The organism is Streptomyces sp. NPDC017202 (assembly GCF_044331705.1).
GTDB lineage: Bacteria > Actinomycetota > Actinomycetes > Streptomycetales > Streptomycetaceae > Streptomyces.
The window spans coordinates 57,672-110,466 of the sequence record NZ_JBIRNP010000024.1; the positions used below are offsets into that span (position 1 = coordinate 57,672).

Sequence of the window (52,795 nt, forward strand, 5' to 3'; positions counted from 1 at the left end):
GACGAGGTTCTGCACCCGGCACTGGTCGCCCGGCCGGGGCGCCTCGGTGGCCAGGATGTCGAGCACCTCGAAGTCACTCGCCCCGAGGCCGTGCGGGTGCAGTACGCGGTCGATCTCGCACGTCGTGCGCGCGTGCACCGACAGAATGTCCCGCCACCGGTCCTCGAGGTCCGTTGCGGCCGTCTTCGCTGCCATACCTGCACGGTAACACCGGGAACCCAGTTTGTTTACTGTGCAACTAGTGCGGGTGCAAGGGAATCACGGACCGCACGGGAGGCGGGGCGAGGGCTCAGGAGGCCGCCGGGTCCTGGGTCAGCCCGACGAGGTTCCCGTCGGCGTCCTTCACGAAGGCGATCAGCTTGCCGCCGCCGACGTCCTGCACGTCCTGGAGCACCTCCGCCCCCGCCTCCACCAGCGCCGCCAGCCGCGCCCGGATGTCGGCCACGTGCCAGTACGGCACGGGGCCGGTCATGCCCCTGGCGTGGCCGTTGGGGTCGAGCCCGACGTCCTGCCCCGCCGACCTGAAACCGACGTAGTAGCTCTCGTCGGCGTAGGGCTCGACCTCGAGCAGTGCCCGGAACAGGGCCTTCGCCCGTGCGAGGTCCTTGACGGGGTAGATGACGGTCTGCAGGCCGGTCTTCATCGCACACGCTCCTCGCCGGGGTGGGGGGCCGACGGACGCCGTCGGTGGTCCCACGCTAGGCGAGGGCCGCACCGGGCGCTTCCTCAGCCCCGTCCGCACCTCACGTCGACTCGCGGGTGACCAGTTCCGTCGGAAGGATGACCGCGGCCGGGTCCTCGCCGCCGATCTGCGCGAGGAGGACGCGGACCATCTCGCTGCTGATCCGGTCCCAGGGCTGGCGGATCGTGGTGAGCGCGGGGGTGGAGGAGGTGGCCGCGGGGGAGTCGTCGAAGCCGCCGACCGCGACGTCCTCCGGCACCCGGCGGCCCGCCCGCCGCAGCGCGGCCAGCACACCCTGCGCCATCAGGTCGGACGCGACGAACACCGCGTCCAGGTCGGGGGCCTGCGCCAGCAGCCGCTCGGCGCCCGCCTCGCCGCTGGCCCGGCTGTAGTCCCCGGACACGACCAGCCGTTCGTCGATCCCGATGCCCGCCTCGGCGAGCACCTCCTTGTAACCGGCGAGCCGCTCCACACCACCGGGGGTGTCCAGCGGGCCCGTGACCACACCGATCCGGCGCCGGCCGCGGTCGAGCAGGTGGCGCACCATGTCCCGGGCGCCGTCGCGGTCGTCGGCGGCCACGTAGCTGACCTTCGACCCGATCCCGATCGGCTTGCCGCAGGCGACGAGCGGCACGCCCGCCTCGCGCAGTTCGGTGGCGATCGGGTCCCCGGAGTGGCTGGACACCAGCAGCACCCCGTCGACGTGCCCGGCGGTGATGTACCGGGTGATGCGCCGCCGCTCGTCGTCGGTCCCGGCCAGCATCAGCAGCAGGGGGACGTCGTGCGCGGCCAGTGCCTGGGTGCACCCCCGCAGCAGCACGTTGAAGTTGGGGTCCTCGAAGAACCGCTCCTGAGGCTCCGTCAGCAGGAAGCCGACGGAGTCGGAGCGGCCCGTGATCAGGGAGCGGGCGTGCCGGTTCACGACGTAACCCGTCCTGCGGATGGCGGCGTCGACCGCCTGCTGGGCGGCCGGACTGACGTAGTGGCCGCCGTTGAGCACGCGCGAGACGGTCCCTCGTGAGACCCCCGCCTCGCGCGCCACGTCGTGGATGGTCGGCGGCCTGCGCCTGCCCCCGGTGTTGCTCATGGTCATGACTTTACGGCCCCGGACAGCAGGTCCAGACTCCAGAACCGCTGAACGACCAGGAACAGCGCCACCAGCGGGAGCACCGCGAGGAACGCGCCGGTGATCACCAGGGTGTACAGGGCCGGGCTGTTGGCGCCCTGTTCCAGCAGCGTGAACAGGCCGAGCGTGATCGGGAACTTCTCGTCGTCGCTGAGCATGATGTACGGCAGCAGGAAGTTGTTCCACACGGCGACGAACTGGAAGAGGAACACCGTCACCATGCCGGGGATCATCATCGGCAGCGCGATCCGGGTGAAGATCCGCCACTCGCTCGCCCCGTCCATCCGGCCGGCCTCCACCACGTCGGCCGGCACGGCCGCGGCCGCGTAGATGCGCGAGAGGTAGACGCCGTAGGGGGAGAGGACCTGCGGCAGCAGCACGGACCAGTAGGAGTCCGTGAGGTCGGCCTGGGCCATCAGCAGGTACTGCGGCACGGCCAGGATGATCGGCGGCATCAGCACGCCCGCCAGCAGGACGTTGAACATCGTCTCGCGGCCGCGGAAGCGGTACGTCGCCAGCGCGTAGCCGCTGAACGCGGACACGCACGTCGACAGCAGGGCGCCGAGACCGGCGTAGAGGGCGGAGTTGCCCATCCACTTCCAGTAGACGCCGTCGCGGTAGGCGTTCAGGTCCGCGATGTTGTCGGTGAAGCCGCTGCCCGGCAGGAACGTGAAGGTGGAGAAGAGTTCGCTGCCCGACTTGGTGGACGCGATCACCACCCACGCGACCGGCAGCAGGCAGTACAGCGCGCCGAGCAGCAGCGTGATCGTGGGAACCAGGGCGACACGGCGGCGCAGCGGCGGCCGGCCGCGGTCGGCGCCCGTGCTGCCGGCCGCCGACGGGGCCTTGTGGACGGCGAGAGAACTCACTGGGCTGCCCCCTGCTTGTTGCGACGGTTCGCGGCCCGCAGGAAGCCGAAGGACAGCAGCAGCGTGGCGACGGCGATGATCACGGCCTGGGCGGCCGCCGCGTAGATGTCACCGGTGCCGAACGCGTCCCGGTACACCTTCATCAGCGGACTCCACGTCGTGGAAACGGAGTTGGTGAGCGGTTTGAGGGTCGTCGGCTCGTTGAACACCTGGAGTGTCGCGATGATCGAGAAGAAGAAGGTCAGCACCAGCGAGGGCGCCACCATCGGGATCTTGATCCTGAGCGCGATCTGCAGCGGGGTGGCGCCGTCCAGCTTGGCCGCCTCGTACACCTCGGCCGGGATGGCCTGGAGCGAGGTGTAGATGACGATCATGTTGAAGCCGGTGCCGCCCCACACCGCGATGTTCGACAGGGCGAGATACAGCGGACCGCCGTCCAGCAGGTCCGGCTGCGGCAGGCCGAGCCGCTCCAGCACGAAGTAGAACGGGCTGACGTCCGGCAGGTACAGGAAGCCCCACAGCAGCGCCGCCACGACGCCGGGGATGGCGTACGGCAGGAAGATCGCGAGGCGGGTGAACGGGGCCAGCCGCACCTTGTCGGAGTCCAGCATCAGCGCGAAGACCAGGGCGAGACCCAGCATCACCGGGACGACGATGCAGCCGTAGCCGAGGACGCGCAGGGCGCCGTCCAGCAGCTCGCTGTCGGTGAAGGCGTCGGTGTAGTTCTCCAGGCCGGCCCAGACCTCCTTGCGGGCGCCGGAGCCCAGGCCGAGGCCGGACACCTTCACCTTGTGGAAGCTGAGCCAGACCGCGTACCCGATGGGCAGCGCGAAGAACAGGGCGAAGAGGAGCGTGGCGGGGAGGAGGAAGGCGTACGGAGCCCCCTTGACCCCGTACGGCTTCCGGCGTGCGCTGGTCACTCGGAGACCTCGAAGCCCTGCTTCTTCATGTCGGCGACGGTGTCCGCCTGCATCGTGTCCAGGGCGGCGGAGAAGTCCGACTTGTTCTTCGCGGCGGCGCCGAAGGCGTCCTTGAAGGTCGTGTAGGCGACGTTCACGTTCGGGCCCCAGGCCGAGGGTGCCGTGGTCTTCGCGATCTTCGAGGCGGTGGTGTAGAAGTCCGCCTGGTTCGAGAAGTACTCCGGCGGGTTGATGAAGGCGCCGCTGAGCTGGGCGGAGGTGGAGGCCGGGTAGATGCCGCTCTCCTTGGCCAGCGCGTTGAGCGCGTCACCGTCGGTGTTCAGCCAGGCGGCGAACTTCGCGGCGGCCTCCTTGTTCTCGGAGTCCGTCGTGACGGCGGTGGACGAACCGCCCCAGCTGCCGGTGACGTCGTCGGTCTGCGACCACTGGGGGAGCGGGGCCATGGCCCACTTGCCCTTGGTGTCCGGGGCGGCGGTGGTCAGGGTGCCCGGCGCCCACACGGCGCTGACCCAGGCGATCTGCTTGCCGGTGTTGAGCGCCTTGTTCCAGGCCGGGGTGTACATCGGCTGGTTGTCGACGGCGCCCTCCTTGACGAGGCCGCCCCAGAAGTCGGCGACCTTCTTGGTGGCCGCGTCGTTGATGCCGACCTTCCACTTGTCGCCGGCGGTGGTCCACCACTTGGCGCCGGCCTGCTGGGCGAGGCCCGCGAAGAGTCCGGAGTCGTTGGCCGAGAAGGTGGTCAGGTCCGTGTCGGGGGCCTTCTTCTTCAGCGCGCGGGCGGTCTCGGCGAACTGCTCCCAGGTGGTGGGGACGGTCAGGCCGTACTTCTCGAACAGGTCCTCGCGGTAGTAGAACATCATCGGGCCGATGTCCTGCGGCACCGCGTAGACCGCGTCCGTGCCCAGCGTCGTCTGCTGCCAGACGCCGTCGGCGAACTTGCTCTTCGCGTCGCCGACGTTCTTCGCTATGTCCGCCAGCGCGTCATTGCTGACCAGCGTCGGCAGCGCCTGGTACTCGGCCTGGACCAGGTCGGGGGCCTTGCCCGCCTTGTGCGCGGTGAGGATCTTGGTGACCAGCGTGTCGCCGGAGGCCTGCTTCTTCACCGTGACGGTGATCTGCTCCTTCTTGCCCGGCCCCTTGTTCCACAGGTCCACGACCTTGTCCATGCCGGGCGTCCACGTCCAGTACGTGAGCGAGACCGGCCCCGACCGGGCCTCGTCGTCGGACGAACCGCAGGCGGTGAGTGCGGTGGCGCCGAGCGCGACGGCGACGGCGGACGCTGCGACCTTGAAGAGCCGCCGGCGCTGGGTGTTGGGCATGGGTTTCTCCCCTGACCGGGGTTCCCGCCTGCTGCGGGAACCTGCCATGCGTCACATGAACCGGTGTCCTCGCCCGTCGCGAGGCCCCGCCATGCTTCTGTGAGCGTTCACAGTAGAGAAACATCCCGGACACTTGTCAATGGTTGTTGCTGTGCGGTTATGTTGGGCTCACGCCATCAAAAACGTGTGTGCACGTTCCCAAATGATCGATCAATCGGGAGAAATCCATGCCGGAGACCACCCCCAAGGGCCTCGCCGGGCTCGCCTTCGGTGGGGACTACAACCCCGAGCAGTGGCCGGAAAGCGTCTGGCAGGAGGACGTCCGGCTCATGCGCGAGGCCGGCGTCACCATGGTGAGCGTCGGGATCTTCTCCTGGGCACTCCTGGAACCCGCGCCAGGGGAGTACGACTTCGGCTGGCTCGACCGGATCATCGGCCTGCTGCACGAGAACGGCATCCGCGTCGACCTGGGCACCCCCACCGTGGCCCCGCCCGTCTGGTTCTACCGCGCGCACCCCGAGGCCCTGCCCGTCACCGCCGACGGCGTCCGTTACGAGTTCGGCTCGCGCGGGGCGATCTGCCACAGCAACGCCGACTACCGCGCGGCCGCGGCGAACATCGCCACCCGGCTCGCCGAGCGCTACGGCGACCACCCGGCGCTCGCGATGTGGCACGTCCACAACGAGTACGGCGTCCCCGTCTCGGCCTGCTACTGCGAGTCCTGCGCCGCCCACTTCCGCCGCTGGCTGGAGACGACGTACGGCACCGTCGACGCGGTCAACGAGGCCTGGGGCACCGCCTTCTGGGGCCAGCGCTATGCGGCCTTCGGCGACATCAACCCGCCGCGCACCACCCCGACCGTCGGCAACCCCGGCCAGGCGCTCGACTACCGGCGCTTCGCCGACGCCACCCTGCGCGAGAACTTCCGTATGGAGCGCGACATCCTGCACCGCCTCGCGCCCGGCGTCCCCGTCACGACCAACTTCATGACCGCGCTCAGCCAGTGCGACTCGATCGACTACTGGGCCTGGGGCCGTGAGGTCGACATCGTCACCAACGACCACTACCTGATCACCGACGGCCGCCGCACCCACGTCAACCTGGCGATGGCCGCCGACCTCACCCGCTCCGTCGCCGGCGGCGCCCCCTGGATCCTCCTGGAGCACTCCACCTCGGGCGTCAACTGGCAGCCCCGCAACCCGGCCAAGGCCCCCGGCCAGATGGCCCGCAACTCCCTCGGCCACGTGGCCCGCGGCTCCGAGGGCGCCATGTTCTTCCAGTGGCGGCAGTCCCGGCGCGGCGCCGAGAAGTTCCACTCCTCGATGGTCCCGCACGGCGGCACCGACACCCGCGTGTGGCGCGAGGTCGTCGAACTCGGCGCCGCTCTCGACTCCCTGAACCCGGTCCGGGGCACCCGCACCGAGGCCGACGTCGCCGTCCTGTGGGACTGGCACTCCTGGTGGGCGCAGAACCTCGACTGGCGTCCCAGCGAGGACCACGACGCGCGCGAGCGCGCCGACGCCTTCTACGAAGCCCTCTACGACCGCCACCTCACCGTCGACTTCGCCCACCCCGAGGCCGACCTCTCGCGATACCCGCTGGTCGTGGTGCCCGCCCTGTACCTGATGACGGAAGCGGCCGGGAACAACCTCCGGGAGTACGTCGAAGGCGGCGGCACGCTCGTCGTGTCGTACTTCTCCGGCATCGTCGACCAGCACGACGCCGTGCACGAGGGCCCCTACCCGGGCGCGCTGCGCGACGTCCTCGGCCTCACCGTCGAGGAGTTCTCCCCCCTGCTCCAGGGCGAGCGCGTCCGGATCACCGGTCCGGACGGGGCGGAGCTGAGCGCCGACGTGTGGACCGAGTTCGTCGAACCGCGCGGCGCCGAGACCGTCTGGACCTACGCCGACGGCCTCACCGCCGGCCGCCCGGCCGTCACCCGGCACCGCCTCGGCGAGGGCACCGCCTGGTACGTCTCCACCCGGCTCGGCGCCGAGGGCCTGGACGCCCTGCTGGGCCGGGCCGCCGAGGACGCCCGCGTCGCCCCGCGCACCGGCCTGCCCCGTGACGTCGAGGTCGTGCGCCGCTCCGGCGAGAGGGGCAGCTACCTCTTCGCGATCAACCACACCGCCACCGACGCCAAGGTGCCGCTGGAGGCGTCCGGCACCGAGCTGCTCACGGGCGAACGCGCCGCCGGCCGCCTCGCGGTACCGGCGGGAGCCGTACGGGTCGTACGACTCGACGGCTGAGCCGACTCCCCCTCCGCCCGTGGAGCCGCGAGCCGCGGGCGGAGGGGGTCCCTCATCCCGAGGGAGACCCATCCCCATCACGTCGAAGGGACGACGGACGAAGATGTTCCATCCCAGACGCACGCTCAGAGCCCTGCTGCTCCCGCTCACCGCGGGGCTCGCCCTCACCGCCCTGCCGGCGCAGACCGCGCAGGCGGCCGCCACCCTCACCAACGCCGGCTTCGAGGCCGACGGCGCCGGGGCGGCCGTCCCCGGCGGCTGGTCCGAGTACGGCGACACCGGCGCCTCGTTCACCGAGTCCGGCGGGCACGGCGGCGGTTACCGCCTCAGTCACTGGGCTTCCACCGCCTACAAGGTGGAGACGTACCAGTACCTGTCGGGGCTGACCAACGGCGCCTACAAGCTCACCGCCTGGGTGCGCTCCGGCGGCGGCCAGAAGTCGGCCTACATAGCCCTGAAGAACTGCGGCGGCGCCGAGCAGCGCACCGACCTGCCGGTCTCGGCGAGCGGGTGGATCCATATCGTCGTCCCGGTCAAGGTGACGAACAACCAGTGCACGATCAGCGTCAACAGTGACGCGAACGCCGGCAACTGGATCAATGTCGACGACCTGGCCCTCACGTCCGGCACCACCGGACTGGCGATCAAGGGGGCCGACATATCGTCCCTCGCCAAGAGCGAGGCCAAGGGCGGTGTGTACAGGACCGCTTCGGGCACGACCGCCGACCCGGTCGCCGTCCTGAAGAACGCCGGCATGAACTACGCGCGCCTGAAGGTGTGGGTGAACCCCGCCGACGGCTACAACGACAAGGCGCGCGTGCTCGCCACGGCCAAGCGGGTCAAGGCGGCCGGCCAGAAGCTCCTGGTCGACTTCCACTACTCCGACATATGGGCCGACCCGGGAGCCCAGACCAAGCCCGGTGCCTGGGCGGGGCATTCGTACAGCCGGCTCAGGACGGACGTGTACCAGCACACGTACGACGTGCTCAACGCGCTCAAGGCCCAGGGCACCACCGCCGACATGGTCCAGGTGGGCAACGAGATCAACGGCGGCATGCTGTGGAGCGAGGGCTCCACCGACAACTGGGGCCAGCTCGCCGGACTGCTCAACTCGGGCTACGACGCCGTCAAGGCGGTCAACTCGTCCACCCCGGTCGCCCTGCACCTCGCCAAGGGCGGCGATCTGGCCGGCACCCGCTGGTGGTTCGACAGCGCGGTCTCCCACGGCGTGAAGTTCGACGCCATCGGCCTGTCCTACTACGGCTACTGGCACGGCACCCTGGCCGACTTCCAGACCACGCTGGACGACGCGGCCGCCCGCTACGGCAAGCCGGTCTTCGTCGCCGAGACGGCCTACCCGTTCCGCCTCGACAGCGACGACGCGCACGAGAACATCATCGACCTGCCGGGCGAACTGGTCTCCGGCTACCCGGCGACCGCGGCCGGACAGCTGGCCTGGATGAACTCCGTGGCCGACATCGTGGAGGCCGTCCCGAACGGCCGCGGGCTCGGCGTCTTCTACTGGGAGGCGACCTGGACCGCCGTCGACGGCAACGGCTGGGACCCGGCCGACGCCGCTTCCGGCAACGGCTGGGAGAACCAGGCCCTGTTCGGCTACGACGACCGGGCGCTGTCCTCGATGGCGTGGTTCGGCCACCGCTGACCCGCGATCACCCGACCTCGTGACGGCGGGGCCCGGCCGCGACCCCGCGGCCGGGCCCCGCGCGTTCCCGCCCCTCGCCCGGCTCCCCCGCCCGGCCGGGATGTTCCGTCCCGGCCCGCGGCCACGAGCGCGAGCCACGGCGCCCCCGGCGCCGCACCTGCCACCGGCGCGACGAGACGCGCATCGCCGAGGTCGCCCGCATGTTCGACAAGTTCGACAAGGGTGGGTGGCCCGCGGAGGCCCCCTCGGACGCCGGCCGGAGGCCGCCGGCGCCGAACGATTCGGCGTTACCCTGTTGACCAGCCGTGATCACCCCGCGCGCCGGGGCGACCGGGGATCGAGGCAGGAGACGTACGACATGACGGCCCCGGAGACCGAGAGCCTGCGCGGCAGCGCCCCGCGCCGGTCCGCCGCGGCGGGGCGGCTGCCGGCGGTCGCCGTGGTCGCGGCCGGCGGCGGGCTGGGCGCCACCGCCCGCTACGCGGCCTCGCTGTGGTGGCCCTCGGCGCCCGGCGGGTTCCCCTGGACGACCTTCTGGGTCAATGCCGTCGGCTGCGCCGTGATCGGCGTGTTCCTGGTGCTGATCACCGAGGCGCTGACCGTGCACCGGCTCGTGCGCCCCTTCTTCGGCACCGGCGTGCTCGGCGGTTTCACCACCTTCTCCACCTACGCCGTCGACCTCCAGCGCCTGTTCGACACGGGGCACCCCCGTACGGCGCTGGCCTACCTGGCGGCGACCCCCCTCGCGGCGCTCACGGCGGTGTGGCTCGCGGCCACCGCGACGCGCCGCGTCCTGATCCGGAGGCAGCGATGACGAGGCTCACCGGCAGTGCCCTGCGCGTGACCGTCTTCGTCGGCGAGAACGACACCTGGCACCACAAGCCCCTCTACACCGAGATCGTGCACCGGGCCCATGCGGCGGGCCTGGCGGGTGCCAGCGTCTTCCGCGGCATCGAGGGCTTCGGCGCCTCCTCGCTGATCCACACCTCGCGCCTGCTCTCCCTCAGCGAGGACCTCCCGGTCGCCGTCGTCGTCGTCGACACGGAGGAACGCGTGCGGGCCTTCCTGCCGCAGCTCGACGAACTGGTCACCGAGGGGCTCGTCATCCTCGACCCGTGCGAGGTCATCAGGTACGTCGGCCGCGGCCCGAACCGGGGCGAACCGGACGGCGAAGGTAAGAGGTCGTCGTGAACTGGTTGCTGGTCGTCGCCGGAGGCATGGCCGGCGCGTCCCTGCGGTACCTGACCGACCGCGCGGTGCAGGCCCGGCACGACTCGGTGTTCCCCTGGGGCACCTTCGTCGTCAACGTCGTCGGCTGCGCCGTCCTCGGCCTGGTGACCGGTGCCGGCGTCGCCGGGGTGGCCGACCCCCACCTGCGGCTTCTCCTGGGCACCGGCTTCTGCGGGGCCCTGACCACCTACTCCACCTTCTCCTACGAGACGCTGCGGCTGACCGAGACCGGCGCCGCACTGCACGCCGCCGCGAACGTCGTCGCCAGTGTGGCGGCGGGCGTCGGGGCCGCCTTCGCGGGGGTGTGGATCGCACAGACGGTGTGGTCATGACCGGGAAACACACCCACGGCTGGTAGGACTGTGCACCGCACCGTCGACCCACCCGCAGAACTGGATCCCATGAGCGCCATCTCCGTCGGTCAGGCCGTCGTCCTCGGAGCCGTCGAGGGAGTGACCGAGTTCCTCCCCGTCTCCTCCACCGGACATCTGAAGATCACCGAGGGCCTGATGGGCATCCCGGTCGACGACGACGCGGTCGTCGGGTTCTCCGCCGTCATCCAGGTCGGCGCGATCGCCGCGGTCCTGGTGTACTTCCGCAAGGACATCGCGCGGATCGTCTCCGCCTGGTTCCGCGGTCTCGCCGACAAGGGCGAACGGCACCACCACGACTACAAGTTCGCCTGGTGGGTGATCTGGGCGACGATCCCGATCGTCGTCGTCGGCCTGGCCGCGAAACCGCTCATCGAGGGACCTCTGGCCTCGCTCTGGGTGGTCGCGGGTTCGCTCGTCGCCGGCAGCGGCGTGATGTGGGTGGCCGACCGGACGGGCCGGCACAAGCGGGGCGAGGACGACATCTCGTTCAAGGACGCCCTGCTGGTCGGCAGCTCCCAGATCCTGGCACTGCTCTTCCCCGGCTTCTCCCGTTCCGGCGCCACCATGTCGACCGCGCTGATGCTCGACCTGGACCGGGTCGCCGCCACCCGGCTGTCGTTCTTCCTCGGCATCCCGGCCCTCACCGGCGCCGGCCTGTACGAGCTGAAGGACGCCCTGGGTACCGGGGCGGGGGCGGCGCCGCTGGCCGTCGGCACGGCCGTGTCCTTCGTGGTCGCCTACGCCTCCATCGCCTGGCTGCTGAGGTTCGTCGCCAAGCACTCCTTCAACGCGTTCGTGATCTACCGGATCGTCGTGGGCGTGCTGCTGTTCGCCCTGCTGGCCACGGGAGTCCTCGACAGCTGACCCGCGGCCGGGGCGGCCGGCGCGGGCCCGGGATGCCCGGCCACGGGCCCGGGCCGGCCGCCGGGCCCGAGGTGCCGGTCCCGACCCCGGCCCCGGTCCCGACCCCGACCCCGGCCCCGGCCCCGGCCCCGGCCCCGACCCCGGCCCCGGCCCCGAGCGGAGGCGGGAAACCCGCTTTCACGTCGACCGCCCACTGAATTCTTCCTTTCACCGGCCTTGACAGCGGCCTCCGGCCACGCGGAGTATCACTCCCGTGAACCTGTCAGACAGCCAGACAGGTGGTCCGGCACCCCGTCGCGTCAGTGCGATGGAAGCGGTGCTCGCCCACCTCCGCGGCGCCATCGAGCACGGCCACTACGCCATCGGGGACAAGCTCCCCTCCGAGGCGGAACTGTGCCGCACCCTCGAGGTCTCCCGGCCCGTCCTGCGGGAGGCCCTGCGCGCCCTGCAGACCATGGGCCTGACGGTCTCCCGGACCGGCAAGGGCACCTTCGTCGTCGCCAACACCGTCGAGGACCCCACCTTCGGCGACTACGCGGCCAGCGACCTGCTCGAGGTGCGCCGCCACATCGAGATCCCGGTCGCCGGGTACGCGGCCGTCCGCCGCACCCCGGAGAACCTGGACCACCTGGCCCACCTCCTGGACCGGATGGAACGGGAGACCGACACCACCGCCTGGGTCGCGATGGACACCCTCTTCCACCTTGCCGTCGCCGAGGCCGCCCAGAACCCGGTCTTCCGCCGGGTCATCGAGGAGATCCGCGACGCGCTGGCGCGCCAGTCGGCCTTCCTCAACGAGCTGGGCGGGCGCCGCGAGCAGTCCAACCGCGAACACCGGGCCATCGTCGAGGCGCTGATCGACGGTTCCGAGTCCGACGCGCTCGAGGCCATGAGCCACCACCTCGACCGCGTCGAGACGACCCTCACCGACATCGTGCGCCCCCCGCGCACCGACTCCCCCCTGGAAGGCGGACCCGAGCGTTGAGCGAACAGCACCTCGAGGACGCGACACGCCCCGCACCCCGTCACGTCGACGCCGGAGACGCGGGCTACAGCAAGTCCCTCAAACACCGGCACGTCAACATGATCGCCATCGGCGGCGCCATCGGCACCGGCCTCTTCCTCGGCGCCGGCGGCCGCCTCGCCGACGCCGGCCCCTCCCTCTTCATCGCCTACGCGGTCTGCGGCGTCTTCGCCTTCCTCGTGGTGCGCGCCCTCGGCGAACTCGTCCTGTACCGCCCCTCCTCCGGCGCCTTCGTGTCGTACGCCCGCGAGTTCATGGGGGAGAAGGGCGCCTACACCGCGGGCTGGATGTACTTCCTGAACTGGGCCACCACCGGCATCGCCGACATCACCGCGGTGGCCACCTACACCCACTACTGGGGCATGTTCTCCGACATACCCCAGTGGGTGATCGCGCTGGTCGCCCTGGCCGTGGTCCTCACGGTGAACCTGATCTCGGTGAAGATCTTCGGCGAACTGGAGTTCTGGTTCGCGATCGTCAAGGTCGGCGCGCTCGTGGTCTTCATGTGCATCGGCATCTTCCTGCTGGTCACCCGGCACCAGGTCGACGGCACCACCCCCGGCCCGTCCCTGATCACCGACAACGGCGGCGTCTTCCCCAACGGCCTGCTGCCCATGCTGCTGATCGTCCAGGGCGTCGTCTTCGCCTACGCCTCCGTCGAACTGGTCGGCGTCGCCGCCGGCGAGACCGAGAACCCCGAGCAGATCATGCCGAAGGCGATCAACTCGATCATGTGGCGCGTGGGCCTGTTCTACGTCGGCTCGGTCCTCCTGCTGTCGATGCTGCTGCCCTGGAACAAGTACACCTCCGGCGAGAGCCCCTTCGTCACGGTGCTGTCCAACATCGGCGTCCCGGCCGCGGGCGGCGTGATGAACCTCGTCGTGCTCACGGCGGCGATGTCCTCCCTCAACTCGGGCCTGTACTCCACCGGCCGCATCCTGCGCTCCATGGCCGTGAGCGGCTCCGCACCGCGCTTCACCGGGAAGATGAGCCGCACCCAGGTCCCCTACGGCGGCATCCTGCTCACCAGCGGCGTCTGCGTCCTCGGCGTCGGCCTCAACTTCGTGGTCCCCGCCGACGCGTTCGAGATCGTCCTGAACTTCGCGGCGCTCGGCATCCTCGCCACCTGGGGCATGATCATGATCTGCCACCTGCTGTTCTGGCAGAGGACCCAGAACGGCCACCTGACCCGCCCCGGCTACCGGCTGCCGGGCTCCCCCTGGACCGAACTCGTGACGCTGGCCTTCCTCGCCTCCGTCCTGGTCCTCATGTACGCCGACGGCGGCGCCGGACGCACCACCGTGCTGTGCCTGCCGCTGATCGCCGCCGCGCTCGTCGCCGGCTGGTACGCCACCCGCGTCCGCCGCGCGCGCACCTCCTCCGGGGCCGACGCGTGAACCCGCCGTCGGCCCCCGACCACCCACCAGTGACCAGGCAGTGATGTACACCAGCCCTCTCGCCGACGCGCCCGTCATCCGCGAACCCCTCCACGCCCCCGTCGCCCACCTCGTCCGCGGCGAGGTGACCGAGGGCGTCCACTACGGCTCCGTCGTCGTCCTCGGCACGGACGGCGAGGTCGCCTTCCAGCTCGGCGACGTCGAGGTCGCCTTCTACCCGCGCTCCGCGCTCAAGCCCGTCCAGGCCGTCGCCATGGTGCGCGCCGGGCTCCCGCTCGACGGCGAACTGCTCTCGCTCGCCGCCGCCAGCCACTCCGGCGAGGAACGTCACCTCGCCGGCACCCGGCGCATCCTCGAACTGGCCGGCGTCACCGAGGACGACCTGCGCAACGTCACGGACCTGCCGTACGACCCGGCCGTCCGCGACACCTGGACACGGCAGGGCCGCCCGCCCTCGCGCCTCGCCCAGAACTGCTCCGGCAAGCACGCGGCCATGCTGTACACCTGCAAGCTCAACGGCTGGTCCCTCGACGGCTACCTCGACCCCGGGCACCCGCTCCAGCAGGCGATCGCCGAGATCGTCGAGGACCTCACCGGTCAGCGGATCGCCCGGGTGACCGTCGACGGCTGCGGCGCGCCGCTCTTCTCCGTCTCCCTGAGCGGTCTGGCGCGTGCCCTCGCCCGCGTCGCCACCGCCGTGCCCGGCACGCCCGAGGCGCGGGTGGCGGACGCGATGCGCGCGCACCCCGAGATGGCTTCCGGTTCCGGCCGGGACGTCGCCGCCCTGATGCGGGCCGTTCCCGGTCTGCTCGCCAAGGACGGCTTCGAGGGCGTCGAGGTCGCCGCGCTCCCCGACGGCCGGGCCGTCGCCGTGAAGATCTCCGACGGCGCGAACCGGGCCCGCGTCCCGGTCACCGCGGCCGCCCTCGCGCGGGCGGGCGTCGACCCCGTGCTGCTCACGCCCTTCGCCGGCGAGCCGCTCCTCGGCGGCGGCCGGCCCGTCGGCGGCGTCCGCACGGTTCGCGCCTTCGACCCGGTCACTCCGCCGGTCCGCGCGTGACCCCCGGCGGTGCGTGAACCGCCGGCCCGGCCGGGGGAGGGGCCGGCGGCGGCCCGGCCGGGAAAGTCCGCGCCGACGGCCGCCCCTCGTCCCGTCCCCGGCGGCCCCGCACCGTCGTGCCCTCCCGAAGACCGCCGCCTCCGGGGCCCGAGGTCACGGTCCCCGGTCACCCCCTCCCCCCTCCCCCTCCCTCCCTCCCTCCCGCTCCAGAAAGAGGCCGCACCCGCATGACCGTCGTCGTCAGCCGCCGCGAACACGATCTGCTCGGAGACCGGGACGTCCCCGCCGACGCGTACTGGGGCATCCACACCCTGCGCGCCACCGAGAACTTCCCGATCACCGGCACCACGATCTCCGCCTACCCGCACCTGATCGACGCCCTCGCCGCCGTCAAGGAGGCCGCCGCCCTCGCCAACGAGGAACTGGGGCTGCTGGCCCCAAAGAAGGCCGCCGCGATCGTCGCCGCCTGCCGCGAGATCCGCGCCGGGAAGCTGCACGACCAGTTCGTGGTGGACGTCGTCCAGGGCGGCGCGGGCACCTCGACCAACATGAACGCCAACGAGGTCGTCGCCAACCGGGCCCTGGAACTGCTGGGCCACGCGAAGGGCGAGTACCGGCACCTGCACCCCAACGAGGACGTCAACCTCGGGCAGTCGACCAACGACGTCTACCCGACCGCCGTCAAGGTCGCGACCGTCTTCGCGGTGCGCGGGCTGCTCAAGGCCATGGCCGTCCTCCAGGACGCCTTCGCCCGCAAGGCCGTCGAGTTCCGCGACGTCCTGAAGATGGGCCGCACCCAGCTCCAGGACGCCGTCCCGATGACCCTCGGACAGGAGTTCTCCACCTTCGCCGTCATGCTCGACGAGGACCGCAGCCGCCTCGCCGAGGCCGTCGAGCTGATCCACGAGATCAACCTCGGCGCCACCGCCATCGGCACCGGGCTCAACGCGCCGGCCGGCTACGCCGAGTCGGCCCGCCGCCACCTCGCCCGGATCACCGGCCTGCCGCTCGTCACCGCCGCCAACCTCGTCGAGGCGACCCAGGACTGCGGCGCGTTCGTCCAGATGTCCGGCGTGCTCAAGCGGATCGCGGTCAAGCTCTCCAAGAGCTGCAACGACCTGCGCCTGCTGTCCTCCGGGCCGCGCGCCGGGCTCGGCGAGATCAACCTGCCGCCCGTGCAGGCCGGTTCGTCCATCATGCCCGGCAAGGTCAACCCGGTGATCCCCGAGGTCGTCAACCAGGTCGCCTTCGAGGTGATCGGCAACGACGTCACGATCACCATGGCCGCCGAGGCCGGACAGCTCCAGCTCAACGCCTTCGAGCCGATCATCCTGCACTCCCTGTCCGAGTCGATCACCCACCTGCGCGCGGCCTGCCTGACCCTGGCCGAGCGCTGCGTGTCCGGCATCACCGCCAACACCGAGGTGCTGCGCGCGAGCGTCGAGAACTCCATCGGCCTGGTCACCGCCCTCAACCCGCACATCGGGTACACGGCGGCCACGGACATCGCCAAGGAGGCCCTCGCCACCGGCCGCGGCGTCGCCGAACTCGTCCTGGAAAAGGGCCTGCTCCCCGCCGAGCGGCTCGCCGCCCTGCTGCGCCCGGAGATACTCGCCGGCAGCGGCACCACGCAGGCGCTCTGAGGAACGACAGCCCGCGCGCGCCCGGGGCCGGGCGCTCCGCACCCGGCCGACACGCGGGCTGTCGTCACACCCACGGATGAAGCCCGTCCGGCGCGGCGCGGCCCCCTCGGCGCCGCGCCCCGGCGTGCACGCCCGGCGTGGCGTCCCGGACGCTACCGGCCGATCGGCTCAGCCCCTCTCGCCGCTCTCCGATCAGTGCTAATAACGCTCATATGCTGAATTCGCGGTCTTTCAAAAAAGCCCGCCTCCTGCCCTGCTGAACGTCTGTCACCCCACCACGCGCCGGGCGGAGCGATGGAATCCCTCGGTGAATCCAGGAGAACGCATGCGTGTGGCCGTGACAGGTGGCGGCGGTTTTCTCGGGTCGCATCTGTGCGAAGCGCTTCTGCGGCGCGGCGACGAGGTCGTCTGCCTCGACGACTTCTCGACCGGTGATCCCGCCAACATCTCCTCCTTCCTCGCAGACCCCGCCTTCGAACTCGTCCGCGGCGACGTCAGCCGGTCCGTCGACGTACCGGGCGCGGTCGACGCGGTGGCCCATCTGGCCAGCCCCGCCTCGCCCCCCGACTACCTCGCCCGTCCGCTGGAGACGCTCGCCGTGGGCAGCCGCGGAACGGAGAACGCCCTGCGCCTGGCCGCGCGCCACGACGCCCGCTTCGTCCTCGCCTCCACGAGCGAGGTGTACGGCGACCCCGAGGTGCACCCCCAGGACGAGACGTACTGGGGCCATGTGAACCCCGTCGGGCCCCGCAGCGTCTACGACGAGGCGAAGAGGTTCTCGGAGGCGCTGACCCAGGCCTACCGGACGAACCGCGGAACCGACACGGGAATCATGCGGATCTTCAACACGTACGGCCCGCGCATGCGTCCGCACGACGGACGGGTCGTCTCCAGTTTCGTCGTCCAGGCACTCGCCGGAGAACCGCTGACCGTCTACGGAGACGGAAAGCAGACCCGGAGTTTCTGCTACGTCGACGATCTGGTGCGCGGAATCACCGCCATGCTCGACCGCGACGAACCCGGTCCGGTGAATCTGGGGAATCCCGTCGAACTGACGGTTCTGCAACTCGCGGAACTCGTACTCGACCTGACGGGGTCGCAGGCCGACGTCCAGTTCCATCCGCTGCCCGTCGACGACCCCTCCCGCCGCCGGCCGGTCATCGTCCGGGCGTCGGAACGTCTGGGCTGGAGCCCCGAGATCGGCATCGAGGACGGTCTGCGCCGGACGGTGGAGTGGTTCGCCTCCAGACCCGACGACGTCGCCGCCGCGCTCTCGGCGATCCGCGGCGGGCAGCAGGACGGCGTCGTCCCCGAGCGGTCGCGCCCGGCCGGCGCGGCCGGCGCGGCGTCGTGACCCAGACCGATCACGGCCGACCGGCCGGCACCGCCCCGGCCGGCACCGCCCCGGTCGGCACCGCCCCGGCCGGTGCCCGGCGGCCGCCGGGCACCGACGAAGGGGACCTGAGGGCCCACCTGTACGCCCTCTCGGCCGGAAACGTCGTCGACATGCCGGCCGACGGGCCCGTCTTCGGCAAACCGGCCCGACCGCTCGAACCGGCGCCCGGAACCTGGAAGCCCCGGCTGGGGCGCCTCGACCGGACGAAGGTGTCCCTGCTCGCGGTGTGCTGGTGGACGGCCCTGGTCTGCTTCTGGGAGTGGTGGCTGCGTCCGGAGCACCGGCTCGGCTGGGCGGGATTCGCGGTGAACAGCGCGCTCCTGCTGTACCTGTCCGTCCTGCCGCTGTACTTCGTCGTCGTCATGGTGCGGATGCGCACCTTCGACCCCGCCGTCGAGGTGCCCGGCCTGCGCACCGCCTTCGTGGTCACCAGGGCACCGTCGGAGCCGTGGGCGGTCGCCCGCACCACCCTGGACGCGATGCTGCGCCAGGACTTCCCGCACCCCTACGACGTGTGGCTGTGCGACGAGGACCCGACCCGGGAGATCCTGGCCTGGTGCGCGGCGCACGGCGTGCGCGTGTCCTGCCGGCGCGGTGTCCGGTCGTACCACCGGGACGTCTGGCCGCGTCGCACCCGGTGCAAGGAGGGCAACCTCGCGCACTTCTACGACCACTGGGGCTACGCCGACTACGACGTGGTCGCCCAGCTCGACGTCGACCACGTGCCCCACCCCCGCTATCTGACGGAGATGGTCCGGCCCTTCGCCGATCCCGCCGTCGGCTACGTGGCCGCTCCCAGCGTCTGCGACGCCAACGCCCCCGCCTCGTGGTCGGCCCGCGGGCGGCTGCACCGCGAGGCCACGTTCCACGGACCGATGCAACTGGGCCACTCCGACGGCCTGGCACCGCTGTGCATCGGCTCCCACTACGCCGTACGGACCCGCGCCCTGCGCGACATCGGCGGGATCGGGCCCGAACTGGCCGAGGACTTCTCGACGACGTTCCTGCTGAACTCGGCCGGCTGGCACGGGGCCTTCGCCATCGACGCGGAGGCGCACGGCGACGGGCCGATCACCTTCGCCGCCATGGTGACCCAGGAGTTCCAGTGGTCGCGGAGCCTGGTGGTGATGCTCCTCGGCATGCTCCCCGAGCACCTGCGGCGCATGCCCGGCCGGCTCAGGATCCGGTTCGCCTTCGCCCTCTCGTACTACCCGCTGCTCGCCCTGACCACCACGGCCGGCCTGCTGCTGCCCCCGGTCGCCGCCGTGACGGGCCACCCGTGGATCAACGTCCACTACGGCGCCTTCCTGCTGCACTTCTGGGCCATGTCGTTCTTCCTGCTCCTGCTCACCCGGCTGCTGCGGCGGCGCGGCCTGCTGCGGCCCGTCGACGCGCCGCTGCTGAGCTGGGAGGGCTGGCTGTTCGGGCTGACCCGCTGGCCGTACGTGGCCTGGGGAGTCGCCGCCGCCCTGGTGCAACGCCTGCGGCCCAGGAAGGTCGTCTTCAAGGTCACGCCCAAGGTCCGCGACGGCATGGAGCCGCTGCCCCTGCGACTGATGCTGCCCTACCTCCTGATCACCGTCGTCCTGTCCGGGGCGGCCGTGGTCGGGGAGCTCACCGGCCCCGCGGTCGGCTACGTGTTCCTGTGCCTCCTCGGCTCCGTCTCCTACGGGGTGGTGACCCTCGCCGTCGGCGTGCTGCACATCCGGGAGACCGCGAGGTCGGCCGGCGTCGGTGTGCACCGGGCGCTGCGGACCGCGGCCCTGCCGCTGACCGCGGGCCTCGTCGCCCTGGTGCCGCCGGCCTGGGCGCTGCTGCTGTTCCCCGTCTACCTGCGCGGCTTCCTCACGGACTGACACCGCCACCCGCCGTCCCCCGGGACGAGAAAGGACGAGGTACCGATGCCCGCAACGATCCTGGTGACCGGCGGCGCCGGCTTCATCGGCAGCCACACCTGCGTCGAACTGCTCGCCCACGGCCACGACGTCGTCGTCGTGGACAACCACGTCAACAGCTCCCCGCACGCCCTGGACCGCATCGTCAAGACGGCGGGACGCCCGCTCGCCGGCGCCCACCGGGTCGACGTGCGCGACCGGCAGGCCCTCGACCGGGTGTTCGCCTCCCACCAGGTGGACGCGGTCATCCACTTCGCCGCCCACAAGGCCGTGGGGGAGTCGGTGGCCCGGTCGGTCGAGTACTACGACACCAACGTGGGCGGCACCTGCGCCCTGCTGTCCGTCATGCGGGAGCACGGCGTCCACCGGCTGGTCTTCTCGTCGTCCTGCTCCGTCTACGGCGACGCGCGGACCGTGCCCCTCACCGAGCTGAGCCCGGTGGCGCCCACCAACCCCTACGCGCGCACCAAGCTGATGTGCGAGCGGATCCTCGAGGACGTCTGCGCCCACCAGGCGGAGATGAAGGTGCTGGCCCTGCGCTACTTCAACCCGGTCGGGGCCCACCCCGGCGGCCTGCTCGGCGAGGACCCGCAGGGCGTCCCCAACAACGTCATGCCGTACGTCGCGCAGGTCGCCGTGGGCCGACGGGAGCGGCTGGACGTCTTCGGGGACGACTACCCCACGCCCGACGGCACCGGAGTCCGCGACTACATCCACGTCATGGACGTCGCGGAGGGACACCGGATCGCCGTCGAGCGCCTCGACGACCGCACCGGCATGCGGGTGTTCAACCTCGGCACCGGCACCGGCACCTCCGTGCTCCAGCTGGTCGCCGCCTTCCGCGAGGCGAGCGGCCGTCCCGTCCCCTGCCGGATCGTCGACCGCAGACCGGGCGACGTCGCCGAACTCGTCGCCGACGCCGGCGCGGTGGCCGCGGCCTGGGGCTGGACCACCACCCGTGACCTCGCCGCCATGTGCCGGGACGCCTGGCGGTTCCAGGAACTCAACCCCCACGGCTACGCCCGCTGAAACCGCCGCGCCGGCGGTCCCACGACAGGAGAACCTCCATGCGGTTGACCGTCATCGGCACGGGATACCTCGGCGCCGTGCACGCCGCGTGCATGGCGGACGTCGGACACGACGTCCTCGGTGTCGACACCGACACCAGGAAGATCGAGGCGCTCGCGGCGGGCCGGGCACCCTTCTTCGAGCCCGGCCTGCCCGAGGTCCTCACCCGGAACACCCGGGCCGGGCGCCTGCGCTTCACCACCTCCCTCCAGGAGGCGGCCGACTTCGCCGACCTGCACTTCGTCTGTGTCGGCACCCCGCAGCGCCCCGACTCCCTCGCCGCCGACCTGCGCCACGTCGAGGCGGTCGTCGACGGTCTGGCGCCGCTGCTCACGCGGGACAGCCTCGTCGTCGGCAAGTCGACCGTGCCGGTGGGCACCACCCGGGCGCTGAGCCGCAGGGTGGCGGCACGGCTGCGTCCCGGTGTCGACGCCGAGGTCGCCTGGAACCCGGAGTTCCTGCGCGAGGGATTCGCCGTCCAGGACACGCTGCGCCCGGACCGGCTGGTCGTCGGCGTCACCTCGCCCCGCGCCGACCGGCTGCTGCGCGACGTCTACGCGTCGATGCTGAGCGCCGGCGTCGCCTACGTCAGCACCGACCCCGCCACGGCGGAGCTGGTGAAGGTCGCCGCCAACTCCTTCCTGGCGACGAAGATCTCGTTCATCAACGCCATGGCGGAGGTCTGCGACGCCGCCGGCGCCGACGTGGTCACCCTGGCCGACGCCCTCGGCCACGACGCGCGCATCGGCCGCCGGTTCCTGTCCGCCGGCCTCGGGTTCGGCGGTGGCTGCCTGCCCAAGGACATCCGCGCCTTCCTCGCCCGCGCCGAGGAACTGGAGGTGGGGGAGGCGGTGTCCTTCCTCCGCCAGATCGACCGGATCAACCACCGGCAGCGCCGGCGGACCGTCGCTCTCGCCCGCCAGCTCCTGGGCGGCGGATTCGCCGGGCGCCGCGTCGCGGTGCTCGGCGCCACCTTCAAGCCCGACAGCGACGACGTGCGCGACTCGCCGGCGCTGGCCGTCACCGCGGAACTCCTCGCCGAGGGCGCCGACGTCTTCGTCCACGACCCGCAGGGACTCGACAACGCGCGGGCCGCGCTGCCCGGACCGGCCTACCGCACGGACGTCATGGAAGTGTGCCGGGACGCCGACGTGGTGCTGCACCTGACCGAATGGCGCCAGTACCGCGCCCTCGACCCGGTGCGGCTGTCACAGGTGGTGCGGTCGCCGCGCCTGCTCGACGCCCGCAACACCCTGGACCCGGCGACCTGGCGGGCGGCCGGCTGGCATCTCCGTGCCCTGGGGCGTCCCGCCCCCGTACCGCCGCCCGGACCGGGCGACGGTCTGCGGGTGACGATCCCTCAGGCCGTCGGGCCGAACTGCACGGCCCCCACGCCGGGCGACCCGCTCAGCGGCGTCCCGAAGTAGTCCTCCGCACCCCGGTCGACGCCCAGGGACCTCAGGTCCACGGCGGCACCGGTCAGCGTGGCGGCGCACCGGGCGGTCAGTGCGCCGCGCGCCGGACCGGTGCCGTCCAGGCCCGGGCCGGCCGTGGCCGGCGGCACCGGGGCGAGGCAGGGGTCGCGGTCGGTGCCGGTGGACCGCGGGCCCAGCGTCTCCTGTCCCGTCTCCTGGCGCCAGACCTCCAGGTTCGTGTAGACGCGGGCGCCCCACTGCAGGTTCCACCTCGTGGAGCTGTAGTAGTCGTTGCCCTGGAGCAGCACGTACGACGAGGCGAAGGAACCTTGGGAGGCCACCACGGGAGAGCCGTCCGTCACGAACACGTTGTTGCGCACGGTGACGGAGCGGAGACTGGGCTGGACCCGCAGCGCGGGCGCGCGGACCGCGCCGTTGGCGGTGATCAGCACCGTGTTCTGGTAGATCGCGAGGCCGGTGACGTGTGCGCCGAACGCGACGATGCCGCCGTAGTCCTGGAGTTTGCGGCTGTCGTTGTGGCTGATGTTGTAACGGAGCGTGTTGCTTGTGTGTGCCGCGTTCGGGACGGCCGAGTACACGAGGAAGCCCGCGCCGTCGTTTCCGTAGGCCAGGTTGTACTGCACCAGCGAGTGGGAGACGTTGTTGTCCAGGCCGAACCCGCCGCCGTCCACCTGCGAACCCGTGTGGTTGCCGTAGGAGACGTTCCTCTGGAGCGTCATGTGCGTCGAGTCGTACGTCCAGATGCCCTCGGGGCCCTCGGGCGCGTTCGGCGCGGACAGCCCGCCGTTGTCGTGGGAGACGGAGCGTTCCACCAGACCGCGCCGGACACTGCCCAGGATGATGCCGCTGCCGGTGTTGCGGCCCGACGCCCGCGGGTCCCCGACGTTGTCGTACGCCCGCACCTTCCGCACGGTCAGGTCCTCGTGCGCGTAGGCGGGCGCTCCGGTGACGAAGGCGGGGCCGTCCGCGACCAGGCCCGCGTCCTGGTTGGTGTGCAGCGCGCAGTCGCTGATCACCACGTCCCGGAAACCGGATGCCTCGGGACCGCCGTGCAGCCGGACGCCGTTGCGGAAGCCCCTCGCCTCGACACCGGACACCCGCAGGTACGGCAGCTTCCGGTCACCGGGCAGGTCGTTGACGAAGGCGATGCCGTCCTGCGACCGGTAGGCCGCAGCGTCGCCGACGACCGTCAGGTCGCGGATGACGATCCCGCTCGTGTTGTGCACCTCGATGGCGCGCGTGCCGCTCGCCAGGATCATCGCGCGGCCCGTCCCGTAGGACTCGACCACGACGGGTCTACGGGGGTCGCCGGCGTCCCCCTGCCCGATGCTCAGCGTGCCCGGGAACCGGGCGCCCGCCTTCAGCCGCAGCCGGTCGCCCGGCTTGAACCGCTGGGTGTCGGCATGCCGAAGGGTGCGCCAGGCGGTCCGCGGGGTCCGGCCGTCGTCGCCGTCGTCGCCCCGGGGACTGAGGTAGAAGGTCCGGCCGCCCTGCGGATTCTCCCGGACGGGGACGTGCGGGGTGGGCAGACTGCACCCGGCCAGCAGCACCGCCGCGGCGCACACGCCCACCGCGGCGCTCCTCCGCGGCGGACCGGCCACCGCCCGGGCTCTGACCCTGTCGTCCCGGTCGTCTCGTCGCACCGGCTCGGTGGCCGCGGCGCGTTCGTTCCGCTGACGCAACGTCGCTCCTGTCTGCTCGATGGCCGATCGGTCCCCGACACACGAGGACCGTGGGCCTTCACCCTGGCGTGCGGGCCCGCGACGGCCCGGCCAGCACGCGGAGTCCGGGGCAAGACATGCCTGATTGGACGGCACGTCGAGGGCGGCCCGGCGCCCCGGGAGCCCCGGGGACCGGCGTGCGGCATGATGACGATCATGTGCTCGCAGTTCCAGCCGGTCCTCGACCGCATCGCCGAGGAGATGGCCCGCACGCCCGGCCGCGGGCGGCCCGCCGACTACATCCCGGCGCTCGCCGCCCGCGACGCCCGCAGCTTCGGGATGGCCGTGGCGGAGCTGGACGGCACGGTGTACGGGGTGGGGGAGTGGCGCGAGCCGTTCTCGACGCAGTCGATCACCAAGGTCTTCACCCTCGCCCTCGACCTGGCCCGCGAGGGGGACGAACTCTGGGAGCACGTCGGCCGCGAACCCTCCGGCAACCCCTTCAACTCGCTGGTCCAGCTGGAGTACGAGAACGGCATCCCCCGCAACCCGTTCATCAACGCGGGCGCGCTCGTCGTCACCGACCGCCTCCAGACCCGTACCGGGGACGCGGCGGGCGAACTGCGGGACTTCCTGCGGGCCGAGAGCGGCAGCGAGGTGCTCGACTTCGACCTGGAGGTGGCCGCCTCCGAGTCCGCGCACGGCGACCGCAACGCCGCCCTCGCCCATTTCATGGCGTCCTACGGCAACATCGACAACCCGGTGCCGGTCCTCCTCGACCAGTACTTCCGGCAGTGTTCCCTCACCGCCTCCTGCGCCGACCTCGCGCTGGCCACCGGCTTCCTCGCCCGGCACGGCGTTTGCGCCGACGGCAGCCGCCTGCTCAGCCGCAGCCAGGCCAAGCAGGTCAACGCCGTCATGCTGACCTGCGGCACCTACGACGCGGCCGGCGACTTCGCCTACCGCGTGGGTCTGCCCGGCAAGAGCGGGGTCGGCGGCGGCATCATCGCGGTCGTGCCCGGCCGCTGCACGCTGTGCGTGTGGAGTCCGGGCCTGGACGAACGCGGGAACTCGGTGGCGGGCGTGGCCGCCCTGGACCGTTTCACGACGCTGACGGGCCTGTCGGTGTTCTGAGCGGCAGCGCTCACCGGCCCGGGCCGTCCCCGCCGGCCGGTCGACGCCCCGCGCGGCGGCGGACCTCCCACCGCAGTACCAGGGCGACGGCGGCACCGCCCAGCGCGGCGGCACCCGCGATGGCCGCCGCCTTCGACCAGCCGGACCCCTCGTCGGCCGCGGCGACCGCGGGGGCCGTGGGAGCCGTTGTGGCCGCAGGTGCCGCCTGCGGTCCCGGTCCCGGCCTCGGCCGCGCCCGCAGGGCGTCCAGCGAGCCCACGGGATCGACCCGCCCGGCGGCCCCGAACCCCCAGTCGAGCAGTTCGCGCGCCTCCTCGTAGACGGCGAGGCCATCGCCGGACCGGGGGTTGAGCACGGTCACGACGAGGGTCCGGTCGCCCCGCCGGGCCGCGGCCACGAGGGTGTTGCCCGCGTTGCTGGTGTAGCCGTTCTTGATGCCGATCAGCCCGGGGTACGGCTCGACCCCGTCCGCTCCGCTGAGCAGACGGTTGGTGTTGACGATGCCGTACGTCCCTCCGTCGCGCGCCGGGAACCGGGCCTCGACGGTGGCGCAGTACCGGGCGAAGTCCGGGTTGCGCAGACCCGCCCGTCCGAACACCGCGAGGTCGTACGCGGAGGACACCTGGCCGGGGGCGTCGTACCCGTCCGGGGACAGCACGCGCGTGTCCAGGGCGCCCAGCGAGCGGGCCTTGTCCTGCATCCGGGCGGCCGTGGTGCGCCAGCCGCCGTTGAGCGCGGCCAGGACGTGCACGGCGTCGTTGCCGGAGTTGAGGAACACTCCCCGCCACAGGTCGGAGACCTGGTACGACTGCCCTTCGGCGACTCCCACCAGGCTGCTGCCGGCCCCGATCCCGGCCAGCTCGGTCTCGGTGACCCGGTGCCGGACGCCGCCGGGCAGGACCGGCAGCACCGTGAGGGCGAACAGGGTCTTCAGGGTGCTCGCGGGAGGCAGCCTGCGGTGCGCGTCCGACGCGGCGAGCACGTCGCCGGTGTCGGCGTCGGCCACCAGCCACGACAGTGCGGAGACGTCCGGGACGCCGGGTGCTCCCGGGCGTGGCCGGACCTGCGTGCCGGAGCGGTACAGCAGGGCGGGCCGCGGTGGCGTCACGCGTGCTCCGCCCGCCGGGCCGGGGTCCGCGCCGACGGGAGCGGCGGACGCCGCGGGCCCGAGGACCAGGACACCCGTCACGCAGAGTGCGCGGGCCGAGGCAGCAGCCCGAGAGGAGAATCCGATTGTCATACGAGCAACGTAAGAATGAAGTGGGGTTTCCCCGCGCTGCCCGTGCCGCACATCGCGGCGCGTGCACCCGGATGCCGCATGCGACGGCGCCCCGGTCCCACCGAGCGGCTCGCGCCGCGCGCCGCACCGCGTCCTCGCGGCCGGTGTCGTCGGTCGTCGTACCGGCCCCCTCCGCCGCGGCACATGCCGCCGGGACCCCGCGGAGCGAGGCGATCAGGCGGCCGGGAGGGTCGGCTGGACGCGGCGGACGAACGCCGCGTTGTCCGGGGTGGCGCGCATCCGCTCCAGGAGGGTGTCCAGGTTCGCCTGGCCGTCCCGGGTCCGCAGGGCGCGGCGCAGACCGTGGGAGGCGGCCAACTCGGCCGGGGAGAGCAGGAGTTCCTCGTGGCGGGTACCGGAGGCGGTGATGTCGACGGCCGGGAAGACGCGGCGCGAGGCCGGTTCGCGGTCGAGGCGCAGCTCCATGTTGCCGGTGCTCTTGAGCTCCTCGAAGAAGAAGTCGTCGGCGCGGGAGCCGGTTTCCACCAGCGCGCTGGCGACGATGGTGAGCGAGCCGCCCTCCTCGGCGGTCCGTGCGGCCCCGAAGAACCGCTTGGGGCCGATGAGCGCGGTGGCGTCGACACCGCCGCTGAGGGTGCGGCCACCGGGGGCGGCCGCGTTGTTGTGGGCCCGGCACAGCCGGGTCAGGGAGTCCAGCAGGATCACGACGTCCTCGCCCGCCTCGACGAGCCTCTTGGCCCGTTCGACGACCAGGTCGGCCAGGGCGATGTGCTGCCCGGGCGTCCGGTCGAACGTGGAGGCGTAGACCTCGCCGCTCACCGAGCGCCGCATGTCGGTGACCTCCTCCGGGCGTTCGTCGAGCAGCAGCACCATCAGCCGGGCCTCCGGGTGGTTCCCGGCGACGGCGGCGGCGAGCTGCTTGATCAGGACGGTCTTGCCGGTCTTGGGCGGTGCCACGATCAGCCCGCGCTGGCCCTTGCCGACGGGCGCGAGCAGGTCGACGACCCGTCCGGCGAGCCCGGCCGCCGGGTGTTCGAGGCGGAGCCGCTCGTGCGGGTACAGGGGCGTCAGGTCACGGAAGTGACGGCGGCCGCGCAGGGCGTCGGGCGTGCGTCCGCCGACGCGCGCCACCTCGGTCAGCGTGTGCCGGCCGTCGCGCGTCCCTTCGACGAAGTCGCCCTTGCGCAGGCCGAGTCGGCGGATCAGCGCGGCCGGGACCTGGACGTCGCCGGGGGCGGGCAGGCAGGTCCGGGCGCGCAGCTGCCCCTTCCCGCTGCCGTCGACGTCGAGGACGCCGCTGACGAGCTGGGCGGGGGGCTGCTGCCGGACAGGGGGGTGCTCGAGTGTGGTGGTCATGGTGGTCTGTCCTTTCGGGGACGGAAGGCACGGGGCATGCGAGGGAAGGGGGTGGATCCGCGAGGGGAGGGCGGTGTACGCGCGCCTTCGGCGGTGGGAAGCAGGACCTCGGACGCGGCCGAACCGCCGTTCACGAGGTTTCCGCGGAAGAGCCGGCGCACCGGCCGGGACCGGCGGGCGCAACAGCGATCTGGGAGAGGAACCGCACCGGCGCCCCGAAAAGGAGGGGGCGTACACAGGTGCTGTGGGGGAGCGTAGCACTCGCCTGCCGTCGTGGCGAGGAGAACCGTGTCTCCACCCGCCTCAACACGGGGTCGGCCCCCGTTGTTCCCGGGGCGTTCCCCCCTCTTGGTCCGGACCGTGATGTCATCGATCGGTACCAGATGTCCCCAGACCATAACGATCCTGGACGACAAGGGACTTGGCCTCCGGCACTGCACTATCTTCACGTCATGTCCACGCCGCCCACGCCTCCGCAGGAACCCGAGCAGCCGTCCGGGGCGCCGGCTCCTCCGAGCGCGTACCCGTATCCGAATCCGCAGTCGCCGGGCCCGGGAGCGGCGGGGAGTTTCCCGCCGCCGGCCGCGCCCGTGCCGGGCCAGCAGAACTTCTACGCCACTCCGACCCTGGTCGGTCAGCCGGGCCCGCCCGGGGGACCGGGGCAGCCGGCGGCCGGTTATCCGTACGGTCAGCAGGGTCCGTATCCGACCGTTCCGCCACCGCCGTCCGGTGGCGGCGGGGCGGGGCGGGCGGTGCTGTGGGTGGCCGTGGGCGCGGTCGTCGCCTCGGCGGCCTGGGCGGCGGGTGTCTTCCTGACCGGCGGGAAGGGCGCCGACGCGGACCTGCGCGGCTACACGGCGCCGGCGAACCTCTGCTCCAGCACCGACTACTCCTCCTTCGAGACTGAGTACCCGGACAACGACGGCACACCGACGCACAACTCCCTCAAGGACACCGCCCTCGAAGAGAGCTACTGCAGCATCAACCTGAAGAAGACCGGGTCGAGCTACGCCGACGCCTACCTCTCCACCCAGGTGGACCTGCACAAGGAGACCGATCCGGGGCCGGAGTTCACGGCCATGTGGAAGAACTACCAGGAGAGGTACCCCGGTTACGACGTGGAGACCGTCGAGAACATCGGGGAGGAGGCCTACCTGGTCAGCGAGGACACCACCAGCGGCACCACCAGCGGCTCGCTCTACGCCACGCTCGCCGTCCGGGACGGCTGGACGACGTACACGATGAGCTACAGCACCTACCTCTCCTCCTACGACGAGGACAAGGACCCGCCGTCGCTCGAGCAGGTGACCGACTGGCTGAAGGCGGACTCGAAGACCACGCTGGACCAGATCAAGGACTGACGCGCGGGACGCGCGGTGGCCGGCGCACGGGGTTCGCCCCGCGTGCCGGCCACCGGTGCGTTCAGCGGGTGCGCGCCTCGGCCTCCTTGGCGATCTGTTCGAACCGCGCCCCCATCGCCTCGGCCAGCGCCCGGGCGCCCGACAGGGGCCGCACCATCACCGTCAGCCGGTCGATGAGCCCGTCCTCGTCCACGTGGATGAAGTCGCAGCCGCTCAGCTCCCGCCCGCCGACGCGCGCGGTGAAGACCAGCGCGTGGTCGCGGCCGTCCGCCCCGGCGAGTTCCCCCTCGTACCGGAAGTCCTCGAAGACCTGCGCCACCGCGCGCAGGATCGCCGCGGTGATCGCCTTGCCGGGGTAGGGCTTGAACACGACCGGGCTGGTGAACACGACGTCCTCGGCGAGCAGGGCCTCCACCGCGTCGAGGTCGCCGGCCTCGACCGCCTCTCGGAACGCGCGCATCCGATCACCTCATAGTCAAATAGTTGTCTAGGTGCGGATGAGAATAATCACCTGCTGTTACCGTGTCCACATGTCGCTCAAGTACGCCGTCCTGGCGGCCCTCCTGGAGGGCGAGGCCTCGGGCTACGAACTGTCCAAGGTCTTCGACGTCTCCCTCGCGAACTTCTGGCCCGCGACCCCGCAGCAGCTCTACCGCGAGCTGGAGCGCCTCGCGCAGGACGGCCTGGTCACGGCACGCCTCGTGCGGCAGGAACGCCGGCCCGACAAGCGGATGTTCACCCTCACCGAGGCCGGCCGTGAGGACCTGCGCGCCTTCGCCGCCGCACCGCCGCGCCGGCCCGCCGCCGTCCGGGACGAACTCCTCATCAAGGTCCAGGCGATGGACGGCGTCGGCGTCGACCCCGGAACGACCCGCGCGCAGATCGAGGAACGGACGGTCTGGGCGCGCGCCAAGCTCGACCGCTACCTGCGGGTGCGCGAACGGCTCCTCGCCGGGCGCACCGAGGAGGAGTTCCTGCGCGAGGCCGACCGGATCGGCCCCTACCTGACGCTGATGGCCGGCATCGCCTTCGAGGAGGAGAACCTGCGCTGGTGCGAGCGGGTCCTGGTGCACCTCCGGCGCCGTACCGCCGTAGGCTGACGCCGATGTTCAGCCCCGAAGGCCCCACGCTGCGCGAACTCGCCGTCCAGGCGCTGTCGTCCGTCGAGCACGGCTACGACCTCCTCGCGCCGAAGTTCGACCACACGCCGTTCCGCACCCCCGCCCCCGTCCTCGACGCGGTCACGTCGGCCCTGCGCCGCACCGGTCCCTACGGCGACGGCCTCGACCTGTGCTGCGGCACCGGCGCCGGCGTCGACGCGCTGGCCACGCTCTGCCACGACAGCGTCACCGGGGTCGACTTCAGCGCCGGCATGCTCGACGTCGCCCGCGGGCGGGCCCGGCCGCCGCGGCCGCGGGTGTCCTGGGTGCGGGCGGACGCGCGCGCCCTGCCGTTCACGGACGCCTTCGACCTCGTCGTCAGCTTCGGTGCGTTCGGGCACTTCCTGCCCGGGGAACTGCCCGGCCTGTTCGCCCAGGTGCACGGTGCGCTGCGGCCGGGCGGCCGGTTCGCGTTCCCGGTGCTCGCGCCGCCCCGGCCGTCCTCCCCCGCGTTCTGGACGCTGCTCGGCTTCGACGCGGTGATGCGGGTCCGCAACGCCGTGTGGCGCCCCCCGTTCGTGATGTACTACCGGGCCTTCCGGCTGGGCGAGGTCCGCCGGGAGCTGGAGCGCGCCGGGTTCCGGGTGGACCTGCGCGCCCTGCCCGAGTTCGGGACGCGGGACGACGGCAGTCCACGGGCCCGGCTGGTCGAGGCGCGCCGGCCGCGTTGAGGCGGATGCGTCGAGGCGGGCGGACGCGGTCCGGGTCAGCGGGCCGCCGGCAGGGTGAACGTGTACACCAGTGCCTCCTGGCGCGTCCTCACCACCAGGTCGGTGATCTCCAGCGGCCGGGCGTACTGGTCGTGCACGTACCGGGTCACCCGCATCGACGCGGCGTCGTCCGGACGGGTGATGGCGTCCCGGTGGTGCAGGGTCAGCCCGGCGCGCCGCATCCAGTCGTAGACGCGCCGGAGCTGTGGGGAGGCGGTGGTGCCGGTACCGGTGCCGGTGGTGTCGGTGCGGTCGCGGTAGCGGGCGAGTTCCTCGACCTCCGCGAGGGCCACCGTCGAGAAGGAGGTCACGGCCGTGCGCAGGGCGCGTCCGTCGGCGTCCGTCGACTCGTAGCGGTGGACCAGCGTCGGCCGGTGCGGGGCGAGGTCCAGCGCGGTGGCGTGCCCGGGCGGGGGCGGCTCCCAGCTCAGCGCCGTGCGGTCCGCCGCGCAGGAGTCGTCCGCGGCCCGGGAACCGACGGGGAAGGCGAGCCAGGCCGGGTCGGCGACCGGCGCTCCCGGCAGGACGGCGTGGCTGCCGCGCCGGTCGGTGGCGACCTGTCCGTCGCGGCGCAGCACCTCCAGAGCCTGCCGGACGGTCACCCGGCTGACCCCGAAGTGCTCCGCCAACCGCCGTTCGGCGGGCAGGCGTTCACCGGGCGGGATGGTGCCGTCGCGCAGCTCGCCGAGCAACTCCTTCGCTATCCGCCGGTAGAGGGGCTGATCGTGGGGGATGGTGCGGGCCATGCCGCGCGCCTCCTGTGGTGACGTGCCGTGCGGGCTTGTGCGCCACCAGATCTAGCATTGGTCTAAACCACCAGGGAAGGGCGGGCGGCCCGAACGGCCGAAACCGGACCGCCCGCCGCCCCCTCACAGCGCGCTGTACACGGCCTCCACCAGCGCCGTCTTCCGCGGATCATCCACGATGTGGGGCCCCATGCGGTTCATCACGTAGCCCAGCGACAGCCCGGCCTCCGGGTCGGCGAGACCGCACGAGCCGCCGAAGCCGTCGTGTCCGAAAGCCCGCGGGTTGGGTCCGTAGGAGCCGTTCGGGCCGCTCAGCCACAGGCCGAGCCCGATCTCCGTGTCCCGGGCGAGGCCGGCGCCCAGCACCAGGTCCCGGCAGCTGCCCTGGCCCTCGCGCACCCGTTCGGCCGCCTCGGGGGACAGGACGCGCCGGCCGCCGGGGGAGCCGCCCGCCAGCACGCCGTACAGGGCGGCGACCGCCCGCGCGGTGCCGTGGCCGTTCGCGGCCGGGATCTCCGCGGCCCGCCAGGCGGGGGTGTTCGCCTCTTCGGCGCCCGCCGGGGGATTGGCCAGCGCGGCGACGGCCGTGGGCGTCAACCGGCTGAAGAGGGCGGCCTGTTCGCCGCTCGACGCGGCGGGCGGGTGCACCAGCTCCGCCGCCCGCCCGGCCTCCCCCTCCGGCAGTCCGATGGTGAAGTCGATCCCCAGCGGCCCCGTCACCTCACGCTCCAGGAAGGCGCCCGGCAGCAGCCCCGTGACGCGCCGCACGACCTCGCCGACCAGGAAGCCGTAGGTGAGCGTGTGGTAGCCGGACCGGGTGCCCGGTTCCCACCAGGGCTCCGTCGCCGCGAGACGGGCGGTGGTCAGCTCCCAGTCGTAGAGCTGCTCCAGCGTGTGCGGCTCGCGCAGCCCCGGCAGTCCGGCGCGGTGCGACAGCAGGTGCCGGACGAGGACGCCCTCCTTGCCCGCCGCGGCGAACTCCGGCCAGTACGCGGCGACCGGGGCGTCGAGGTCGATCAGCCCCCGGTCGGCCAGGAGGTGCGCGCACAGCGCGGTCGGTCCCTTCGACGTCGACCACACGTTGACCAGCGTGTCCCGCTCCCACGCGCGCGTGCGCGCCCGGTCGGCCCAGCCGCCCCACAGGTCGGCCACGGTCTCGCCGCCGACCGTGACGGTCACGGCGGCACCCAGTTCACCCCGCTTCCGGAAGTTCTCCTCGAACGCGGTGCGCACCGCCGCGAAACGCTCGTCGCAGTGGCCGTGCACCTCGGGCACGTGCTCGGTCATGGGCCCTCCCTGATCCGCCGGGATCCCGGACCGCAGCCCCGCGGCCCGGAACCCCCTGAACATACCGACTGGTCGGACGGGAAGGAAGGCGGCGGTCAGGGCCTCACGCGTACGACCGCAGCCAGCGAACCTTGGCGGCCTCGTGGTACGGGCCCCCGCCCTCGTGGTCGTTGAAGTCGTACACCTCGATCGTCCGGTCCTCGTGCGCCCACGCGTTGAAGGCCGCGAACACCGTCGACGGCGGGCACGTCTGGTCCTCCAGGGCCACCGAGAACAGGGCCGGTGCCGAGCCGCGGGACGCGAAGTGCACGCCGTCGAAGTAGGACAGGGTACGCAGCGCGTCCTGCGTGCGGCCGCGGTGCGTCTTGAGGAACAGCCCCACCTCCCGGTACGGGTGACGGTCCGTCAGCGTCGTCGCGCGCGGGAAGTCGCACAGGAACGGCACGTCCGGCGCGACCGCCACCAGGTCCGGCACCAGACCGCCCACGGCGATCGTGATGCCGCCGCCCTGGCTCGCGCCGAGCGCCACGGTCCGCGTCGCGTCCGTCAGCGGGTGCGAACGGGCCGCCTCGACGGCACGCACCGCGTCGGTGAACACCCGGCGGTAGTAGTAGTTCTCGGGAGCGTCGATGCCCCGGGTCATGAAACCGGGGAACGCCGGCCCGGCGCCCACCGGATCGGCGGTACCGCCGCCGCCACCCCAGGCGCTGCCCTGCCCGCGGGTGTCCATGATGAAGTGCGCACGCCCCGTCGACGCCCACAGCAGGTGCTCGTGGGGCAGGCCGCGGCCCCCGCCGTAGCCGACGAACTCCACGACCAGCGGCACCGGTTCCTCCGTCGCCGCGGGCAGGGTCAGCCAGCCCTTGACCGGCTGGCCGCCGTACCCGGCGAACGTCACGTCGAACACCCGCACCGTCGCCAGCCCCGTGTCGACCGGCTCGAAGCGGGCGTCCAGGTCGTGCTCGCGGGCCTCCTGGAGGGTCCTGGACCAGAACGTGTCGAAGTCCTCCGGCTCGGCGGATCCGCTGCGGTACTCGTGGAGTTCCTCCAGGGACAGGTCGAACAGGGCCATGAGCAACCGCCTTGTGATGAGTGGCCGTACGGATGATCACACCGTACGTGGGTGGTGGTAGCGCTTACTAGCCCCCGGGACCAGGCACGATGCCGTCCCGGCCGCCGCCCTCAGGCGCTGCGCCGGCTCCACTCGGGCCCCGTGCGCGCCCACTCCCGGTCCCACTCCGCCAGCCGGTGCCGCAGTGCCACCCAGCGCACGACCGCGTGCCCGAGGAGCACCGCGGCGGCCGAGCCGCCCGCCGTGGCGACCCCCAGCGTCAGCGTGTGCTGCCACACCGTCGTGTCGTCGGGCGGCGGCGGGACGCTCCGGCCCCGGGCGTCGAACCACAGGTCGACCCGGTCTCCCCGGTGGGTCCCGGCGGGCACGAGCGCGATGGTCGTCCGCGGGCCCGTGCCGGGCTCCGTCCAGCGCACCGCGATCCGCAGGCGCTGCTCCCGGACGCCCTCCGCCGTCGGCAGCGTGTCCGGCGGCCGGCCCACGACCTCGGCCCGCACCCGGTGCCGCTCGGCCCGCTGCTCGGCCGCCACCGCCCGCGCGTCCTCGTGGGCCCACCGGCCGGCGAGCGCCCCGGCGAGGGGCGCGCCGATCAGGACGAGCACCGCGACCACCAGCGCCGTCCACGCCTCCACGACGTCCGAACGGCGCCGCAGGGGGTTGTGCCGCCGGTGCCCGTCGAGCATCCTGCTGCGCATGCCGACCTCCTCGCCGTCACGCGGACGAGTGCCCACGGGGGATGGACACCCCTACAGGAGGAATCGTTTCACCTTCGCGGCGGGCCGGAGATGTCGAAGCCGGCGGCGCCCCGGCCGGAGGCGCCGGACACCGGCCCGGGACCGGGAGAGGAGGGGGCCGGCGCCGCCCGCCCCCTCCTCGGGGAGCCGGTCACCGGGGACCGTCAGCCGAAGCGCTCGATCCGGATCCGGTCCACCGGCTGCCCCGCCGCCACCAGCAGCCGTGAAGCGTGCTCGGCGAACCCGTTGGACCCGCAGACGTACGCCTCCCAGCCGCCCTCCGGCCGCTCCGCGAACAGCGGCGCCAGACGGTCGGCCGTGAGCCGGCCCACGGGCGTGCCCGCCGGTGCGCTCCGCGTGAACACGGGCGTCGTCTCCGCGCCGTACTCGCGCGCGTAGATCAGTTCCTCGGGGCCGCGCGCGGACACCAGCAGCCGCAGCGGCACCGTCAGACGGCGGGCCCGGTGATGGCGCACCATCGACATCAGCGGCACGACCCCGGAGCCGGCGCCGACCAGCAGCGCGGGCCGGTCGCCGGGCCAGGCGAAGAAGCCGCTCAGCGGACCCCGGACCTCGATCGCGTCGCCGGGCGCCGCCACGGTGTGGAACCAGCCGGACACCTCGCCGCCGTCGACGTGGTCCAGGGTCAGCTCGATGTGCCCGGTGTCGTCGGGCGCCGAGGCGATCGAGTAGTGCCGCTGGGCGAGATAACCGTCCCGGGCCCGGAGCCGCACCATCAGGTGCTGCCCCGGCAGGTGCCCCTCCCAGTCGGGCACCGCGAGGCGGAAGGTGGCCGCGTACGGCGTCTCGCGGCGGATCTCCGTGATCGTGGCCGTCTGCCACACCGAGGCGGCCCGCTCGCTGACGGCGATGCGGTCGGGCACCGCGAACCGGGTCGGCGGAGTGAAGGTCTCAGTCACCGGAGTACCTCTGCTCCTCCCAGGGGTTGCCCCGCGCGTGATAGCCGTTCCGCTCCCAGAAACCCGGCTCGTCGTGGTCCAGGAGGCGCAGCCCGGCGATCCACTTGGCGCTCTTCCAGAAGTACAGGTGCGGCACCAGCAGCCGCGCCGGGCCGCCGTGCTCGGGGGAGAGCGGCTGCCCGCCGTACTCGAAGGCGATCCACGCCCGGCCGCCGGTGAGGTCGGCGAGGGGCAGATTCGCGGTGTACCCGGTGTGCGAGTACGCGACGGCGTGGGTCGCGGACGCCCGCGGCCGGACCGCGTCCAGGAAGGCGTCCAGCGACACGCCCCCGAACCGCACCCCGAACTTCGACCAGCCGGTGACGCAGTGGATGTCGCCCTCGTAGGCGGAGGCGGGCAGCGCGTGCGCCTGCTCCCAGTCCCAGGTGCGGGGCGCGTCCACCAGCCCGTCGATGCGCAGGCTCCAGTCGGCGGGCGCGATGCCGGGCGTGACCTCGGCGGACAGGACGGGCCACTCGTCGCGCGCGTCGTACTGGCCCGGGGGCAGGCCGGGGTTGTCGACGCGCGGGCGTCCGGTGAAGCCTCGGGTGACGTTCATGGGGTTCCAGCGTGAGGACGGCGGTTGCTTACGCATTCAACCGTAAGGGCAAGTCAGCCGTGCTCCGACCCCGTCCGGCCGTCGATCGTCAACGGCGTGTGAACACCGCGGCGCCCGGGGAATAGCCGTCCCGCGTTTCCCCTTGCACGAGTCGTTCCGTGCCGGATCGCGGTCCAGGGGTCCGGCGGTCCGGCGGCAGCGAAGGAGAGTGGGAACCATGCCGAAGGCGTACGCCTTCACGCGCCACGGCGGCGCGGAGACCGAGGCGCCTCTCGACGGGGACCGGCCCGGTCCTGGCCCCGGCCGGGCACCCGCCGCGGCGCCCACGGGCGCGGTCCCCGTCGTCCGGGAGCGGTGCCCGGGCCACCGGCGTCCCGCCGGCGGCGCCGAGCGCGCCGTCCCCGCCGTCCCCGTCGTTCCCGCCGTCCCGGGGGACGAGGCCACCGCGGGGACCGACCGGACGGAGCGGATCACCGTGGGCGCCCCGCCCGAGGACGCGGAGCGGCTCGGCGGCACCCGCGTGGCCCGCGAAACGGCGGTCCTGCGCGTGTTCACCGGCCTCACCGGCCTCACCGGCCTCACCGGCCTCACCGGCCTCACCGGCCTCACCGGCCTCACCGGCCTCACCGGCCGAGGCGCGCCGGACCCGCGTGCCCGCCGGGCCGGCCCGCCGGAGCGGGCGTGCCGGGCCCCGCGCGAGGTCGAGGACGGTCACGCCGGCCGCGCGGCCGTGAGCGTGATCGGCGCGGCCGTATGAGCCGGAGCGCGTCCCGGCACGTCCTGGACAACCCCGCCCTCGCCTCCCTCACCGGCCCGCACTCCCGGTTCGCCGAGCGCCACGGCCGGGTCCTGCGCTATCCCGTCGACGTGTCGCCCTGGTTTGCCCTGCCCGACGACCCGGACGCCGACGACTGGGCGGACCTGGCGGCGCTGGCCGGCCCCGGCGGGGAGGTCCCGCTGCTCGGCTTCCACGGGGACGTGCCGGCCGGCTGGGAGACCACCCAGCGCATCGAGGGCGTGCAGTTCGTCGACGACGGGCTGGCCGCCGCGCCGGACGCCCAGGCGGTCCGTCTCGGTCCCGCCGACGTCCCCGAGATGCTCGACCTCGTGGCCCGCACCCGGCCCGGCCCCTTCGAGCGCCGCACCGTCGAACTCGGCACCTATCTCGGCATCTACCGCGAGGGCACGCTCGTCGCCATGGCGGGCGAGCGCCTGCACCCGCCGGGCTGGACCGAGATCAGCGCCGTCTGCACCGACCCCGCCGTCCGGGGGCAGCGCCTCGCCACCCGGCTGATCCTGGCCGTCGCCCACGGCATCCGCGAACGCGGCGAGACCCCGTTCCTCCACACCGGCGCCGCCAACACCGGTGCCGTCCGCCTCTACGAGTCCCTCGGGTTCCGCCTGCGCCGCAGGACGGCGTTCCTGGCGGCACGGGCCCCCGAACGGGATGCGGCGCCGGCGGCGTAGTCGAGCCGGGGAGCGGAGCCGGGGGAGCGGGGCCGGTGCGGAGTCAGCCTTCGCCCGGCGCCCCGCCGCCGCCCCCGGACCGACCCCACGCGTTGTACCGCGCCAGGTACTCCGCGAACCGCTCCAGATCGTCCTCCGGCCACCCGGCGAGCCGTTCACGGAAGGCCGCGCGGCGGCTCTCGGTGACCTGGGCGAGGATGGCGCGGCCCGCGTCGGTGAGGTGCAGGACGTGCACGCGATGGTCCGCGGGGTCACGGCGCCGTTCGATCAGCCCGGCCCGTTCCAGCGCGGAGACCTGGCGGCTGACGGTGGACTTGTCCAGGGCGTAGTGCGCGGCCAGGTCGGTGGCCCGGCGGCCGCCGCTGTCCTCCAGGTGACCGAGCAGCGTGTACGACACCAGGGACAGCTCGGGATGCAGCCGGCCGGCCGAGGCGCGGGCCCGCCGGGCGAAGGCCGTCATCTCGCGCTGGATGGTCTCCACCGCCTCGTCTGCGTCCACCCGGTCTCCCTCACCCTTCCCTCGGCCACCTCGTTGCACCGTACAACTTGACGCGGGGGTGCGCAGGCGCGGGCCGATCGGCGGTTCCCCGGGCGGCAGTTCGGATAAGGTGGCCGACGGCCGCGGACGCCTCCGGCCACGAGCGACCGAGGAGGTGGGACCCATCACCGCAGTGTCAGGTCGGGTGCTCTCCCCCCGGAACGGCGTGGACCGCCGCCGGGCGACCGCGAGAGCGCCCTTCGGCTTCCGAAAGGCTCTCGGCTTCCATGCCCCCTCTTTCCTCCTCCGCTCCCTCGTCGCCCTCTGCCGGCTCTCCCGTCCCCTCGTCGTACCCGTCCCGTGACGCCGTCGTCGTGGCGCTGCGCGCCGCCGGCTGCGTGTTCGCCGAGGACGAGGCGGAGCTGATCCTCGCCACCGCCCGCACCCCCCGCGAACTCGCCGCCATGGTGGAGCGCCGCGTGGCCGGTCTGCCCCTCGAACTCGTCGTCGGCTGGGCCGAGTTCCTCGGCCGGCGCGTCGTCGTCGAACCGGGTGTCTTCGTGCCCCGCCGCCGCACCGAGTTCCTCGTCGGCCAGGCTCTGGCCGGGGCCCCGCACGCGTCCGTCGTCGTGGACCTGTGCTGCGGCTCGGGGGCGGTCGGCGCCGCCCTCGCCTCGGCGCTCGGCGGGGTCGAGCTGCACGCCGCCGACATCGACCCGGCCGCCGTGCGGTGCGCCCGCCGCAACGTCGCCGCCCTCGGCGGGCACGTCCACGCCGGTGACCTGTTCGACGCGCTCCCCGCCGGACTGCGCGGCCGCGTCGACATCCTGGCGGCGAACGTGCCGTACGTCCCCACCGGGGACGTCCCCCTGCTGCCGGCGGAGGCCCGTGACCACGAGCCCCTCACCGCCCTCGACGGCGGCGCCGACGGACTCGACGTGCTGCGCCGGGTCGCCGGTGAGGCGGCCGACTGGCTCGCGCCCGGGGGCTGCGTCCTCGTCGAGACGAGCGAACGCCAGGCGGCGGACGCCGTCGAGGCGTTCCGGCGGGGCGGTCTCACGGCACGTCCGGCCGTCGACGAGGAGCTGTACGCCCACGTGGTGATCGGGACCAGGGAGTAAGGGAGGGCGGGGGCGGGGTCAGGTCGCGGCGCCGCTGCCCTCGGGTCCGGGGGAGCGGTCGTCGCGGTCCCGGGGCCCGTGCCCCGGCGGGCCGGAGTGCTGCTCCCGGTGGTCCCGGTGGTCCATGTCGTCGAACGTGCCGGACAGGACCCGGTCGGCCGTCCGTTCCGCGTCGTCCCCGTCACCGGTACGGGAGCCGGTGACGTACACCGTGTCGCCCTTTCTCAGGGTGCCCGTGCCCGTGCTCGTCCCGGAGCCGCCGCCGGCGCGGACGCGGGTGTCGTCGTTCACCGTCCACGTCCAGGAGGTGCCGTCCTCGCTCCTGACGGTGATCCGGTTGCCGTCCGTCCTCCCGACGGTGCCGCGCTGCCACACGCGGACGACCCACTCGCCGGAGTCGCCGTCCTTGACGGTCGCCTCGCCGTGCACCGCCTCCCCGCCGAGGCCGGACCACGGTCCGCCGTGCCCGTGCCGGAACCCGTCGGGCGACCGGGACGCCGACGGGGTCCCGCCCGGTGCGCCGTCCGACGCGCCACCGGACGTCGCCGCGTACGCGACGGTGCCGCCCAGGGCCAGGACCGCGACGGCCGTCGCCGCGGCCACCGTCCGGCCCCGGCCGGACAGCCGTCGCCGACGGACCCGTGGCGAGGCGCTTTTCCGTTCCCCGCCGGGTCCCGGGAACACCTCGGCCTCTTCCGGATCGACCGTCACGGTCCACTCTCCTCGGTCCGACCGACCACCCCTCCCTGTGATTGTCGGAGGCGCGCGGTAAGGAAGGGGTAACAAAAACCTGTGAATCGGGGCGTACGGCGTCACCGTGCCCGTGCGCGCGCCACGAGCAGGGCCACGTCGTCGTGGTTGTCGGGGTGGTGCAGCTCCCGCAGCAGCAGGTCGCACAACTCCTCCAGCGGGCGGGCCGGGTCGTCGAGGAGCGTCAGCAGCAGTTCCAGGCGCTCGTCGAGGGAGTGCGTGCGCGTCTCCACCAGCCCGTCGGTGTACAGCACGAGCTGGTCGCCGGGGCCGAAGTCGACGTCGGTCGACGAGAAGGCCACCCCGCCCACCCCGAGCGGTGCGCCGGTGGGCAGGTCGAGCAGCTCCGGCGGGTGTCCCTCCCGTACGCGGGCGGGCGGCAGGTGCCCGGCGTTGGCGATCCGGCACCGTCCGAGGCGCGGGTCGTGGACGACGTACAGGCAGGTCGCTATGAAGTGGTCCAGGCCCGAGGTGATCCGGTCGAGGTGCTCGAGGAGCACCGCCGGATCGAGATCGAGGGCGGCGAGCGTGGTGGTGGCGGTGCGCAGCCTGCCCATCGTGGCGGCGGCGTCGATGCCACTGCCCATGACGTCACCGACGACCAGGGCGGTCTTGCCGTCCGCCAGGGGGATGACGTCGAACCAGTCGCCGCCCACCTCGGTGGTCGCGCCGGCCGGCTGGTAGCGCGAGGCCACCTCCAGGCCACCGGTCACCGGCGGATGGCTCGGCAGCAGGCTGCGCTGGAGGGTGAGCGCGGTGCCACGGGCGTTCTGGTACCAGCGGGCGTTGTCGATCTGCACGGCCGCACGGGCGGCCAGTTCCCGGGCGAGCAGCACGTCGTCGCGGCCGAACGGCAGCGGATTGCGGGTCCGCTTCAGGTCGAGGGCGCCCAGCACCTCGCCGCGCGCGATGAGCGGCACCGCGAGATAGGAGTGGACGCCCGCCCGCGCCAGGAGTCCGGCGGCCTCCGGGGAGCGGGCGATGCGCACCAGGTCCTCGTCCTCGACCTGCGCCACCATGACCGGCCGGCCGGTGCGCACGCACTCGGTGACCAGCCGCTCGGGTGCGTAACGGGCGGTCCCGCCGGGCGGATCGGCCGCGCTCAGGGCGTCCGGCGCGTCGGCGGCGCGGACGGCCAGGGCGCGGATCACGGCGGGCTCCGAAGGCCCCAGGCTGGTGCGCCGGCCCGCCACGACCGCGTCGAGCAGGTCCACGGCGGCGACGTCGGCCAGCTCCGGCACGGCCACGTCGGCCAGCTCCTCGGCGGTGCGTTCCAGGTCCAGCGTGGTGCCGATGCGGGCCGAGGCGTCGGCGATCAGGGCGAGGCGGCGGCGCGCGGCCTCGGTCTCGATGCCGGCGCGGTAGCGGTCGGTGACGTCGACGACGGAGAGGGCGACGCCCAGCACGGTGTCGCGGGCGTCCTCCAGCCGGTACAGCGACACGGACAGGGCGTGGTCCTGGCCGGGGGCCGCGGGGGTGCGCCCGATCGTCGGCCTGTCGACGATCGGCACCCCCGTCCGCAGCACCTCGCGGGCCGCCGACTCCAGGGCGTCGGCGTCCAGCAGCGGGAGCACGTCGCGGACGGTCCGGCCGAGGTGCTCCCCGGCGGGGACGCCGTCGATGCGCTCCAGCGCCGGGTTGACCGACACGTACCGCAGCCGGGTGTCGAGCACGGCGAGGCCGATGGGGGACTGGGCGACCATGCGCGTCGACAGGGCCACGTCCCGCTCCAGGCGGCGCACCGTGGAGTGGTCGGCGGCCAGACCGAGGGCGTAGACGTCCCCGTGGACGTCGACGAGCCGCATGTTGCGGAACTCCACGAGGCGCGTGCTGCCGTCCTTGCGCCGGACGGGGAAGGCGCCCTCCCAGCTGCGGCCGGTCGCCATGACGTCGGTGAACAGCTTCACGACCAGTTCGACGTGCTCCTCGTGGACCATCACGTGGGCCGCGTAGCGTCCCAGCGCCTCCGCGGCCGGGTAGCCGAACAGCTCCTCGGCCTGCGGGCTCCACAGCACGATGCGGCCCTCGGCGTCCAGCACGACCGAGGCCACGTTGAGCACGTCCAGCAGGCCGCTGGGCCCCGTCGGGCCACCGGCCCCGGCCGCGGCCGATCCGGCTGTACTCATGCCACGCACCGCCTCCGTACGTCGACGCGGCACGTCGTCCCCCGTGCCGACTCCCCCGGTTCTGCCGCGACGAACCGTTTTCTCCCACGCCTGGGACACCGTTCCCATGCTCCTCCAGTACGGCGGCGCGCGCCGTTCTCCTCATGGTCCACGCCGGTCCATTCGATTGGTCTGTACATGACTACCAAAGTTGGCCACACTGTCCGCCGAGCGCGCACCCCACCCCCCCCCGTCAGAGGAGACCCATGCCCCTGCGCCCCGCCCGCGGACGCCGTCACACCCTGCGCACCGCCCTGATCGCCCTGGCCACGGCCACCGCCGCGGCACTCGGCGCCGCCCCGCCCGCCGCGGCCGCCGACACCTGGACCGAGGTCGGCTCCGACCGTGCCGACCCGCTGACCGAGAGCCAGGGCCTGGCCTCGGTCGAGGTCCCCGCGAACAGCGCCAACCGCTACACCGGCATCGGGACCATCCCGTTCGGGGTGAGCGTCCGCGGCTGGAACCACGTCGGCGACCCCGACACCTCCTACGACGGCCACTACATCGAGCCCTACCAGCGGGACTCCGGCACCTCGAAGATGTACCGCGTGCAGGCGCCGGGCGGCGCCTGGTCGGAGTACGTGCACGCGCTCGGTCCCGGCGAGGCCCTGAACAACTCCTGGGTGGCCGTCACGCCGGGCGGCCAGTGGATGCTCACCGGGGAGTGGGGCACCATGACCCGGCTGATCGTGCTGCCGACCCCCGGCGTCAACCCGGCCACCTCGCCCTCGGCCGACCTGCCGCAGGCCTCCACGGTCCACCTCGACCACGCGGTGCGCGACGTCCAGGGCTGCGACTTCACCGGCCCGACCACACTGCTGTGCTCCTCCGACGACCCGGCGGGCACCCTCTTCGGCATGACCAAGCCGCTGCTCCAGATCGACCTGTCGGCCGAGCCGGGTGGCTCCGGTGACGTGAACGGCCATGTCACCGCCCTGCGCCAGGTGCCGTTGCGCAGCTCCTGCTCGGGCTCCTTCGAGACCGAGGGGATCGACTACGACCGGCGCACCGGCACCCTGCGGGTGATCGTCGTCTCGCCCGGCTTCTGCGTGCTGACGGACAGCAGGACCTACCGCTTCACGCGATGACGTCCGCCCGGGGCGCGGGGCGTCGCCCGGCTCCCCGGCGCGCGGTGTGGTCGGGCCCCGGGCGGGCCGGTCAGGTGGTGCCCGCCCGGGGAAGTGGTGCTTTTCTTGGGATGTGGCGCGGTTCGCGGGGAACCCGCGACATCGCGCCACCGCCACGAGAGGAGCGATCACGATGGACCGCGAGCGATCCCATCCGGAGTCCGTCAGCCTCGAGATCAGCGACTGCAGCAAGGAGGACGCGCGGATCGTGTTCGACACGCTGTGCGCCTGCTTCGAGTCCGACCGCTGTGCCGACGACGTGCCCGAACAGGTCGACGAGACCCGTCCGATGGTGTGGCTCGGCACCTTCGAGGTCAGCGACGTGCAGGACTGCGCCCGCCCGGCCCGGCTGTCGTCGTCGGTCACGGCCGACGTCCAGGGCGGCTACTGGGCGATCGAGCGGTTCCGCACGACGCTGGACTCCATGTTCCGGGTCAAGGACCTGTCCTCCGCCTCCGGCGACCAGGAGACGGAGCTGCACCTGCTGCTCGAGAGCCGGTGACCTGCCCGACCGGCGACGCCGGAAGCGGGTGACGTGAGAAAGGCGACTCCGAGGCCATTGTGCAACTAGTTGCACAACCCGTGCGCGGTCCTCTACAACTACAGGGGCACGACACCGCGCACGGAGGGCCCCGATGAGCCGATACCCGCACCTGCTGAGCCCGCTCGACCTGGGCTTCACCACCCTGCCCAACCGCGTCCTCATGGGCTCGATGCACGTGGGCCTGGAGGAGGCCGAGAACGGCTTCGCGCGCATGGCGGAGTTCTACGCCGCCCGCGCGCGCGGCGGGGTGGGCCTGATCGTCACCGGCGGCATCGCCCCCAACGACGAGGGGCGCCCCTACGAAGGCGGTGCCAAGCTCACCACCGACGCGGAGGCCGAGCAGCACCGCACGATCACCGAGGCCGTGCACCGCGAAGGCGGTCGCATCGCCCTGCAGATCCTGCACTTCGGCCGCTACGCCTACCACGAGGACCTGGTCGCGCCGAGCGCGGTTCAGGCGCCGATCAGCCCGCACGTGCCCCGCGAACTGACGGACGCCGAGGTCGAGCGGACCATCGACGACTACGCCCGCACCGCCCGCCTCGCCCGGCAGGCCGGCTACGACGGCGTCGAGATCATGGGCTCCGAGGGCTACCTCATCAACGAGTTCATCGCCCTCCAGACCAACCACCGCACCGACCGCTGGGGCGGCTCCTACGAGAACCGGACGCGCTTCCCCCTCGAGATCGTGCGACGCGTGCGCGAGGCGGTCGGCGAGGACTTCATCGTCATCTACCGCCTCTCGATGCTCGACCTGGTCCCCGGCGGCTCCACGCTGGACGAGGTCGTCACCCTCGCCAAGGCCGTCGAGGCGGCCGGGGCCACCCTCATCAACACCGGCATCGGCTGGCACGAGGCCCGCATCCCCACCATCGCCACCTCCGTGCCCCGCGGCGCCTACACCTGGGTGACCAAGAGGCTCATGGGCGAGGTCTCGATCCCGCTCGTCACCACCAACCGCATCAACACCCCCGAACTCGCCGAGCAGTTGCTCGCCGACGGCTGCGCGGACATGGTGTCGATGGCCCGCCCGATGCTCGCCGACCCCGACTTCGTCGGCAAGGCAGCTGCGGGCACGCCGGAGGCCATCAACACCTGCATCGGCTGCAACCAGGCCTGCCTCGACCACACCTTCAGCGGCCGGATCACCTCCTGCCTGGTCAACCCGCGCGCCTGCCACGAGACCGAGCTGGTGCTCGGCCCGACCCGGCGCCGCAAGAGCGTGGCGGTCGTCGGCGCCGGGCCCGCCGGCCTCGCCTGCGCGGTCTCGGCGGCCGAACGCGGCCACGCCGTCACGCTGTTCGAGGCGGCGGCCGAGATCGGCGGCCAGCTCAACGTGGCCCGCAAGGTCCCCGGCAAGCAGGAGTTCGACGAGACGCTGCGCTACTTCCGCCACCAGCTCGACGCCCACGGCGTCGACGTACGCCTCGACACCTTCGTGAACGCCGGCGACCTGACGGACTACGACGAGGTCGTGGTCGCCACCGGCGTCAGCCCGCGCACCCCCGACATCCCCGGCGTCGACCACCCGAGCGTGGTCGGCTACCTCGACGTCCTGCGCGACGGCGCCCCCGTCGGCGACCGCGTCGCGATCCTCGGCGCGGGCGGCATCGGGTTCGACGTCGCCGAGTTCCTCACCGACGGCGGCGACAAGGCGAGCGAGGACCCGGCGACGTACTTCCGGCAGTGGGGCGTCGACATGGACTACCGGGCGCCCGGCGGCCTCGCCGCCCCCGAGCGGAGCGCCCCGCCGCGCACCGTCCACCTGCTGCAGCGCAAGACCGGCAAGGTCGGCGCGGGCCTGGGCAAGACCACCGGCTGGATCCACCGCACCGAACTCAAGCACCGCGGCGTGCGCATGGTCCCCGGCGTGCGCTACGACCGCATCGACGACGCCGGCCTGCACCTCACCGTCGGCGAGCGGAGCACCGTCCTGGAGGTCGACACCATCGTGCTGTGCACGGGCCAGGACCCGCGCCGCGACCTCTACGAGGAGCTGGTCGCCGCCGGGGTGAGCGCACACCTCATCGGCGGTGCCGACGTGGCCGCCGAGCTGGACGCCAAGCGCGCCGTCAAGCAGGGCACGGAGCTGGCGGCGGCCCTGTAGGGGCAGCCCCGCCCGTCCCTAGGATGAGCCCATGTCACTCCCGCACGCGATCCTCACCGCTCTGCTCGAGAAGCCGTCGTCGGGGCTGGACCTGACCCGCCGGTTCGACAAGTCGATCGGCTACTTCTGGTCGGCGACGCACCAGCAGATCTATCGCGAGCTGGGACGGCTGGAGGCCGAGGGCTTCATCCGCGCGCTGCCCGCCGAGCAGCCGGCCCGCGGACAGCGCAAGAGCTACGAGGTCCTGCCCGCGGGCCGCGCCGAACTCCAGCGGTGGACGGCCGCGGCGCAGGACCCCAAGCCGCACCGCGACGCGCTGCTGCTGCGGCTGCGGGCCGCCGCCGTCGTCGGCACCGCGGGCCTCGAGGCCGACCTGCGCCGCCATCTCGACCTGCACCGGCGGCAGCTGGCCGAGTACGAGGAGATCGAGAAGCGGGACTTCCCGCCCGGCGACGACAGCGCGCAGGTCAGGCTCCAGCACCTGGTGCTGCGCGCCGGCATCGAGCTGGAGACCTTCTGGACCCAGTGGCTGACCGAGGCGCTGGCAGGCCTGCCCGGCCCCGCCGAGCAGGCACCGTAGGCCGGACGACGGGGGCGGGCTCACGGCGTCGGATCCGCCCCGGTGGCCGCGGCCTCGAGCGGCCCGCGCCGTGCGGCAGGTCTCCGCCGTCCACCCGGCCCGCGCCGGTCACGGCGGCGGGGAGGCGTTCAGAGCCGGTACGGCTTCGTGCGGCGGCGCAGGAACCAGGCCGTCGCGATGACACCCGTGCCGACCAGGACGCCGCCCGCCACGAGCGTGACGGTGCCGTAGTCGCGGGTGGCGCCGCCCATGCCGCCCAGCACGCCGCGGGTCGGCGAGGCCGTCGCGGAGATCGTCGGCGTGGTGGCGGGGGACACGATCACGGACTGGGTGCCGGCGGTGCTGCCGCTGGAGCACATCACGACGACCGTGTGCGTGCCCTGGGAGACGTTGGACCAGGCCGCGGACTGGCTGACGCTGGTGCCCGACAGGGCCACCTGGCGGCCCTGGGCGAAGTTCGCCTGGTTGCTGTCGAGCAGTGCCGCCGTGCCCCAGCTGCCGTTGATCTGGGCGCACGCGCTGGTCACCACGGACACCGTGGAACCGGAGGTGCTGACGGAGATGCCCGAGGTCCGCGCGGCGGCGGGCTGGGCGGTCACGGCGAGGGGCAGCGCGGCGGCGGCGGCCATGGTCAGTCCGCAGCGGGCGAGGAAGGGGGAAGTGCGCATCGGGTGTCCTCCGGCGGCACGGTTGGCGACCTTGCGCCGCCGAGGGTCGGGTACGCCCGTGCTGCCATCAGGGGCAGCCAACGTCCGCCCGGCCCGGCCCGCACCCCGGCCGCCGCCGGGCAGGTGACGGATTCCACCGGACGGCGCAGAACGGCAGCCCGCCCGCTTGCGCTCCCGCGGCCGGACCGCCGGGGTCAGCGTGCGCCCGTGCTCCCGGTGGTCACCGCCCGCTCCGCGGAGAACGCCCCCCACGTGCCGTCCGGCAGCCGTGCCCGCAGCCGCACCCGGTGCCCGGCACCGGCCTCGCGCCCCGCGTAGAAGCTGTGGGCGGCCCTGCCCCGCGGCGGTGCCCCGCCCCAGACCAGCGAGGTGGCCGGCTGCCCGTCGAGCTGGATCTGGTATTCCGTGACCGTCCCGTCCAGCCGCGGCGGCACCCAGGACAGGTCGATGTAGTACGCCCCGTCGGCACGGTGGGTCGTCGCCCGGAAGTCCGCCGGAGCGGTGTCCTCTCCTCCGTCGCCGCCCGGCGCGGTGCTCAGGCGCACGGCCGCGCCGGCGGGGGAGAGGTTGCCGGCCGCGTCCCGTGCCCGGACGGTGAAGGAGTACCGGGTGCCCGGCCGCAGCCCCGTCACCACGGTCGCCGTCTGGTTCCCGCCGACACTGTGGATCTTCGTCCCGCCCTGGAGGACGTCGTACGACACCACCCCGCGGTCGTCCGTGGCCGCCGTCCAGGACAGCTGGACGGCCCGGCTGCCCGCCGCCCGGCCCGTGGCGCGGCCCGGCCGGGTCGGCGCCGAGCGGTCCGCCGGGACCGCCGCCGGAGTCGTCGCCCGTGCCTCCCGGCTGGGCGGCCCGAGCCGGCCCCCGGCGTCGCGGGCCCGGACGGTGAAGACGTAGGCCGTGGACGGCGTGAGGCGGGTGACGTCGAGCATGCGCCCGGAACCGGGCACGTCCGCGACCTTCGAGGCGCCCCGGTACACCTCGTAACCGCTCGCCGCCGGGAGCGCGTTCCACATCACGTGCACGCTGGTCGCGCTGCCCGCCTCGGCGGTGACCCCCGTCGGCGCCCCCGGTGCCCGCCCCTCGTCACCGCCGCCCGGCGCGGCGCAGCCGCAGCACAGGGCGAGGATCCCTCCGCACAGCACGACGCGTCGCACGGCTTCGCCTCCCGGCCCGGCACGGCGGCAATGGTCCGTACCAATATGGCGCGTCGGCGTGAGCACATCAAGAGGGAGGTGTGGTCCGGGGTTGGCGAGCGGTCCGGGGAGTTACGTATGCTGAGCCTCCTCACGGCTGAACCCCGCCTGCAGGCAAGGCGGTTCACGCCGGCGGCGCGGGCCGCTGTCGTCGCTGATCCCGCGCCGGCGGGGCTGCCGGGCGGCCGGTGCCGGGAAGGCGCCGGCCGCTGCCCCCCCGTCGTACCGTCGGAAGATCCGCGGTGCGCGCATATCGTCGGAACGTCAACACCACTGCTCCGTACGGCCCTGGGGGACTGGACCCCGGACGGGACCGGCCCCAGATTGGGCCGGGTGTCCGTCCCTGTCCCCGACGAGAGGGCTCTTCACATGCGTGTCCAGTCGCTGACCCTGGCCGTGGCCGGCCTCGCTCTGCTGGCCCCGGTCCCCCCACCCGCCGCCGCGGTCCGGTCCCTCGACGTGCCCCGGAGACCGGCGGTGCGGCAGGAGGAGGGTTCCGTGAGCGCCTCGGCGCTGCTGGCCCGGGTGAGCACCTGCACCCCGGTCTCCCGCGGCCGCTACCGCACGGATGCCGGCGCGCCCGCCACGGTCCCGGTCTGCGGGACCGACGGCGCGGTCTTCTGGACGGCCGACCTGGACATCGACTGCGACGGACGGCCCGGCCCGCGCTGCAACGGCGGCACCGACCCGCTGTTCTCGCCCGCCACCGCCTTCCAGCAGTCCGACGGCCGCCACCTGAGCGCGGAGGACCTGCCGTTCATCGTCGTGCCGGGCGTGAGCGACCTCTGGAACCACCGCGACCACGGAGTGCGCGGCGGGAGCGTCGCGGCCGTCATCCACGGCGACCGGGTCCGTTACGCCGTCGTGGGCGACGTGGGGCCGCCCGAGGTCATCGGCGAGGCCTCGTACGCCGCCGCCGAGGCGCTGGGCATCCGCCCCGACCCACGCGGCGGCGGCGTGGCCTCCGGCGTCACCTACATCGTCTTCGAGGACTCCCGGGCGAGCCCGATCGAGAGCCGCGCGGCGGCCGTCGAAGCGGGGGAGCGGCTGGCCCGGACGTTCGTGGCACGGACGGCCGCCGACGCCCGCCGAGGTGCGGGTGCCGAGGCCTCCGGCGGCGAGTGACGGCACGGCTCCGGCCCTGGTGGGTACGGCCCTGCCCTGCCCACCAGGCCCTGCCCGTCAGGCCCTGTCCTGCCCACCAGGCCCTGCCCTGCCCACCAGGCCCTGCCCGTCAGGCCCTGCCCGCCAGGGCGGGACCCGTCGGCACGGTCCGGCCCGCCCGCGACGGGGCCCCGTCCGGACGGCCCTCGCCCGCCCGGATGGTTCGTGCCCGCCCGGACCGGGCCGCCCGCCCCGACGGAGTCGCCCGCGCGCTCGCCGACCGTGCCGGGCCGCCGCCCGGTGACCTGCGGTGCACGATCCGGGCGGCGATGCTCAACGTGGCCCTGCGCGCGGCCGTCGAGCAGTACGCCTGGCGCGGCGCCGACCTGCGCGCGGACCCGGCGGCCGCGGGGACCGAACCGGCGGCGGCCGTCCGTCCGGTCTTCGCCTTCGCCTTCGCCGAGGAGGAGCTGAGCCGGGGCGACCGCGGGCGCCCGTGCGCGGGCTGCCGGGGCGGCGCCGGACCTCGTGCCGACGCGCCGCCCCGGGCGTCCGTCAGACCTTGCGGTAGGTGTAAGCCTCCGAGGCGGCCGCCTCGACCGCGTCCAGGCCGGCTCCCGTGGAGGCCGTGACGACGGCGGCCACCGCACCCTCCACGAACGGCGCGTCCACCAGGCGCGTGCCGTCGGGGAGTTCGTCGCCCTCGGCGAGCAGCGTCTTCACGGTCAGTACGGCACTCCCGAGGTCGGTGAGGACGGCGACCCCGGCACCGCGGTCGACCGAGGCGGCGGCGGCGGCGATCAGCTCCGCGCTCGTGCCCAGTCCACCCGCCTCCGTGCCGCCCGCCGGGGCGACGGGCACGGCGGTGCCGCCGCCCGCGAGCCCCTGGGCCAGCTCGGCTACCGAGGCCGCCACCTGCGCGCTGTGCGACACGAGCACGATGCCCACCAGCTTGTCGTCGGTCATGGCCGCGCTCACTCCCCGTTCGCTTCCGCGAGACCCGCGACCAGCAGCGCCGACGAGGTGGCGCCCGGGTCCTGGTGTCCGATGCTGCGCTCGCCCAGGTAGCTCGCCCGGCCCTTGCGGGCCTGGAGCGGGATGGTGTCGAGGGCGCCCTGTTCGGCCGCGGCCCGTGCCGCCCCGAAGCCGTCGCCCAGGGCGTCCACGGCGGGCACCAGCGCGTCGATCATCGTCGCGTCGCCCGGCGCCGCCCCGCCCAGCCGCATGACCGCCTCGACCCCCGCGCGGAACGCCTGCGCGAACTCCTCCTCGCTCACCTCGCTCGCGTCCCCGAGCGCCTTGCCGGTGCCGCGCAGCAGCGTGCCGTACAGCGGTCCGGACGCCCCGCCGACCGTCGAGATGAGCCGGCGCCCGGCGAGGACGAGGACGGCTCCGGGGACCGCGGGGGGCTCCTTCTCCAGGGCGGCGATGACGGCGGTGAACCCCCGCTGGAGGTTGCTGCCGTGGTCGGCGTCGCCGATCGGCGAGTCGAGGGCGGTGAGCCGTTCCGCCTCGCGGTCGACGGACGCGGCGGTCGCCGTCATCCAGCGGCGGAAGAAGTCGACGTCGAGCACGGGATCTCCTTGCGTGGTCGGTACGTTGATCGCTTGCGTCCGCCTGATCACATGCCCCAGCGCAGCCCCGGCGTCTGTACGGGCGCGTCCCACAGCCGCAGCATCTCCTCGTCGACCTGGCACAGGGTCACCGAGGCGCCGGCCATGTCGAGGGACGTCACGTAGTTGCCGACGAGCGTACGGGCGACGGCGACCCCGCGCTCGCCGAGCACCCGCTGGACCTCGGCGTTGAAGCCGTACAGCTCCAGCAGGGGCGTCGCCCCCATGCCGTTGACCAGCACCAGGACCGGGTTGCGCGGCGACATGTCCTCCAGCAGCGCGTGCACCGCGATGTCGGCGATCTCGCCGGACGTCATCATGGCCCGCCGCTCCCGGCCCGGTTCGCCGTGGATGCCGATGCCCAGCTCCAGCTCACCCTCGGGCAGGTCGAAGGTCGGGCTGCCCTTGGCCGGGGTCGTGACGGCGCTGAGCGCGACGCCGAAGCTGCGCGCGTTCTCGTTGACCTGCCGGGCGACCGCCTCGACCCGCTCCAGGGACATGCCCTCCTCGGCGGCCGCGCCCGCGATCTTCTCCACGAACAGCGTCGCGCCGGTGCCGCGCCGCCCGGCCGTGTAGAGGCTGTCGGTCACCGCGACGTCGTCGTTGACCAGGACCTTCGCGACCTGGATGCCCTCGTCCTCGGCGAGTTCGGCGGCCATGTCGAAGTTGAGCACGTCGCCCGTGTAGTTCTTCACGATGAACAGCACGCCCGCCCCGCTGTCCACGGCCGCGGCGGCGCGCACCATCTGGTCGGGCACGGGCGAGGTGAACACCTCACCGGGACAGGCCGCCGACAGCATCCCCGGCCCGACGAACCCCCCGTGCAGCGGCTCGTGCCCGGACCCGCCCCCGGACACCAGCCCCACCTTCCCCGCCACCGGTGCGTCCCGCCGCACGATCACCCGGTTCTCCACGTCCACGGTCAGTTCGGGATGCGCGGCGGCCATCCCCCGCAGCGCGTCGGCGACCACGGTCTCCGGGACGTTGATCAGCATCTTCATGGGTGTCTCCTAATGAGCTTAGCAGGTGGCCTTTGACCTGTGTTTTCGCTGGTCAGAGTGGTTCGGTTACTGCTCGATCTTGGCGGTCCGTAGCGGTCGGGAGCGGGTAGTGGCGGTACTGATGCTGACTTAATGCTGACTTTGATGACGCCACGTCAGATTCTGCAACGGATCGACGGCGTGCCGACCGGGGTCCTACAGAGGCAGTATCGACCTTGCGGCTGCGAAGGTCACGTGGGCGGCAGTCGGAGAGCACGACTGGCGCTCGACAGCAGGATCAGAGGACCCGCAGCTTCGACATCGGCTCGGCAGCAGACGCGTCCGGGTAGTCTCCACGTCCCGGAGGACTGGGCCGGCGCCTCTGACAGTCTTCTGTGGGAGGGGTTTGCTCGGTCGGTCCGCGGCGGGCACGGTGAGTTGTTACCGGCGGCGACTGATGGCGCCCTGTCGATGTTGCTGAACTGGTCCTGGCGTCCTCTCTCAAGAGGGGACTGAATGAAAACAGCTAACCTGCTTGGTAACGTCCCTGCTCAGCAAGTGTCGACCCCGCGCCCGCGGGGATGCTCCGTGCTGGTTAAGCACGGCGCTAGGCGGTGTCTTCAAATGTCACGCCCACATCAGGAGCGATGCGAGGGTGACGGCTGCTTGGTAGGACTCGGCGGTCTTGTCGTAGCGGGTGG

50 protein-coding genes (1 of these 50 running past the window's edge) are annotated in these 52,795 nt (G+C 73.1%); 26 read left to right on the forward strand and 24 right to left on the reverse strand.

Annotation, left to right across the window (positions count from 1 at the left end):
• The 6 genes from ACH4N1_RS30720 to ACH4N1_RS30745 all read right to left on the reverse strand — a co-directional run.
• A protein-coding gene (locus ACH4N1_RS30720; RefSeq protein WP_398102589.1) for a MarR family winged helix-turn-helix transcriptional regulator crosses the window boundary here: on the reverse strand, nucleotides 1-195 show its 5' end (the start). Its footprint begins 195 nt before the window's first position; the window shows 195 of its 390 coding nt (coding positions 1-195); it begins with the start codon at nucleotides 193-195; its stop codon lies beyond the left edge, outside the window.
• 94 nt (nucleotides 196-289) lie between these two features.
• On the reverse strand, nucleotides 290-643 hold the full coding sequence (locus ACH4N1_RS30725) for a VOC family protein (protein ID WP_398102592.1): 354 nt from the start codon (nucleotides 641-643) through the stop codon (nucleotides 290-292).
• A 100-nt stretch (nucleotides 644-743) separates the two neighbouring features.
• Nucleotides 744-1,775: a LacI family DNA-binding transcriptional regulator gene (locus ACH4N1_RS30730; RefSeq protein ID WP_398102595.1), complete on the reverse strand. Its 1,032-nt coding sequence runs from the start codon at nucleotides 1,773-1,775 to the stop codon at nucleotides 744-746.
• Nucleotides 1,772-2,677 (reverse strand): carbohydrate ABC transporter permease, encoded by a 906-nt coding sequence (locus ACH4N1_RS30735; protein WP_398102598.1) that lies wholly within the window; start codon nucleotides 2,675-2,677, stop codon nucleotides 1,772-1,774. Before ACH4N1_RS30735 ends, ACH4N1_RS30730 begins: the two co-directional genes overlap by 4 nt.
• Complete coding sequence (locus ACH4N1_RS30740) at nucleotides 2,674-3,597, reverse strand: carbohydrate ABC transporter permease (protein WP_398102601.1); 924 nt, start codon at nucleotides 3,595-3,597, stop codon at nucleotides 2,674-2,676. Before ACH4N1_RS30740 ends, ACH4N1_RS30735 begins: the two co-directional genes overlap by 4 nt.
• Complete coding sequence (locus ACH4N1_RS30745) at nucleotides 3,594-4,916, reverse strand: extracellular solute-binding protein (protein ID WP_398102604.1); 1,323 nt, start codon at nucleotides 4,914-4,916, stop codon at nucleotides 3,594-3,596. Before ACH4N1_RS30745 ends, ACH4N1_RS30740 begins: the two co-directional genes overlap by 4 nt.
• 227 nt (nucleotides 4,917-5,143) lie before the next feature.
• Between ACH4N1_RS30745 and ACH4N1_RS30750 the strand changes: the two genes are divergently transcribed.
• The 14 genes from ACH4N1_RS30750 to ACH4N1_RS30815 all read left to right on the forward strand — a co-directional run bounded on the left by ACH4N1_RS30750 (nucleotide 5,144) and on the right by ACH4N1_RS30815 (nucleotide 22,206).
• The gene (locus ACH4N1_RS30750) at nucleotides 5,144-7,165 is read left to right on the forward strand and encodes a beta-galactosidase (RefSeq protein ID WP_398102607.1); all 2,022 of its coding nucleotides are present in this window, start codon (nucleotides 5,144-5,146) and stop codon (nucleotides 7,163-7,165) included.
• A gap of 103 nt (nucleotides 7,166-7,268) precedes the next feature.
• Nucleotides 7,269-8,828, forward strand: coding sequence for an arabinogalactan endo-beta-1,4-galactanase (locus ACH4N1_RS30755; RefSeq protein WP_398102610.1), 1,560 nt, complete (start codon nucleotides 7,269-7,271; stop codon nucleotides 8,826-8,828).
• 358 nt (nucleotides 8,829-9,186) lie between these two features.
• Nucleotides 9,187-9,642, forward strand: a complete 456-nt coding sequence (locus tag ACH4N1_RS30760) for a fluoride efflux transporter FluC (RefSeq protein WP_398102613.1) — start codon at nucleotides 9,187-9,189, stop codon at nucleotides 9,640-9,642.
• The gene (locus ACH4N1_RS30765; RefSeq protein ID WP_398102616.1) at nucleotides 9,639-10,019 is read left to right on the forward strand and encodes a DUF190 domain-containing protein; all 381 of its coding nucleotides are present in this window, start codon (nucleotides 9,639-9,641) and stop codon (nucleotides 10,017-10,019) included. Before ACH4N1_RS30760 ends, ACH4N1_RS30765 begins: the two co-directional genes overlap by 4 nt.
• A complete protein-coding gene (gene crcB, locus ACH4N1_RS30770; protein ID WP_398102619.1) occupies nucleotides 10,016-10,390 on the forward strand; it encodes a fluoride efflux transporter CrcB in 375 nt (124 codons plus the stop codon). Before ACH4N1_RS30765 ends, crcB begins: the two co-directional genes overlap by 4 nt.
• Before the next feature lie 69 nt (nucleotides 10,391-10,459).
• Nucleotides 10,460-11,296, forward strand: coding sequence for an undecaprenyl-diphosphate phosphatase (locus ACH4N1_RS30775; protein WP_398102622.1), 837 nt, complete (start codon nucleotides 10,460-10,462; stop codon nucleotides 11,294-11,296).
• A 307-nt stretch (nucleotides 11,297-11,603) separates the two neighbouring features.
• Complete coding sequence (locus tag ACH4N1_RS30780) at nucleotides 11,604-12,281, forward strand: FadR/GntR family transcriptional regulator (protein ID WP_398102624.1); 678 nt, start codon at nucleotides 11,604-11,606, stop codon at nucleotides 12,279-12,281.
• Nucleotides 12,278-13,717, forward strand: a complete 1,440-nt coding sequence (locus ACH4N1_RS30785) for an amino acid permease (RefSeq protein ID WP_398102627.1) — start codon at nucleotides 12,278-12,280, stop codon at nucleotides 13,715-13,717. Before ACH4N1_RS30780 ends, ACH4N1_RS30785 begins: the two co-directional genes overlap by 4 nt.
• Before the next feature lie 43 nt (nucleotides 13,718-13,760).
• Entirely contained in the window at nucleotides 13,761-14,777 is a 1,017-nt protein-coding gene (locus tag ACH4N1_RS30790; RefSeq protein WP_398102630.1) for an asparaginase, read from the forward strand.
• A gap of 227 nt (nucleotides 14,778-15,004) precedes the next feature.
• On the forward strand, nucleotides 15,005-16,420 hold the full coding sequence (gene aspA / locus ACH4N1_RS30795; RefSeq protein ID WP_398102633.1) for an aspartate ammonia-lyase: 1,416 nt from the start codon (nucleotides 15,005-15,007) through the stop codon (nucleotides 16,418-16,420).
• A gap of 325 nt (nucleotides 16,421-16,745) precedes the next feature.
• Complete coding sequence (locus tag ACH4N1_RS30800; protein ID WP_398102636.1) at nucleotides 16,746-17,774, forward strand: UDP-glucuronic acid decarboxylase family protein; 1,029 nt, start codon at nucleotides 16,746-16,748, stop codon at nucleotides 17,772-17,774.
• Nucleotides 17,771-19,672, forward strand: a complete 1,902-nt coding sequence (locus ACH4N1_RS30805) for a glycosyltransferase (RefSeq protein WP_398102639.1) — start codon at nucleotides 17,771-17,773, stop codon at nucleotides 19,670-19,672. Before ACH4N1_RS30800 ends, ACH4N1_RS30805 begins: the two co-directional genes overlap by 4 nt.
• A 45-nt stretch (nucleotides 19,673-19,717) precedes the next feature.
• Entirely contained in the window at nucleotides 19,718-20,740 is a 1,023-nt protein-coding gene (gene galE, locus ACH4N1_RS30810; RefSeq protein WP_398102642.1) for a UDP-glucose 4-epimerase GalE, read from the forward strand.
• Between the two features lie 38 nt (nucleotides 20,741-20,778).
• Nucleotides 20,779-22,206 (forward strand): UDP-glucose dehydrogenase family protein, encoded by a 1,428-nt coding sequence (locus tag ACH4N1_RS30815; RefSeq protein ID WP_398102645.1) that lies wholly within the window; start codon nucleotides 20,779-20,781, stop codon nucleotides 22,204-22,206.
• Here the strand turns inward: ACH4N1_RS30815 and ACH4N1_RS30820 are convergent.
• Entirely contained in the window at nucleotides 22,140-23,786 is a 1,647-nt protein-coding gene (locus ACH4N1_RS30820) for a right-handed parallel beta-helix repeat-containing protein (protein ID WP_398102648.1), read from the reverse strand. The genes ACH4N1_RS30815 and ACH4N1_RS30820 overlap by 67 nt on opposite strands.
• Nucleotides 23,787-24,080: 294 nt before the next feature.
• Here ACH4N1_RS30820 and ACH4N1_RS30825 point away from each other — a divergent pair, with 294 nt between their 5' ends.
• A complete protein-coding gene (locus ACH4N1_RS30825) occupies nucleotides 24,081-25,010 on the forward strand; it encodes a glutaminase (protein ID WP_398102651.1) in 930 nt (309 codons plus the stop codon).
• A 10-nt stretch (nucleotides 25,011-25,020) separates the two neighbouring features.
• Here ACH4N1_RS30825 and ACH4N1_RS30830 read toward each other — a convergent pair whose 3' ends face one another.
• Together ACH4N1_RS30830 and rho are read right to left on the reverse strand one after the other, a co-directional pair.
• Nucleotides 25,021-26,250, reverse strand: coding sequence for a D-alanyl-D-alanine carboxypeptidase family protein (locus tag ACH4N1_RS30830; RefSeq protein WP_398102654.1), 1,230 nt, complete (start codon nucleotides 26,248-26,250; stop codon nucleotides 25,021-25,023).
• 213 nt (nucleotides 26,251-26,463) lie between these two features.
• Nucleotides 26,464-27,606 carry a transcription termination factor Rho gene (gene rho / locus ACH4N1_RS30835; protein ID WP_398102657.1) on the reverse strand — a complete coding sequence of 381 codons (1,143 nt, stop codon included), beginning with the start codon at nucleotides 27,604-27,606 and terminating at the stop codon, nucleotides 26,464-26,466.
• 452 nt (nucleotides 27,607-28,058) lie between these two features.
• Between rho and ACH4N1_RS30840 the strand changes: the two genes are divergently transcribed.
• The gene (locus tag ACH4N1_RS30840; protein ID WP_398102660.1) at nucleotides 28,059-28,967 is read left to right on the forward strand and encodes a hypothetical protein; all 909 of its coding nucleotides are present in this window, start codon (nucleotides 28,059-28,061) and stop codon (nucleotides 28,965-28,967) included.
• Nucleotides 28,968-29,028: 61 nt separating this feature from the next.
• On the opposite strand, the gene ACH4N1_RS30845 is transcribed toward ACH4N1_RS30840, so the two are convergent.
• Complete coding sequence (locus ACH4N1_RS30845) at nucleotides 29,029-29,427, reverse strand: nuclear transport factor 2 family protein (RefSeq protein WP_398102663.1); 399 nt, start codon at nucleotides 29,425-29,427, stop codon at nucleotides 29,029-29,031.
• 70 nt (nucleotides 29,428-29,497) lie between these two features.
• Between ACH4N1_RS30845 and ACH4N1_RS30850 the strand changes: the two genes are divergently transcribed.
• Nucleotides 29,498-30,067 carry a PadR family transcriptional regulator gene (locus ACH4N1_RS30850; RefSeq protein ID WP_398102666.1) on the forward strand — a complete coding sequence of 190 codons (570 nt, stop codon included), beginning with the start codon at nucleotides 29,498-29,500 and terminating at the stop codon, nucleotides 30,065-30,067.
• Nucleotides 30,068-30,072: 5 nt separating this feature from the next.
• The gene (locus ACH4N1_RS30855; RefSeq protein WP_398102670.1) at nucleotides 30,073-30,798 is read left to right on the forward strand and encodes a class I SAM-dependent methyltransferase; all 726 of its coding nucleotides are present in this window, start codon (nucleotides 30,073-30,075) and stop codon (nucleotides 30,796-30,798) included.
• Between the two features lie 35 nt (nucleotides 30,799-30,833).
• On the opposite strand, the gene ACH4N1_RS30860 is transcribed toward ACH4N1_RS30855, so the two are convergent.
• The 6 genes from ACH4N1_RS30860 to ACH4N1_RS30885 all read right to left on the reverse strand — a co-directional run bounded on the left by ACH4N1_RS30860 (nucleotide 30,834) and on the right by ACH4N1_RS30885 (nucleotide 36,194).
• Nucleotides 30,834-31,583 (reverse strand): GntR family transcriptional regulator, encoded by a 750-nt coding sequence (locus ACH4N1_RS30860; protein WP_398102673.1) that lies wholly within the window; start codon nucleotides 31,581-31,583, stop codon nucleotides 30,834-30,836.
• Between the two features lie 123 nt (nucleotides 31,584-31,706).
• The gene (locus tag ACH4N1_RS30865; protein WP_398102676.1) at nucleotides 31,707-32,870 is read right to left on the reverse strand and encodes a serine hydrolase domain-containing protein; all 1,164 of its coding nucleotides are present in this window, start codon (nucleotides 32,868-32,870) and stop codon (nucleotides 31,707-31,709) included.
• Between the two features lie 103 nt (nucleotides 32,871-32,973).
• Entirely contained in the window at nucleotides 32,974-33,942 is a 969-nt protein-coding gene (locus ACH4N1_RS30870; RefSeq protein WP_398102678.1) for an acetylxylan esterase, read from the reverse strand.
• Between the two features lie 110 nt (nucleotides 33,943-34,052).
• Nucleotides 34,053-34,637, reverse strand: coding sequence for a hypothetical protein (locus ACH4N1_RS30875; protein WP_398102681.1), 585 nt, complete (start codon nucleotides 34,635-34,637; stop codon nucleotides 34,053-34,055).
• Nucleotides 34,638-34,840: 203 nt separating this feature from the next.
• Nucleotides 34,841-35,596 carry a ferredoxin reductase gene (locus ACH4N1_RS30880; protein WP_398102684.1) on the reverse strand — a complete coding sequence of 252 codons (756 nt, stop codon included), beginning with the start codon at nucleotides 35,594-35,596 and terminating at the stop codon, nucleotides 34,841-34,843.
• Entirely contained in the window at nucleotides 35,589-36,194 is a 606-nt protein-coding gene (locus ACH4N1_RS30885; RefSeq protein ID WP_398102687.1) for a sulfite oxidase-like oxidoreductase, read from the reverse strand. The genes ACH4N1_RS30880 and ACH4N1_RS30885 overlap by 8 nt, the downstream gene beginning before the upstream one ends.
• A gap of 217 nt (nucleotides 36,195-36,411) precedes the next feature.
• Here ACH4N1_RS30885 and ACH4N1_RS30890 point away from each other — a divergent pair, with 217 nt between their 5' ends.
• Together ACH4N1_RS30890 and ACH4N1_RS30895 are read left to right on the forward strand one after the other, a co-directional pair.
• Nucleotides 36,412-36,951 carry a hypothetical protein gene (locus tag ACH4N1_RS30890; protein ID WP_398102690.1) on the forward strand — a complete coding sequence of 180 codons (540 nt, stop codon included), beginning with the start codon at nucleotides 36,412-36,414 and terminating at the stop codon, nucleotides 36,949-36,951.
• Entirely contained in the window at nucleotides 36,948-37,661 is a 714-nt protein-coding gene (locus tag ACH4N1_RS30895; protein WP_398102693.1) for a GNAT family N-acetyltransferase, read from the forward strand. The genes ACH4N1_RS30890 and ACH4N1_RS30895 overlap by 4 nt, the downstream gene beginning before the upstream one ends.
• Before the next feature lie 43 nt (nucleotides 37,662-37,704).
• Here the strand turns inward: ACH4N1_RS30895 and ACH4N1_RS30900 are convergent, their stop codons facing one another.
• Complete coding sequence (locus ACH4N1_RS30900) at nucleotides 37,705-38,121, reverse strand: MarR family winged helix-turn-helix transcriptional regulator (protein ID WP_398102739.1); 417 nt, start codon at nucleotides 38,119-38,121, stop codon at nucleotides 37,705-37,707.
• Between the two features lie 305 nt (nucleotides 38,122-38,426).
• Between ACH4N1_RS30900 and ACH4N1_RS30905 the strand changes: the two genes are divergently transcribed.
• Nucleotides 38,427-39,260: a putative protein N(5)-glutamine methyltransferase gene (locus tag ACH4N1_RS30905; RefSeq protein WP_398102696.1), complete on the forward strand. Its 834-nt coding sequence runs from the start codon at nucleotides 38,427-38,429 to the stop codon at nucleotides 39,258-39,260.
• An 18-nt stretch (nucleotides 39,261-39,278) separates the two neighbouring features.
• Here ACH4N1_RS30905 and ACH4N1_RS30910 read toward each other — a convergent pair whose 3' ends face one another.
• Together ACH4N1_RS30910 and ACH4N1_RS30915 are read right to left on the reverse strand one after the other, a co-directional pair.
• Nucleotides 39,279-39,971 (reverse strand): hypothetical protein, encoded by a 693-nt coding sequence (locus tag ACH4N1_RS30910; RefSeq protein ID WP_398102699.1) that lies wholly within the window; start codon nucleotides 39,969-39,971, stop codon nucleotides 39,279-39,281.
• A 101-nt stretch (nucleotides 39,972-40,072) separates the two neighbouring features.
• Nucleotides 40,073-42,136: a SpoIIE family protein phosphatase gene (locus ACH4N1_RS30915; RefSeq protein ID WP_398102702.1), complete on the reverse strand. Its 2,064-nt coding sequence runs from the start codon at nucleotides 42,134-42,136 to the stop codon at nucleotides 40,073-40,075.
• 245 nt (nucleotides 42,137-42,381) lie between these two features.
• On the opposite strand from ACH4N1_RS30915, the gene ACH4N1_RS30920 reads away from it, so the two are divergent.
• From ACH4N1_RS30920 to ACH4N1_RS30935, 4 genes are all read left to right on the forward strand, one after another.
• The gene (locus tag ACH4N1_RS30920; protein ID WP_398102705.1) at nucleotides 42,382-43,263 is read left to right on the forward strand and encodes a hypothetical protein; all 882 of its coding nucleotides are present in this window, start codon (nucleotides 42,382-42,384) and stop codon (nucleotides 43,261-43,263) included.
• 172 nt (nucleotides 43,264-43,435) lie between these two features.
• Nucleotides 43,436-43,804, forward strand: a complete 369-nt coding sequence (locus tag ACH4N1_RS30925) for a hypothetical protein (RefSeq protein WP_398102708.1) — start codon at nucleotides 43,436-43,438, stop codon at nucleotides 43,802-43,804.
• Between the two features lie 133 nt (nucleotides 43,805-43,937).
• The gene (locus ACH4N1_RS30930; protein WP_398102711.1) at nucleotides 43,938-45,953 is read left to right on the forward strand and encodes an FAD-dependent oxidoreductase; all 2,016 of its coding nucleotides are present in this window, start codon (nucleotides 43,938-43,940) and stop codon (nucleotides 45,951-45,953) included.
• Between the two features lie 31 nt (nucleotides 45,954-45,984).
• On the forward strand, nucleotides 45,985-46,533 hold the full coding sequence (locus tag ACH4N1_RS30935) for a PadR family transcriptional regulator (protein ID WP_398102714.1): 549 nt from the start codon (nucleotides 45,985-45,987) through the stop codon (nucleotides 46,531-46,533).
• A gap of 128 nt (nucleotides 46,534-46,661) precedes the next feature.
• On the opposite strand, the gene ACH4N1_RS30940 is transcribed toward ACH4N1_RS30935, so the two are convergent.
• Together ACH4N1_RS30940 and ACH4N1_RS30945 are read right to left on the reverse strand one after the other, a co-directional pair.
• Nucleotides 46,662-47,201, reverse strand: a complete 540-nt coding sequence (locus ACH4N1_RS30940; RefSeq protein ID WP_398102717.1) for a hypothetical protein — start codon at nucleotides 47,199-47,201, stop codon at nucleotides 46,662-46,664.
• A 194-nt stretch (nucleotides 47,202-47,395) separates the two neighbouring features.
• On the reverse strand, nucleotides 47,396-48,358 hold the full coding sequence (locus ACH4N1_RS30945; protein WP_398102720.1) for a fibronectin type III domain-containing protein: 963 nt from the start codon (nucleotides 48,356-48,358) through the stop codon (nucleotides 47,396-47,398).
• Between the two features lie 408 nt (nucleotides 48,359-48,766).
• Between ACH4N1_RS30945 and ACH4N1_RS30950 the strand changes: the two genes are divergently transcribed.
• Entirely contained in the window at nucleotides 48,767-49,522 is a 756-nt protein-coding gene (locus tag ACH4N1_RS30950) for a glycoside hydrolase family 75 protein (protein WP_398102723.1), read from the forward strand.
• Between the two features lie 534 nt (nucleotides 49,523-50,056).
• Here the strand turns inward: ACH4N1_RS30950 and ACH4N1_RS30955 are convergent.
• From ACH4N1_RS30955 to dhaK, 3 genes are read right to left on the reverse strand one after another with little or no spacing between them, the layout of a single operon-like run.
• The gene (locus ACH4N1_RS30955) at nucleotides 50,057-50,467 is read right to left on the reverse strand and encodes a PTS-dependent dihydroxyacetone kinase phosphotransferase subunit DhaM (protein ID WP_398102726.1); all 411 of its coding nucleotides are present in this window, start codon (nucleotides 50,465-50,467) and stop codon (nucleotides 50,057-50,059) included.
• A gap of 8 nt (nucleotides 50,468-50,475) precedes the next feature.
• Nucleotides 50,476-51,075: a dihydroxyacetone kinase subunit DhaL gene (dhaL, locus tag ACH4N1_RS30960; protein WP_398102729.1), complete on the reverse strand. Its 600-nt coding sequence runs from the start codon at nucleotides 51,073-51,075 to the stop codon at nucleotides 50,476-50,478.
• 47 nt (nucleotides 51,076-51,122) lie between these two features.
• Nucleotides 51,123-52,115: a dihydroxyacetone kinase subunit DhaK gene (gene dhaK / locus ACH4N1_RS30965; RefSeq protein ID WP_398102731.1), complete on the reverse strand. Its 993-nt coding sequence runs from the start codon at nucleotides 52,113-52,115 to the stop codon at nucleotides 51,123-51,125.
• Between the last annotated feature and the right edge of the window lie 680 nt (nucleotides 52,116-52,795).

What these genes read in the sequence shown, in the direction of transcription:
- ACH4N1_RS30725 (WP_398102592.1), bottom strand. Translation starts at nt 643, where the DNA reads ATGAAGACCGGCCTGCAGACCGTCATCTACCCCGTCAAGGACCTCGCA.
- ACH4N1_RS30730 (WP_398102595.1), bottom strand. Translation starts at nt 1,775, where the DNA reads ATGACCATGAGCAACACCGGGGGCAGGCGCAGGCCGCCGACCATCCAC.
- ACH4N1_RS30745 (WP_398102604.1), bottom strand. Translation starts at nt 4,916, where the DNA reads ATGCCCAACACCCAGCGCCGGCGGCTCTTCAAGGTCGCAGCGTCCGCC.
- ACH4N1_RS30750 (WP_398102607.1), top strand. Translation starts at nt 5,144, where the DNA reads ATGCCGGAGACCACCCCCAAGGGCCTCGCCGGGCTCGCCTTCGGTGGG.
- ACH4N1_RS30755 (WP_398102610.1), top strand. Translation starts at nt 7,269, where the DNA reads ATGTTCCATCCCAGACGCACGCTCAGAGCCCTGCTGCTCCCGCTCACC.
- ACH4N1_RS30760 (WP_398102613.1), top strand. Translation starts at nt 9,187, where the DNA reads ATGACGGCCCCGGAGACCGAGAGCCTGCGCGGCAGCGCCCCGCGCCGG.
- ACH4N1_RS30765 (WP_398102616.1), top strand. Translation starts at nt 9,639, where the DNA reads ATGACGAGGCTCACCGGCAGTGCCCTGCGCGTGACCGTCTTCGTCGGC.
- ACH4N1_RS30775 (WP_398102622.1), top strand. Translation starts at nt 10,460, where the DNA reads ATGAGCGCCATCTCCGTCGGTCAGGCCGTCGTCCTCGGAGCCGTCGAG.
- ACH4N1_RS30780 (WP_398102624.1), top strand. Translation starts at nt 11,604, where the DNA reads ATGGAAGCGGTGCTCGCCCACCTCCGCGGCGCCATCGAGCACGGCCAC.
- ACH4N1_RS30790 (WP_398102630.1), top strand. Translation starts at nt 13,761, where the DNA reads ATGTACACCAGCCCTCTCGCCGACGCGCCCGTCATCCGCGAACCCCTC.
- aspA (WP_398102633.1), top strand. Translation starts at nt 15,005, where the DNA reads ATGACCGTCGTCGTCAGCCGCCGCGAACACGATCTGCTCGGAGACCGG.
- ACH4N1_RS30800 (WP_398102636.1), top strand. Translation starts at nt 16,746, where the DNA reads ATGCGTGTGGCCGTGACAGGTGGCGGCGGTTTTCTCGGGTCGCATCTG.
- galE (WP_398102642.1), top strand. Translation starts at nt 19,718, where the DNA reads ATGCCCGCAACGATCCTGGTGACCGGCGGCGCCGGCTTCATCGGCAGC.
- ACH4N1_RS30815 (WP_398102645.1), top strand. Translation starts at nt 20,779, where the DNA reads ATGCGGTTGACCGTCATCGGCACGGGATACCTCGGCGCCGTGCACGCC.
- ACH4N1_RS30825 (WP_398102651.1), top strand. Translation starts at nt 24,081, where the DNA reads ATGATGACGATCATGTGCTCGCAGTTCCAGCCGGTCCTCGACCGCATC.
- ACH4N1_RS30830 (WP_398102654.1), bottom strand. Translation starts at nt 26,250, where the DNA reads ATGACAATCGGATTCTCCTCTCGGGCTGCTGCCTCGGCCCGCGCACTC.
- rho (WP_398102657.1), bottom strand. Translation starts at nt 27,606, where the DNA reads ATGACCACCACACTCGAGCACCCCCCTGTCCGGCAGCAGCCCCCCGCC.
- ACH4N1_RS30840 (WP_398102660.1), top strand. Translation starts at nt 28,059, where the DNA reads ATGTCCACGCCGCCCACGCCTCCGCAGGAACCCGAGCAGCCGTCCGGG.
- ACH4N1_RS30845 (WP_398102663.1), bottom strand. Translation starts at nt 29,427, where the DNA reads ATGCGCGCGTTCCGAGAGGCGGTCGAGGCCGGCGACCTCGACGCGGTG.
- ACH4N1_RS30850 (WP_398102666.1), top strand. Translation starts at nt 29,498, where the DNA reads ATGTCGCTCAAGTACGCCGTCCTGGCGGCCCTCCTGGAGGGCGAGGCC.
- ACH4N1_RS30855 (WP_398102670.1), top strand. Translation starts at nt 30,073, where the DNA reads ATGTTCAGCCCCGAAGGCCCCACGCTGCGCGAACTCGCCGTCCAGGCG.
- ACH4N1_RS30860 (WP_398102673.1), bottom strand. Translation starts at nt 31,583, where the DNA reads ATGGCCCGCACCATCCCCCACGATCAGCCCCTCTACCGGCGGATAGCG.
- ACH4N1_RS30865 (WP_398102676.1), bottom strand. Translation starts at nt 32,870, where the DNA reads ATGACCGAGCACGTGCCCGAGGTGCACGGCCACTGCGACGAGCGTTTC.
- ACH4N1_RS30870 (WP_398102678.1), bottom strand. Translation starts at nt 33,942, where the DNA reads ATGGCCCTGTTCGACCTGTCCCTGGAGGAACTCCACGAGTACCGCAGC.
- ACH4N1_RS30875 (WP_398102681.1), bottom strand. Translation starts at nt 34,637, where the DNA reads ATGCGCAGCAGGATGCTCGACGGGCACCGGCGGCACAACCCCCTGCGG.
- ACH4N1_RS30885 (WP_398102687.1), bottom strand. Translation starts at nt 36,194, where the DNA reads ATGAACGTCACCCGAGGCTTCACCGGACGCCCGCGCGTCGACAACCCC.
- ACH4N1_RS30890 (WP_398102690.1), top strand. Translation starts at nt 36,412, where the DNA reads ATGCCGAAGGCGTACGCCTTCACGCGCCACGGCGGCGCGGAGACCGAG.
- ACH4N1_RS30895 (WP_398102693.1), top strand. Translation starts at nt 36,948, where the DNA reads ATGAGCCGGAGCGCGTCCCGGCACGTCCTGGACAACCCCGCCCTCGCC.
- ACH4N1_RS30900 (WP_398102739.1), bottom strand. Translation starts at nt 38,121, where the DNA reads ATGACGGCCTTCGCCCGGCGGGCCCGCGCCTCGGCCGGCCGGCTGCAT.
- ACH4N1_RS30905 (WP_398102696.1), top strand. Translation starts at nt 38,427, where the DNA reads ATGCCCCCTCTTTCCTCCTCCGCTCCCTCGTCGCCCTCTGCCGGCTCT.
- ACH4N1_RS30915 (WP_398102702.1), bottom strand. Translation starts at nt 42,136, where the DNA reads ATGAGTACAGCCGGATCGGCCGCGGCCGGGGCCGGTGGCCCGACGGGG.
- ACH4N1_RS30920 (WP_398102705.1), top strand. Translation starts at nt 42,382, where the DNA reads ATGCCCCTGCGCCCCGCCCGCGGACGCCGTCACACCCTGCGCACCGCC.
- ACH4N1_RS30925 (WP_398102708.1), top strand. Translation starts at nt 43,436, where the DNA reads ATGGACCGCGAGCGATCCCATCCGGAGTCCGTCAGCCTCGAGATCAGC.
- ACH4N1_RS30930 (WP_398102711.1), top strand. Translation starts at nt 43,938, where the DNA reads ATGAGCCGATACCCGCACCTGCTGAGCCCGCTCGACCTGGGCTTCACC.
- ACH4N1_RS30935 (WP_398102714.1), top strand. Translation starts at nt 45,985, where the DNA reads ATGTCACTCCCGCACGCGATCCTCACCGCTCTGCTCGAGAAGCCGTCG.
- ACH4N1_RS30940 (WP_398102717.1), bottom strand. Translation starts at nt 47,201, where the DNA reads ATGCGCACTTCCCCCTTCCTCGCCCGCTGCGGACTGACCATGGCCGCC.
- ACH4N1_RS30950 (WP_398102723.1), top strand. Translation starts at nt 48,767, where the DNA reads ATGCGTGTCCAGTCGCTGACCCTGGCCGTGGCCGGCCTCGCTCTGCTG.
- ACH4N1_RS30955 (WP_398102726.1), bottom strand. Translation starts at nt 50,467, where the DNA reads ATGACCGACGACAAGCTGGTGGGCATCGTGCTCGTGTCGCACAGCGCG.
- dhaK (WP_398102731.1), bottom strand. Translation starts at nt 52,115, where the DNA reads ATGAAGATGCTGATCAACGTCCCGGAGACCGTGGTCGCCGACGCGCTG.